General features: G+C 72.8%; 50 protein-coding genes. 23 read left to right on the forward strand and 27 right to left on the reverse strand.

The features are described 5' to 3' along the window. Positions 1-111 precede the first annotated feature (111 nt). Together IE275_RS38910 and IE275_RS38915 are read left to right on the forward strand one after the other, a co-directional pair. On the forward strand, positions 112-843 hold the full coding sequence (locus tag IE275_RS38910; RefSeq protein WP_189717412.1) for an ArsR/SmtB family transcription factor: 732 nt from the start codon (positions 112-114) through the stop codon (positions 841-843). A gap of 96 nt (positions 844-939) precedes the next feature. After that, positions 940-1965 carry a DMT family transporter gene (locus tag IE275_RS38915; RefSeq protein WP_189717413.1) on the forward strand — a complete coding sequence of 342 codons (1026 nt, stop codon included), beginning with the start codon at positions 940-942 and terminating at the stop codon, positions 1963-1965. 22 nt (positions 1966-1987) lie between these two features. On the opposite strand, the gene IE275_RS38920 is transcribed toward IE275_RS38915, so the two are convergent. The 10 genes from IE275_RS38920 to IE275_RS38970 all read right to left on the reverse strand — a co-directional run bounded on the left by IE275_RS38920 (position 1988) and on the right by IE275_RS38970 (position 14463). Further along, entirely contained in the window at positions 1988-3067 is a 1080-nt protein-coding gene (locus tag IE275_RS38920) for a Zn-dependent alcohol dehydrogenase (protein ID WP_189717414.1), read from the reverse strand. Positions 3068-3077: 10 nt separating this feature from the next. Continuing rightward, positions 3078-4466 (reverse strand): aldehyde dehydrogenase family protein, encoded by a 1389-nt coding sequence (locus tag IE275_RS38925; protein ID WP_189717415.1) that lies wholly within the window; start codon positions 4464-4466, stop codon positions 3078-3080. Between the two features lie 94 nt (positions 4467-4560). Then, positions 4561-5904: an ABC transporter ATP-binding protein gene (locus IE275_RS38930; RefSeq protein WP_189717416.1), complete on the reverse strand. Its 1344-nt coding sequence runs from the start codon at positions 5902-5904 to the stop codon at positions 4561-4563. Between the two features lie 184 nt (positions 5905-6088). Next, positions 6089-7150, reverse strand: coding sequence for a class F sortase (locus IE275_RS38935; protein WP_229871046.1), 1062 nt, complete (start codon positions 7148-7150; stop codon positions 6089-6091). 70 nt (positions 7151-7220) lie between these two features. Further along, positions 7221-7919 (reverse strand): hypothetical protein, encoded by a 699-nt coding sequence (locus IE275_RS38945; protein ID WP_189717417.1) that lies wholly within the window; start codon positions 7917-7919, stop codon positions 7221-7223. Positions 7920-8018: 99 nt separating this feature from the next. Next, a complete protein-coding gene (locus IE275_RS38950; protein ID WP_189717418.1) occupies positions 8019-9260 on the reverse strand; it encodes an MFS transporter in 1242 nt (413 codons plus the stop codon). A gap of 22 nt (positions 9261-9282) precedes the next feature. Further along, positions 9283-10692, reverse strand: coding sequence for a CitMHS family transporter (locus IE275_RS38955; RefSeq protein WP_189717419.1), 1410 nt, complete (start codon positions 10690-10692; stop codon positions 9283-9285). A gap of 136 nt (positions 10693-10828) precedes the next feature. Beyond that, positions 10829-13060: a molybdopterin oxidoreductase family protein gene (locus tag IE275_RS38960; RefSeq protein ID WP_189717420.1), complete on the reverse strand. Its 2232-nt coding sequence runs from the start codon at positions 13058-13060 to the stop codon at positions 10829-10831. Positions 13061-13244: 184 nt separating this feature from the next. Then, a complete protein-coding gene (locus IE275_RS38965) occupies positions 13245-13862 on the reverse strand; it encodes a TetR/AcrR family transcriptional regulator (RefSeq protein ID WP_189717421.1) in 618 nt (205 codons plus the stop codon). Between the two features lie 64 nt (positions 13863-13926). Next, positions 13927-14463, reverse strand: coding sequence for a hypothetical protein (locus IE275_RS38970; RefSeq protein WP_189717422.1), 537 nt, complete (start codon positions 14461-14463; stop codon positions 13927-13929). Positions 14464-14627: 164 nt separating this feature from the next. On the opposite strand from IE275_RS38970, the gene hmgA reads away from it, so the two are divergent. From hmgA to IE275_RS38985, 3 genes are read left to right on the forward strand one after another with little or no spacing between them, the layout of a single operon-like run. Next, the gene (gene hmgA, locus IE275_RS38975; RefSeq protein WP_189717423.1) at positions 14628-15956 is read left to right on the forward strand and encodes a homogentisate 1,2-dioxygenase; all 1329 of its coding nucleotides are present in this window, start codon (positions 14628-14630) and stop codon (positions 15954-15956) included. Between the two features lie 26 nt (positions 15957-15982). Further along, complete coding sequence (locus IE275_RS38980) at positions 15983-16732, forward strand: GntR family transcriptional regulator (RefSeq protein ID WP_189717424.1); 750 nt, start codon at positions 15983-15985, stop codon at positions 16730-16732. Between the two features lie 12 nt (positions 16733-16744). Beyond that, positions 16745-17887: a type ISP restriction/modification enzyme gene (locus IE275_RS38985; protein ID WP_189717425.1), complete on the forward strand. Its 1143-nt coding sequence runs from the start codon at positions 16745-16747 to the stop codon at positions 17885-17887. Between the two features lie 6 nt (positions 17888-17893). Here IE275_RS38985 and IE275_RS38990 read toward each other — a convergent pair whose 3' ends face one another. Continuing rightward, positions 17894-18619, reverse strand: a complete 726-nt coding sequence (locus IE275_RS38990; RefSeq protein ID WP_189717426.1) for a TetR/AcrR family transcriptional regulator — start codon at positions 18617-18619, stop codon at positions 17894-17896. Positions 18620-18682: 63 nt separating this feature from the next. Here IE275_RS38990 and IE275_RS38995 point away from each other — a divergent pair, with 63 nt between their 5' ends. Genes IE275_RS38995 through IE275_RS39005 form a run of 3 tightly spaced genes read left to right on the forward strand, consistent with a single transcriptional unit; the run spans position 18683 to position 21624 of the window. Next, the gene (locus tag IE275_RS38995; RefSeq protein WP_189717427.1) at positions 18683-19636 is read left to right on the forward strand and encodes an ATP-binding cassette domain-containing protein; all 954 of its coding nucleotides are present in this window, start codon (positions 18683-18685) and stop codon (positions 19634-19636) included. Further along, complete coding sequence (locus tag IE275_RS39000; RefSeq protein WP_189717428.1) at positions 19633-20415, forward strand: ABC transporter permease; 783 nt, start codon at positions 19633-19635, stop codon at positions 20413-20415. The genes IE275_RS38995 and IE275_RS39000 overlap by 4 nt, the downstream gene beginning before the upstream one ends. A 12-nt stretch (positions 20416-20427) precedes the next feature. Beyond that, complete coding sequence (locus IE275_RS39005) at positions 20428-21624, forward strand: CaiB/BaiF CoA transferase family protein (RefSeq protein ID WP_189717429.1); 1197 nt, start codon at positions 20428-20430, stop codon at positions 21622-21624. A gap of 9 nt (positions 21625-21633) precedes the next feature. Here the strand turns inward: IE275_RS39005 and IE275_RS39010 are convergent, their stop codons facing one another. The 3 genes from IE275_RS39010 to IE275_RS39020 form a co-directional block, all read right to left on the reverse strand. Further along, the gene (locus IE275_RS39010) at positions 21634-21906 is read right to left on the reverse strand and encodes a hypothetical protein (protein WP_189717430.1); all 273 of its coding nucleotides are present in this window, start codon (positions 21904-21906) and stop codon (positions 21634-21636) included. A 126-nt stretch (positions 21907-22032) separates the two neighbouring features. After that, on the reverse strand, positions 22033-22854 hold the full coding sequence (locus IE275_RS39015; protein WP_189717431.1) for an anti-sigma factor: 822 nt from the start codon (positions 22852-22854) through the stop codon (positions 22033-22035). Continuing rightward, complete coding sequence (locus IE275_RS39020) at positions 22851-23393, reverse strand: sigma-70 family RNA polymerase sigma factor (protein WP_189717432.1); 543 nt, start codon at positions 23391-23393, stop codon at positions 22851-22853. The genes IE275_RS39015 and IE275_RS39020 overlap by 4 nt, the downstream gene beginning before the upstream one ends. 204 nt (positions 23394-23597) lie before the next feature. Here IE275_RS39020 and IE275_RS39025 point away from each other — a divergent pair, with 204 nt between their 5' ends. From IE275_RS39025 to IE275_RS39040, 4 genes are all read left to right on the forward strand, one after another. After that, entirely contained in the window at positions 23598-25148 is a 1551-nt protein-coding gene (locus IE275_RS39025; RefSeq protein WP_189717433.1) for a DUF4331 domain-containing protein, read from the forward strand. Between the two features lie 193 nt (positions 25149-25341). After that, positions 25342-26994, forward strand: coding sequence for a tetratricopeptide repeat protein (locus IE275_RS39030; RefSeq protein WP_189717434.1), 1653 nt, complete (start codon positions 25342-25344; stop codon positions 26992-26994). Beyond that, on the forward strand, positions 26991-28748 hold the full coding sequence (locus IE275_RS39035) for a sulfite exporter TauE/SafE family protein (RefSeq protein WP_189717435.1): 1758 nt from the start codon (positions 26991-26993) through the stop codon (positions 28746-28748). Before IE275_RS39030 ends, IE275_RS39035 begins: the two co-directional genes overlap by 4 nt. Positions 28749-28808: 60 nt before the next feature. Then, positions 28809-30425, forward strand: a complete 1617-nt coding sequence (locus tag IE275_RS39040; protein ID WP_189717436.1) for a serine/threonine-protein kinase — start codon at positions 28809-28811, stop codon at positions 30423-30425. A gap of 73 nt (positions 30426-30498) precedes the next feature. Here IE275_RS39040 and IE275_RS39045 read toward each other — a convergent pair whose 3' ends face one another. Then, on the reverse strand, positions 30499-31305 hold the full coding sequence (locus IE275_RS39045) for an SGNH/GDSL hydrolase family protein (protein WP_189717437.1): 807 nt from the start codon (positions 31303-31305) through the stop codon (positions 30499-30501). Between the two features lie 314 nt (positions 31306-31619). On the opposite strand from IE275_RS39045, the gene IE275_RS39050 reads away from it, so the two are divergent. The 6 genes from IE275_RS39050 (at position 31620) to IE275_RS39075 (ending at position 37943) form a co-directional block, all read left to right on the forward strand. Further along, the gene (locus tag IE275_RS39050) at positions 31620-32828 is read left to right on the forward strand and encodes a S8 family peptidase (RefSeq protein ID WP_189717438.1); all 1209 of its coding nucleotides are present in this window, start codon (positions 31620-31622) and stop codon (positions 32826-32828) included. Between the two features lie 484 nt (positions 32829-33312). Continuing rightward, complete coding sequence (locus tag IE275_RS39055; protein WP_189717439.1) at positions 33313-34143, forward strand: glycosyltransferase family 2 protein; 831 nt, start codon at positions 33313-33315, stop codon at positions 34141-34143. Next, positions 34140-35147, forward strand: coding sequence for a glycosyltransferase family 2 protein (locus IE275_RS39060; RefSeq protein ID WP_189717440.1), 1008 nt, complete (start codon positions 34140-34142; stop codon positions 35145-35147). Before IE275_RS39055 ends, IE275_RS39060 begins: the two co-directional genes overlap by 4 nt. Then, positions 35144-35929: a polysaccharide deacetylase family protein gene (locus IE275_RS39065; RefSeq protein ID WP_189717441.1), complete on the forward strand. Its 786-nt coding sequence runs from the start codon at positions 35144-35146 to the stop codon at positions 35927-35929. The genes IE275_RS39060 and IE275_RS39065 overlap by 4 nt, the downstream gene beginning before the upstream one ends. A gap of 130 nt (positions 35930-36059) precedes the next feature. Beyond that, a complete protein-coding gene (locus IE275_RS39070) occupies positions 36060-37154 on the forward strand; it encodes a DUF5925 domain-containing protein (protein WP_189717442.1) in 1095 nt (364 codons plus the stop codon). Positions 37155-37169: 15 nt separating this feature from the next. Beyond that, positions 37170-37943 carry a DUF72 domain-containing protein gene (locus IE275_RS39075; RefSeq protein ID WP_189717443.1) on the forward strand — a complete coding sequence of 258 codons (774 nt, stop codon included), beginning with the start codon at positions 37170-37172 and terminating at the stop codon, positions 37941-37943. A 15-nt stretch (positions 37944-37958) separates the two neighbouring features. Here the strand turns inward: IE275_RS39075 and IE275_RS39080 are convergent, their stop codons facing one another. Continuing rightward, a complete protein-coding gene (locus tag IE275_RS39080) occupies positions 37959-38327 on the reverse strand; it encodes a GntR family transcriptional regulator (protein ID WP_189717444.1) in 369 nt (122 codons plus the stop codon). Positions 38328-38397: 70 nt separating this feature from the next. Between IE275_RS39080 and IE275_RS39085 the strand changes: the two genes are divergently transcribed. From IE275_RS39085 to IE275_RS46930, 3 genes are all read left to right on the forward strand, one after another. Then, entirely contained in the window at positions 38398-39327 is a 930-nt protein-coding gene (locus tag IE275_RS39085; protein WP_189717445.1) for a GNAT family N-acetyltransferase, read from the forward strand. Next, on the forward strand, positions 39308-39811 hold the full coding sequence (locus IE275_RS39090) for a ribonuclease FAU-1 family protein (protein WP_189717446.1): 504 nt from the start codon (positions 39308-39310) through the stop codon (positions 39809-39811). The genes IE275_RS39085 and IE275_RS39090 overlap by 20 nt, the downstream gene beginning before the upstream one ends. A gap of 255 nt (positions 39812-40066) precedes the next feature. Then, on the forward strand, positions 40067-40201 hold the full coding sequence (locus IE275_RS46930) for a hypothetical protein (protein ID WP_268255335.1): 135 nt from the start codon (positions 40067-40069) through the stop codon (positions 40199-40201). A 12-nt stretch (positions 40202-40213) separates the two neighbouring features. Here IE275_RS46930 and IE275_RS39095 read toward each other — a convergent pair whose 3' ends face one another. Continuing rightward, positions 40214-40663, reverse strand: a complete 450-nt coding sequence (locus IE275_RS39095) for a GNAT family N-acetyltransferase (RefSeq protein WP_189717447.1) — start codon at positions 40661-40663, stop codon at positions 40214-40216. A 161-nt stretch (positions 40664-40824) separates the two neighbouring features. Between IE275_RS39095 and IE275_RS39100 the strand changes: the two genes are divergently transcribed. Next, positions 40825-41892 carry a lytic polysaccharide monooxygenase gene (locus tag IE275_RS39100; RefSeq protein WP_189717448.1) on the forward strand — a complete coding sequence of 356 codons (1068 nt, stop codon included), beginning with the start codon at positions 40825-40827 and terminating at the stop codon, positions 41890-41892. Positions 41893-41964: 72 nt separating this feature from the next. Here the strand turns inward: IE275_RS39100 and IE275_RS39105 are convergent, their stop codons facing one another. Next, positions 41965-42846, reverse strand: coding sequence for an esterase/lipase family protein (locus IE275_RS39105; RefSeq protein WP_189717449.1), 882 nt, complete (start codon positions 42844-42846; stop codon positions 41965-41967). 172 nt (positions 42847-43018) lie between these two features. Beyond that, positions 43019-43462 (reverse strand): MarR family winged helix-turn-helix transcriptional regulator, encoded by a 444-nt coding sequence (locus tag IE275_RS39110; RefSeq protein ID WP_189717450.1) that lies wholly within the window; start codon positions 43460-43462, stop codon positions 43019-43021. A gap of 120 nt (positions 43463-43582) precedes the next feature. Between IE275_RS39110 and IE275_RS39115 the strand changes: the two genes are divergently transcribed. Next, positions 43583-43957, forward strand: coding sequence for a cupin domain-containing protein (locus tag IE275_RS39115; protein WP_189717451.1), 375 nt, complete (start codon positions 43583-43585; stop codon positions 43955-43957). Between the two features lie 19 nt (positions 43958-43976). On the opposite strand, the gene IE275_RS39120 is transcribed toward IE275_RS39115, so the two are convergent. The 8 genes from IE275_RS39120 to IE275_RS39155 form a co-directional block, all read right to left on the reverse strand. Then, complete coding sequence (locus tag IE275_RS39120; RefSeq protein ID WP_189717452.1) at positions 43977-44945, reverse strand: DNA polymerase Y family protein; 969 nt, start codon at positions 44943-44945, stop codon at positions 43977-43979. Beyond that, entirely contained in the window at positions 44942-48415 is a 3474-nt protein-coding gene (locus IE275_RS39125) for a DNA polymerase III subunit alpha (RefSeq protein ID WP_189717453.1), read from the reverse strand. The genes IE275_RS39120 and IE275_RS39125 overlap by 4 nt, the downstream gene beginning before the upstream one ends. Before the next feature lie 182 nt (positions 48416-48597). After that, positions 48598-49680 carry a S1 family peptidase gene (locus IE275_RS39130; protein WP_444545889.1) on the reverse strand — a complete coding sequence of 361 codons (1083 nt, stop codon included), beginning with the start codon at positions 49678-49680 and terminating at the stop codon, positions 48598-48600. Positions 49681-49946: 266 nt separating this feature from the next. Beyond that, the gene (locus tag IE275_RS39135) at positions 49947-50750 is read right to left on the reverse strand and encodes a slipin family protein (RefSeq protein ID WP_189717454.1); all 804 of its coding nucleotides are present in this window, start codon (positions 50748-50750) and stop codon (positions 49947-49949) included. A gap of 155 nt (positions 50751-50905) precedes the next feature. Continuing rightward, the gene (locus tag IE275_RS39140; protein WP_189717455.1) at positions 50906-51808 is read right to left on the reverse strand and encodes a S1 family peptidase; all 903 of its coding nucleotides are present in this window, start codon (positions 51806-51808) and stop codon (positions 50906-50908) included. A 683-nt stretch (positions 51809-52491) separates the two neighbouring features. Further along, positions 52492-53253, reverse strand: coding sequence for an amino acid ABC transporter ATP-binding protein (locus IE275_RS39145; protein ID WP_308435759.1), 762 nt, complete (start codon positions 53251-53253; stop codon positions 52492-52494). 34 nt (positions 53254-53287) lie between these two features. Next, positions 53288-55081 carry an FAD/NAD(P)-binding protein gene (locus IE275_RS39150; protein ID WP_189717456.1) on the reverse strand — a complete coding sequence of 598 codons (1794 nt, stop codon included), beginning with the start codon at positions 55079-55081 and terminating at the stop codon, positions 53288-53290. Then, entirely contained in the window at positions 55078-55935 is an 858-nt protein-coding gene (locus IE275_RS39155) for an amino acid ABC transporter permease (protein WP_189717457.1), read from the reverse strand. Before IE275_RS39155 ends, IE275_RS39150 begins: the two co-directional genes overlap by 4 nt. Between the last annotated feature and the right edge of the window lie 438 nt (positions 55936-56373).

Below are 56373 nucleotides of genomic sequence, written 5' to 3' on the forward strand. Positions count from 1 at the left end.
CACACCAACGACCGACCTGGCCAGCAGTCACGGCAGACACCGTTGCAGTACTAGGACCGCTCTTCACGATCTCGCCGGGGCCTTCGGCGGGTGCCGAACCGTCGTGGGCGCATGCTGGGATCCATGACCACCACGACCACCAGGGACGTACGGGCGCCGGGGCTGGCCGCGCTGGCCGGGCTCCTGGCCGACGAGACCCGGGCCGCCTGTCTGCTGGCGCTGCTCGACGGGCGGGCGTGGACCGCCGGTGAGCTGGCCCGGCACGCCGGGGTGGCCCCGTCGACGCTGAGCGAGCACCTGGGCAAGCTGGTCGGCGGCGGGCTGCTGGCCGAGGAACGGCAGGGACGGCACCGGTACGTCCGGATCGCCGAGCCCCGGGTCGCCCAGCTCGTGGAGGACCTGGCCGCCCAGATCGCCCCGGACACGGCCCCGCGCCCGCACACCCTGCGGGCCGCGACCGCCGGCTCGGCGATGGCCCGCGGGCGCACCTGCTACGACCATCTCGCCGGACGCCTCGGCATCGCCGTCACCGACGCGCTGACCGCACGGGGCCTGCTGCGGCAGGACACCGGGTTCGCGCTGACCGACCCGGGCCTGCGGTGGTTCGAGGGCGCCGGGATCCCGCTCGAGCGCGCGTCCCGCCGCCCGCTGGCCCGCGCCTGCCTCGACTGGACCGAGCGCCGCCCCCATCTCGCCGGCGTCGCGGGCGCCGCCCTGTGCCGGCACGCACTGGACGCGGGGTGGTGCGTACGGATCGGCACCGAGCGGGCGGTGAAGGTGACGGCGGCGGGCGAGCGGGCGTGGGGCGAACTGCTGGGGATCGAGGCCGCCGCGCTGCGCTGAGCCGCACCGCCCGCCCGGCCACCGGCGCCGGGCCCTCGGTCACCCCGTCCGAAATACGCGAGCCTGCGCCGCACCACCCCTCCTAGCCTCGGGACCATGATGAACACCTCCCTCTCCCGCCCTCGGACGCTCGCCACCGGTGCGGCCGTCGTCACCGTCGTGCTGTGGGCCTCGGCCTTCGTCTCGATCCGCAGCGCCGGCTCGGCGTACTCCCCGGGCGCGCTGGCGCTCGGGCGGCTGCTGGCCGGATCGGTGACGCTCGGGGTGATCTGCCTCGTCCGCCGTGAGGGGTGGCCGCCGAGACCGGCCTGGCCGGGGATCGCGATATCGGGGCTGCTGTGGTTCGGGGTCTACATGGTGGTGCTGAACTGGGGCGAGCAGCAGGTGGACGCCGGTACGGCGGCGCTGGTCGTGAACATCGGCCCGCTGCTGATCGCGCTGCTCGGGGTGCGGCTGCTCGGCGATCCGATGCCGCCGAGACTGCTGGCGGGGATGGCGGTGTCGTTCGCCGGGGCGGTCACCGTGGGGCTGTCGATGTCGGGCGGGGGCGGCTCGTCGGTGCTCGGCGTGGTGCTGTGCCTGGTCGCGGCGGTCGGGTACGCCGCCGGGGTCGTCGCGCAGAAGCCGGCCCTGGCCCGGGCGAGCGCGCTCCAGGCGACCACCTTCGGATGTCTGGCCGGCACCGTGCTCTGTCTGCCGTTCGCCGGGCAGCTGGTGCGGGACGCGGCCGGGGCGCCGCTCTCCGCCACGCTCAACATGGTCTACCTGGGTGTCTTCCCGACCGCGCTCGCCTTCACGACCTGGGCGTACGCCCTCGCCCGTACGACGGTGAGCCGCATGGGCGCGACCACGTACGCCGTGCCCGCGCTGGTGGTGCTGATGTCGTGGCTGGCGCTGGGCGAGGTGCCGGGGCCGCTGACGCTGGTGGGCGGGGCGCTGTGTCTGGCGGGCGTGGCGGTGTCGCGGTCCCGGGCCGCCCGGGCCGCGGACCGGTCGCGGCCGGCGGCGGCCGAGGTCCCGGCGGGGCCCTTGGGCGGGGCCCCGCTACACCGCGGCGAGGAGACCGGTACGCGACCGGCGGCCGGAGGCGACCGGAACGCGCCCGGCGGCCGGAACGACTAGCCGGAACGGCCGGCCGGAACGGCTAGAAGACGACCAGCGCCCGGCCGCCCTTGCCCGCGATCATGTTCTCGAAGGCGGCGGGGATGCCGTCCAGGGCGATGCGCTCGGTCACCAGGGCGGAGAGGTCCAGTCGGCCCGCGCGGACGTGCGCGGCGAGCACGGGGAGGTCCTCCGCCGGGTTCGCGTTGCCGTACACACAGCCCGACAGGGTGCGGCCCCAGTGGAAGAGTTCCAGGGCGTTGAAGGTGACCTGCTGGTCCTTGCCGCCGATGCCGACGACCGTGGTGCGGCCGCCACGCCGGGTGGACTCCCAGGCCGTGCGGATGGTGACCGCGCGGCCGACGCACTCCACGGCCACGTCGACGCCCTGCTTCCCGGTGAGCGCCCGGATCTCACGGGCGGTGTCCTCGGAGGCGACGACGTAGTGGGTGGCGCCCGCCGCCCGCGCGAGTTCCTCCTTCTCCGGGGAGACGTCGACGGCGACGATCGTGGTGGCACCCGCGATCCGGGCCGACTGGAGGGTCGCGAGGCCCACCCCGCCCACGCCGAACACGGCGACGGTCTCGCCGGGGCGCACGCGCGCGTTGTGGTGGACGGCGCCGTACCCCGTGAGGACGGCGCAGCCCAGGAGGGCCGCGTCGGTGAGCGGGATGCCGTCGGGCAGCGGCAGGACGCAGGAGGCGGCGACGACGGTCTCCTCGGCGAACGCGGCGACGTTCAGGCCGGGGTGCAGGTCCCGGCCGTCGGCGGTGCGGGCGTAAACGGCGGCGGAGCCGCTCAGGGCGTCGGCGCACAGCCAGACCTCGCCCAGTCCGCAGGCGTGACATCTCCCGCAGGCGGGAGCCCAGTTGAGGACGACGGCGTCGCCGGGCGAGACGTGGGCGACGCCCTCGCCGACGGACAGGACCGTCCCCGCGCCCTCGTGGCCCAGCACCGCGGGGACCGGCACCCGCATGGTGCCGTCGGACAGGGACAGGTCGGAGTGGCAGACGCCGGCGGCGGCGAGACGGACCCGGACCTGGCCGGGTCCGGGGTCCGGGAGATCGATGTCGGTGATCTCCAGAGCGGCGCCCACGGCGGGAAGTACGGCGGCACGAACCACGGCAGGCTCCTCAGAACTGGAGGGACTTGGTCTGGAGGTACTCGGCGAGACCGTGCGCGCCGAGTTCCCGGCCGACGCCCGACTGCTTGTACCCGCCGAACGGGGCGAGGGGGTTGAAACGGCCGCCGTTGATGTCGACCTGGCCGGTGTCCATGCGCCGGGCGAAGGCCACGGCCTCCGCCTCCTCGCCCGCCCAGACGGCGCCCGCCAGGCCGTAGACCGTGCCGTTGGCGATCCGCAGGGCGTCCTCCTCGTCCTCGTAGCGCAGGATCGACAGGACCGGGCCGAAGATCTCCTCCTGGGCGATCGTCATCTCCGGGGTGACGTCGGCGAAGACCGTCGGGGCGACGAAGCAGCCGCGCTCGCGCGGGGATTCGGGGCCGCCGGCGACGAGCCGGGCCCCCTCGGCGATCCCCTGCTCGATGTAGCCGCGCACCCGTGCCTGCTGCCGGGCGCTGACGACCGGGCCGATGCGGTCGCCGTACTTCGCGGCGGCGGCCGCGGCCAGTTCGACGGCCTCCTCGTAGCGGTCGCGGTGGACCAGCATGCGGGTCCAGGCGCTGCACGTCTGGCCGGAGTTCGCCATCACGTTGGCCACGCCGACGTTGACCGCCTTGGCGAGGTCGGCGCTGGGGAGGATCACGTTGGCGGACTTGCCGCCGAGTTCGAGGGCCACCTTCTTGACGGCGGCGCCCGCGGTGGCGGCGATCCGCCGGCCGACGGCCGTGGAGCCGGTGAAGGAGACCAGGTCGACACCGGGGTGCTCGGCCAGGGCCTGGCCGGCGACCGGACCGAGGCCGGTGACGAGGTTGAACACGCCCGCCGGGACACCGGCCTCGTGGACGGCCTCGGCGAAGAGCTGGGCGGTGAGCGGGGTGTCCTCGGCGGGCTTGAGGACCACCGTGCAGCCCGCGGCCAGGGCCGGGGCGACCTTGGCGACGATCTGGTGCAGCGGGTAGTTCCAGGGCGTGATCGCGGCGACCACGCCGATCGGCTCGTGGAACACGGTCGAGTTGCCGACCCGCTCCTCGAAGGAGTGGGTCGCGGCGAGTTCGGCGTAGGAGCCCGCGACCGCGAGGGGGACGGCGGCGTGGACCGCCTGGGAGAAGGCCGGCGGGGAGCCCAGTTCGGCGGTGACCGTCTCGGCGATCTCGTCCTTGCGTGCCACCAGCGCGTCCCGCAGGGCGGTCAGCCGGGCCGCGCGTTCGGCGGGCGGGGTGGCCGCCCAGGCGGGAAGCGCGGCACGGGCGGCCCGTACGGCGGCGTCGACGTCCTCGGCGCCGCCCGCGGGGACCCGGGCGATCACCTGCCCGTCGGCCGGGTCGACGACCTCGATCTCGTCCTGGCTCGCGGCCGGGCGCCAGGCACCGTCGAGGTAGATGCCGTGCTGTGCCTTCATCACGTTCCTTCCGGGCGGTCCTCGTCGTCCGGGCCAAACTAGCGCCGTTAGTTTTCTGGCACCAGGGGTCACCGGCGTGCCGCCCGCCACGCTGTCACGCCTCCCACTCCTCCAGGTCGGGCAGCCGGGCCGGGGCCGGGGAGATGCGGTCGCCGTGCTGGTCGAAGACGTACAGGTGGGCGGTGTCGACGAGCAGCGGGATCTGCATCCCGTACCGCAGGACGAAGTCGGGGGTGGTGCGGACCACGAGGTCGCCCGGGACCCGGGCCTCGGGGGACGCGGACGGCCGGGCCCGGTCCGCCGCCTCGTCCGGGGCCGCGGCCGAACCGCCCCGCGGACCGCCGGCCCGCTGCCGCAGCCGGCCGAGGAGCCCGCCCTCGCGATGCCGCCGGGGCGGCGCGGGCACCGGGCGCGGCGCCTCCAGTTCGGGTACGACGGCGGGACTGGAGCCGGTGTTGAAGTGGACCAGCACCTCGTGGCCCTGGAACTCGACGTGCTCCACGAGCCCGGTGATGTGGGTCTCCTCGGGGCGGGCCTCGGCGGGCGTGGCGATGCGTACGGCCTCCGAGCGCAGCCCGACGATCACCTCCCGGCCCTGCTGCACCCGCAGCAGCCGGTGGTCGAGGCAGAGGGGTTCGGGCAGCCGCAGGGCCTGCTTGCCGAGGCTGACCGTCATCGCGCCGTCGAGCGGGGCGCGGACCAGGCCGCGCAGGAGGTTGATGCGCGGGGTGCCGATGAAGGCGGCGACGAAGACGTTGCGCGGCAGGGCGTAGACCGCGCGCGGGGAGTCGACCTGCTGGAGGACACCGCCGCGCAGCACGGCCACCCGGTCGCCGAGCGACATGGCCTCGGCCTGGTCGTGGGTGACGTAGACGGTGGTGACGCCCAGTTCCCGGGTGAGCCGGGAGATCTCGGCGCGCAGATGGTTGCGGAGCTTGGCGTCCAGGTTGGACAGCGGCTCGTCCATCAGGAAGGCGGAGGGGTGGCGGGCGATGGCCCGGCCCATGGCGACGCGCTGGCGTTCGCCGCCGGAGAGCTGGCCGGGGAAGCGGTCCAGGAGGTCCTCGATGCCGAGCATCCGGGCGGTGGCGTCCACCCGGGGGGCCGGGTCGGCGCCGGGGGCCTCGATGCGCAGCGGGAAACCTATGTTGTCGCGGCCGGTCATGTTCGGGTACAGGGCGAAGTTCTGGAAGACCATCGCGATGTCCCGGCCGGACGGCGGCAGGTCGTTGGCGTACCCGCCGTCGAGGAACAACTCGCCCTCGGTGATGTGCTCCAGGCCGGCGATCATCCTCAGCACGGTGGACTTGCCGCAGCCGGAGGGGCCGAGCAGGACCAGGAACTCGCCGGGTGCGATGTCCAGGGACAGATGGTCCACGGCCCGGACGCCCTTGGCGTGGACCTTGCTGACGTCGTGCAGGGAGATGGCGCGTGTCATGAGAAGTGTCCCCGGGGGCTCTCGGGCAGGTCCTGAGCGCTGGTGCTCCGCGTTCTTGGCCGCCTCGCGCGCGTCGTACGAGGCTTGTGAGTCACGGAAGTTAACGGACCGTACGCACCCGGGGGAAGGGAATTGGCCGCATCGGACCCCTCGGTCCGACAGGTGAGAAAGCGGACGACCCGGTTCAGGCCGGCGGAACGGGGCGGTCCGGCTCCTTGACCGTGACGAGGTGCGCGAAGACGACGAGGTTGCCCGCGTAGCCGGTGCGGCGGTCGAACGCACCGCCGCAGGTGATGAGCCGCAGTTCGGCGCGGCCCCGGTCGCCGTACACCTCCTTGTTGGGAAAGCGCGCCTTCTCGTACGTCCGCAGTTTGTCGACGGTGTAGACGGCGATCCGTCCGTCGGCGCGGCGCACCTGCACCGGGTGGTTCGGCGCGAGCTGGGACAGGCCCCAGAAGACGGCCCGGTCGGTGTCGGTGTCGAGGTGCCCGACGGCCACGGCGGTCCCCCGCTCCCCCGGCGCCGGCCCGGTGGCGTACCAGCCCACCAGGTTCGTGTCCTCCTCTGGCGGCGCGGGCAGCCGGCCCTTGCCGTCGAGCCGGAGTTCCATGACCGGGGCGTCGATGTCGAGGTAGGGGATGACGAGGCGGGTGGCGGGGGAACCCGGGGCGGGACGGGCCTTCGCGGCGGGACGGGGGCGGGCGGAGGCCGTGGGAGCGGCGGGGACGGCGGGGAGAGCGGCCGGCCCCCGGCCCGCCGGGGTGGCGGGCAGGGAGGGGTCGGTTCGGCCGGGCGGGGACGACGCACCGGCCGCGGGCGGAGGCGGGGACGACGGCCGGCCGGCGGACGAGGACGGGGACGGTGTCCTGTGCTCCGGTCGGGGACCCCGCGCGTCGGCGGTCGCGCCGGGTGCGCCCTCGGCCCGCCACGCCTCCCCGTCCACCATCCCGGAGGCTCCGCCCCGCACGGCGGACGCCACCTCCGAGGAGCCCGCCGGCGCGGCCGCGACCGCTCCCGAGGGGGCCTCCTCCTGGACCGACCACAGGCCCGTCACGAGGGTGGCGGCGAGAACGGCCGTCCGGGTCAGCCGGAACGCGCGTGTCCGGTACCAGGGCCGGCGGGCGCGCCGGACCGGCGACAGCCGCACGGACCGGTCGCCCGTCGGCTGACGGACGGCCCGCTCACCCTGCGGCCGGCGGACGGCCCGCCCGCCCGGCGCCCCGCGCGCACCCCGGCCGTCCGGCACCGGGCGCCCCGCGCCTCCCCCCGCCGCCGGGCGGACTCCGCGTCCGCCCGGCGGCAATCCGGCGGAGCCGTTACGCGACGCCATGTGTGCGGCGACGGAGTCGGAACCAGACCGCTCCGCCGACCGCGGCCAGACCCACGGCGACCGCACCGGCGACCGGGCCGACCGCGGCGTCACGGGCCGCTCCGCCGCCACCGGCCGGCGGGCCGCCGTGCGGGCCGCCGTGGTGGCCGCCGGAGTAGCCGCCGCCGGAGTTGCCGCCGCCGGAGTAGCCGTGCGACGGCTCGCCGGTGGGCGGCTCCGTGGTCGGGGGCTGCGTGCTCGGGGAGCCGCTGGGGCTGGGCGAACCGGAGGAGCAGTCGTCGACCCAGAAGGTCTTCTGCTTGCCGGGGCCGCCGTCGCCGTCGGCCGACAGGAAGGAGAGCTTGTAGTGCCCCGGGGGGAGTTCGATGTCGTCGCTCTGCGCCGTGCCGTCCGCTTCGATGGTGAGCTGGCCGGAGGCTCCGGCGTCCCCGGAGGACGGCGGCTGGGTGACGATGCTCCAGGAGGCCGTCTCGTTCGGGTCGAAGTTGAAGGCCGCCAGGTAGAACTCGCAGACGTGGGGGTCGTTCTCCTGTTCGTCCTCGTCGGTCCGGATGTCGTGGATCTTGATGTCCCCGTTGTTGGCGGCGAAGGCGGGCGCCACGGTCAGGGTGCCCCCCAGGACGGTGAGGGCCGCGAGGGCGGCGGCGCGGGCACCGGCGCGGCGTGGACGGGTCGTCACGGGCATGCGAGTTCCTCCGAGTCGGATGATTATCCTACAAATCACGCTTCATCTGACTCTTTGTCATTTCGGCACGTAACGGTGGGAGCATCGCCCGACGCCCCGTCAGTTGTCCCCCTTCCGGCCCACCGCGGACCCCGGACGGGCCGGCTCGGCGGGCGTCCGCACAGCCTCCGCGGGCCCGGCCGGCGACCGCAGCGCCACCCCCGACGACAGCAGCAGCAGCGCCCCCAGCAGCACGAAGGGCGCGGCCACCCCCGCGACCCCCGCGATCAGGCCCGCCGCGGCGGGCGCGGCGACCTGGCCGAGGCGGTTGCCGGTCAGCCGGAGCGCGAGGGCCGTGGAGCGGGCGCCGTCGGGGGCGGCCTGGACGACCGTCGTCATGGACAGCGGCTGTCCGACACCCAGGCAGAAGCCCAGCACCGCGAGCATCACGGCGAGTCCCCACACGGGCACCGGCAGGGCGATCCCGGCGCACAGCAGGGCCGCCAGCAGACAGGTCACGGCGAGCAGCAGCGTCCGGCCGAGCAGCCGCAGCAGGGGGGTGAGGACGAGCCGGCAGGCGATGGTGGCCGCCGCGCGGACGCTGAGCAGGATCCCGATGACCGACGGCGCGATGCCCCGCTGGTCGCCGACCACCGGAAGGTAGGCGGTGAGGATGTCGGTCGCGGACAGCACGGCGAGGCTGACGAAGATGCCCGCGGGCACGCCCCGGGTGCGCAGGATGCGGACGACCGGGACGCGCTCGCCCTTCGCCGCGGGGGACGCGGGCGTCGTGTCGCGGTGCTCCGTGCGCCACAGCGAGGTCAACGCGACCGCGCAGCCCGCGCCCGCGGCGAGCAGGGCCAGCGCGCTGCTGCCGGCCCGGTCGGAGTCGTCGATCAGGAAGCCGGCCGCGATCGGGCCGATCAGCTGGCCGAGGGAGGCGCCGATGGTGAAGTGGCCGAAGTTGCGGTCCTGCTCGTGCGGCGCGGACTGGCGGGCGACCAGCGACTGGGAGCCGATGACGAAGCAGAGGTGCCCGAGGCCCATCACCCCGCTCCACAGGGCCATCGCCGCGAGCGAGCCGGCCAGGCCGCTGAGCACGCAGCCGCCGGATATCAGCACCACGCCCACCGGCAGCAGCGGGGCGCAGCGGCCGTGGTCCGTACGGCGTCCGAGCGGTACGGCGGCGAAGAGCGGGAGCAGGGCGTACACACCCGCGATGACACCGATCGCCCGCTCGTCGGCGCCCAGCGCGAGAGCCCGGTAGGACACGGCGGGCCGGGCCATCGACACCGCCCCCTGCGCGAAGCCGAAGGCGATGACGAGGCGGAGCAGCCAGCCGCGGTTCCCACCGGGCGTCATGAGCGTTGTCCTTCCGAGGCGATCAGATGATGCCGAACAGGATGCCCGCCCCGAGGATCACCAGGCAGGTGAGGGCGGCCCACTTGACCACGAACCGGGTGTGGTCGCCGAACTCGACCTTGGCCATGCCGACCAGGACGTACACGGCCGGGACCAGGGGGCTCGACATGTGCAGGGGCTGGCCGACCAGCGAGGCGCGGGCGATCTCCAGCGTCGAGACGCCGTGTGCCTGGCCGGCCTCGGCGAGGACCGGGAGGACACCGAAGTAGAAGCCGTCGTTGGACATGAAGTAGGTGAGCGGAAGGCTCAGCAGACCGGTGACGAAGGCCATGTGCGGGCCCATCCCGTCGGGGATGTTGTCCACCAGCCAGCGGGCCATGTGGTCGACCATGCCGGTGCCCTGGAGGACGCCGGTGAAGACGGCGGCGGCGAAGACCATGCCGGAGACGTTGAGGACGTTCTCGGCGTGCGCGCCGATGCGGGCCTTCTGGTCGGGCATGTGCGGGAAGTTGACGGTGAGCGCGAGCGCGGCGCCGAGCAGGAACAGCACCGGGATCGGCAGCCACTCCATGATCATGGCGGTGAGCAGGACGACCGTCAGCAGCGCGTTGAACCAGTACAGCCCGGGGCGCAGGGTGGCGCGGTGCGGGTCCAGGCCCTGGAAGCCGTCCTCGGGCTCGTCGTCGCCGAGGGCGGCGGCGCCCGAACCGGCGGCCGGGGTGGAGGACGTGCCGGTACCGGAGCCGCCGGATCCGCCCGCGCCGACCAGCAGGGTCTCGGACTCCTTCTCCTCGACCAGCACCTCGTCCAGCGTCAGCACCCCGAGCCGGCGCCGCTCACGCCGGCCGAGGACGTAGGAGAGCGCGATGACGAACAGCAGGCCCACGGCCAGGGCCGGGATCATCGGGACGAAGATGTCGCTGGCGTCGAGCTTCAGCGCGGTGGCGGCGCGGGCGGTGGGGCCGCCCCAGGGCAGGGTGTTCATCACGCCGTTGGCCATGGCCGCGACGCCGGTCATCACGACCAGGCTCATCTTCAGGCGCTTGTACAGCGGATACATCGCCGAGACGGTGATCATGAACGTGGTGGAGCCGTCGCCGTCGAGGGAGACGATCGCGGCGAGGAGCGCCGTGCCGACGACGATGCGCAGCGGATCGGCCTTGCAGAACTTCAGGATCGCCCGGACGATCGGGTCGAAGAGGCCGACGTCGATCATCACACCGAAGTAGACGATCGCGAACATGAGCATCGCCGCGGTGGGGGCGAGGCTGGTGACGCCGTCGATGACGTAGTCACCGAGCTGGGCGCCCTTCCCGACGAAGACGCAGAACAGTGCCGGGATCAAGACGAGCGCCGCGATCGGCGACATCTTCTTCAGCATGATCAGGACCAGGAAGGTCGCGATCATGGCGAAGCCGAGGATGGTCAACATGTGTGGATACCTAACGTTCGCCCTTGAACATCCCACCTGGGGGTCGGCGGTGCGATGACGTTAGGTCCGTTCAAACGGTGTTAACAACCCGTTGACGCGCGAGCAATAAGCGCAAAAGTCCTGGTCACAGCTTTGCTCAGGTCACAGGCACGAGCGAGACGGGTACGCCGTTGAGGACCGCGTTGCCCGAGAGGGGGTCCAGCAGGCTGCCGTCGAGGAGCTGGTTGACGTTGACGCCGGGGTCGGTGGCGGCATGGCTCAGCCGGGTGCCGGGCCGGTCGTGGCCCCAGCCGTGCGGCAGGCTCACCACACCCCGCCGTACGCCGTCGGTGATCTCCGCCGGGGCGGTCACCTCTCCCCCGGCGCCCTTCACCCGCACCGCGCCGCCGTCGCGTACGCCGAGCCGCTCGGCGTCCTCGGGGTGGATGTGCACGGTGCAGCGGTTGGTGCCGCCGGTGAGGGAGGGGACGTTGTGCAGCCAGCTGTTGTTGGACCGCAGATGGCGCCGCCCGACGAGGACCAGCCCGGCGGGCCGCTCGCGCAGTGCCTGGCGCAGCCGGGGCAGATCGCCGGCGATCGGCTCGGGCAGCAGCTCGATCCGCCCGCTGCGGGTCTTCAGGGGCTGCGGCAGGCGCGGGCGCAGCGGCCCGAGGTCGATGCCGTGCGGGTGGCCGAGCAGCCGGTCGAGGGTCAGCCCGTCCGGGCGGACGCCGAAGCCGTCGCCGTAGGGGCCGAGGCGCAGCATGAGGTCGAGGCGGCGCTCGGGGCCGTTCTCGCCGGTGAGGAGGGCGGCCAACTCTTCGGGGTCGCGGCCGTGCACGGGCGAGTGGGGTTCCCTGACGGCCTTGCCGAGGGTCTGGCCGACGACCATGTCGTCGACGGCGGACGGGTCGGCGCCGTGCATACCGGTCACGGCCAGGATCAGCCGGGCGAGGATCTCGGTCTCGGCCATCCGGCCGGGTTCGAGCGGGACGGCGGGGCGGTTGTAGCGGACCTGGTTGCGCACGGCCAGGGTGTTGAACGCGAAGTCGTGGTGCGGGCTCTGCGAGGGCGGGGGCGGCGGCAGGACGACGTCGGCATGGCGCGCGGTCTCGTTCAGGTACGGGTCGACGCTGACCATGAAGTCCAGCGAGCCGAGCGCCTTGTCGAGCCGGTCGCCGTCGGGCGCGGAGAGCACGGGGTTGGCGGCGACCACGAGGAGCGCCCGGATCGGCTCGCCCTCCTCGGTGGCGGTGTCGATCTCCTCGGCGAGCACGGAGAGCGGCAGCTCGCCCTTGGCCTCGGGGTGCCGGCCGACCCGGGAGTGCCAGCGTCCGAGCCGGAAGCCCTTGCCGGGCCCGGCCGGGCGGGGCGTCCGGTCCGTGGCGGCCTGCGGGAAGAGGGCGCCGCCCGGCCGGTCCAGGTTGCCGGTGAGGATGTTGAGGACGTCGACGAGCCAGCTGCCGAGCGTGCCGTAGGGGACCGTGCAGCTGCCGATGCGGCCGTACACGGCGGCGGTGGGGGCGGCGGCGAGTTCACGGGCGAGGACGCGGATGACGGGGGCGTCGACGTCACAGGCCGGGGCGACGGCTTCGGGGGTGAAGTCCCGTACGGCGTCCCTCAGTTCGTCGAGGCCTTCGACGTGCTCCGTCAGCGCGCCGAGGTCGGTCAGCCCCTCCTCGAACAGCACCTGGGCCATGGCGGCGAGGAGCAGAGCGTCGGTGCCGGGCCGGATGTCGATGTGCCGGTCGGCGAGCTTGGCGGTGCGGGTGCGGCGCGGGTCGATGACGGTGAGGGTGCCGCCGCGGGCCTTGAGGGCCCTGAGCCTGCCGGGGAAGTCGGGGGCGGTGCACAGGCTCCCGTTGGACTCCAGGGGGTTGGCGCCGATCAGGAGCAGATGGTCGGTGCGGTCGAGGTCCGGCACGGGGATGGCGTTGGCGTCGCCGAAGAGCAGCCCGCTGGAGACGTGCTTGGGCATCTGGTCGACCGTGGAGGCGGTGAACAGGCTGCGGCTGCCGAGCCCGGCCATCAGCACGGTCGGGTAGAGGGCGCCGGCCACGGTGTGCACGTTGGGGTTGCCGAGGACGACCCCGACGGCGTGCGGGCCGTAGCGTTCGACGATCGGCCGGATGCCGGCGGCGACGGCGTCGAAGGCCTCCGCCCAGGTGGCCTCGCGCAGCTCGCCGTCCCGGCGGACGAGGGGGGTCCGCAGCCGGTCGGGGTCGCCGTCGACGGCCGCGAAGGAGGCGCCCTTGGGGCAGATGAACCCCTTGCTGAACACATCCTCACGGTCGCCGCGGGCGCCGGTGACCGCGGTTCCCTCGATGGTGAGCGTCAGCCCGCAGGTGGCCTCGCACAGGGGACAGATTCGCAGGGCGGTGCGGGACACGGGTCCTCCCGGGGGCGGCGGCGTTGCCTTCTCCCGGCCGAGCATACCGACCGGTATGCATCCTTGGGAGGGGTTGCCGGGGAGCGGTTCACGGGAGGGTCCGCGGGAGGGGCCGTGGCACGAGCCGCCCGACGGGCCGCGGGAGGAGCCGCCGGACGGGCCGCGAGGCACCCCCGCCCCGGCATCAGTCCAGTACGCGGCCCAGATACGCCCGCAGCAGTTCCCGGGTCTCCTCGATCACCTTCGGGTCGCCCTCCGGGGCCACCCGGAAGGCGAGCTGGACGAGGGCGTCGGCGGTCTCCACGGCGATCAGGAAGGTGCGGCGCAGGTCCTCGTCGGGGGTGCGGCCGAGGTAGTCGGCGAGCAGGTCGGTGAGCCGGTCGGCGACCCGGTGATTGGGTTCGCTCTGGCGGCTGCCGACCGGGATCTGGTTGCCGAAGTCGACCAGGGAGAAGCCGGGCGCGGTGCGCTTCATGGCCAGGTACTCGTCGAGCACGGCGTCCATGGCGGCCCGCCAGTTTCCGCGCCGCGCACTCGCCAGCCGCTCGGTGACGCGCTCGGAGTACCGCTCCAGGTTGCGCTGGGCCAGGGCGTCCGCCATCTGCCGCTTGTTGCCGAAGAAGCGGTAGACGGAGCCGATGGGCACACCGGCGCGCTGGGCGACGGCGCGGGTGCTCAGGTCGTCGTAGCCGACCTCGTCGAGGAGGTCGGCGCAGGCGTCCAGGATCCGGGTGAGCCGTTCGGCACTGCGCCGCTGGACGGGCGCACGACGGAGCGATGTCGCTGGGGGCACGGGCTTCATGATGCCTTTCCGCCGTGGTCAGGTATACCTCGCCCCCCAGTACGGAGAAAGATGCCTGATGCACTCATGGCGAGGGCGAGGACGAGGCGAAGGAGGCGCCCGAGGGGTCCGACGCGGTGATGTCCGCCGTGCTCTGCACGGGCTTGCCGTCGACCGCCCACACCGTGCCGTCGTCCGCGTACAGCCGCGCGGTGACCTGGTGGGTGCCGTGCGGAAGGTAGCCGGCCGGGATGCGGTACGTCGGGGCCCGCAGGTCGGCCAGGGCCCGGTCGTCGACGTAGAGCCGGGCGATGCCGCGGCCGGTGGCGGCCTCCGCCTTCACACCGTCCGGCGAGAACCGGAAATTGGCCAGCTTCAGCCGTACGTCCCAGCCGCCCTCGGCGTCCGGCTGCACCTCGAGGCCGACCTCGGGCGCGCCCTTCCCGTCCACCTCGCGGTAGTGACGGCCGTCACCGTCGGTGTCCTTCAGCACCTTGCCCACGGGTGAGGGCGACAGCACGTCCCCCTGTTCCTGGGCACCACCGGAACCGCAGCCCGCGGATCCGGTCAGCATCAGGACACAGACCGCGAGCGCGGCGGCTCCTGCACGCGTCCACGACATGTCGGCGACATTAGAGCAACGGCCCGACACGCGGATCCCCCTGTGGTCTGGTTCCGGTCGCCCTTGATCGTCCTCCCAGAGGAGGACCGTCGCACCTCTTGCGCCCACGAAAACGCAATCCTACGGTGATACATAGGAATCGATCGGCAAGGGAGCCAGCGACGATGAACCGCGGGGACGCACGGAAGATCGCCGAGGGGCTGACGCACCTCTCCGGCTTCGGCAACGAGCACGGTTCCGAGGCCGTCCCGGGCGCCCTGCCCGAGGGCCGCAACTCACCCCAGCGGGCCCCCCTCGGCCTCTACGCGGAGCAGCTCAGCGGTACGGCGTTCACCGAGCCGCGCGCCCACAACCGGCGCTCGTGGCTGTACCGGATCCGCCCCTCGGCCGCCCACCCGGCGTTCACCCGCACCGGCAACGGCGCGCTGCGCACAGCCCCCTTCACCGAGACGGTCCCGGACCCGAACCGGCTGCGCTGGGACCCCCTGCCGGAGCCCGCGGAGGGCACCGACTTCCTGGCCGGCCTGTGGACCCTCGGCGGCAACGGCGACGCCACCCAGCGCACCGGCACGGCCGTGCACCTCTACCACGCCGACACCTCCATGGACCGTGTCTTCAGCGACGCCGACGGCGAGCTGCTGATCGTGCCGGAGCGGGGCGGGCTGCTGCTGCGCACGGAGTTCGGCCTGCTGCGCGCCGAGCCGGGCCATGTGGCGCTGATCCCGCGGGGGGTCCGCTTCCGGGTCGACCTGCTGGACGACACGGCCCGCGGCTATGTCTGCGAGAACTACGGCGCCCCCTTCCAGCTCCCCGACCTCGGCCCGATCGGCGCCAACGGCCTCGCCAACCCCCGCGACTTCCTGGCGCCCGTCGCCGCGTACGAGGACGTCGAGGGCCCGGTGGAGGTGGTCAACAAGTTCTGCGGCAACCTCTGGACGGCCCGTTACGACCATTCGCCGCTCGATGTGGTCGCCTGGCACGGCAACCACGTCCCGTACGTCTACGACCTGCGCCGCTTCAATGTCATCGGCTCGATCTCGTACGACCACCCGGACCCGTCGATCTTCACGGTGCTGACGTCGCCGTCGGACACCCCCGGCCTCGCCGGCGTGGACTTCGTGGCGTTCGTACCGCGCTGGCTGGTGGGCGAGGACACCTTCCGGCCGCCGTACTTCCACCGGAACGTGATGAGCGAGTACATGGGCCTGATCGAGGGGGCCTACGACGCGAAGACGGCGGGGAAGGGGGGCTTCGTGCCGGGCGGCGGCTCGCTGCACAACATGATGTCGGCGCACGGCCCGGACCGGGAGACGTTCGACCGCGCGAGCGCGGCGGAGCTGCGGCCGCAGCGGATCGACGACGGACTGGCGTTCATGTTCGAGACGCGCTGGCCGCTCACCCTCACCCCGCACGCGGCCGGAGCGGACCACTTGCAACCGCGCTACGACGACGTGTGGAACGGCCTCGAACGGCACTTCCGCCCCTTGCACTGAAGATTCCCGAAGGGTACGGATGGCCCGTGACCTCCTTCGCCCCGGATTCGATCGTCCTCAACCGCAAGCTGCCGCTCTGGTACCAGGTGTCGCAGTCGCTGCGCGCCTCGATACTCGGCCGCTCACCCCGGGACCCGCTGCGGCTGCCCACCGAGGAACAGCTCGCGGGGCACTACGGGGTGAGCGTGCTGACCATGCGGCAGGCGCTGAAGGAGCTGGAGGACGAGGGGCTGATCACCCGGCACCGCCGGCGGGGCACGTTCATCGAGCCCGACGCGCGGCGGGGCGCCCCGGTGCGGCTGCTGGGCTCGGTCGACGCGATCGTGGCCCAGCAGTCCGGCATGACGACGCGGCTGCTGGCCCAGGGCACGACGGCGGTTCCCGCCGAACTCGCCGAGCACTTCCCGGATCTGACCGAGATCGCGACGTACCACCGGCTGCGCGGCGACGACACCACGGGGGAGCCGACCAACCACGCCCGCAACTACGTCCGTCCCGAACTCGCCGCCCGGATCGACCCGGACGACCTGGTGCGCTGGCCGATGACCAAGGTGCTGCGGGACATCGTGGGCGCCGACATCAGCCGGATCACGGACACCGTCGAGGCACGTCTGGCGGACCCGGAGACGGCCCAGCTCCTCCATGTCCCGCTGCTGAGCCCGATCCTGCACTACACGGGCGTCACCTATGACACGGACGGCCGGGTGCTGGACGCGGCCGTCATCCACTACCGGGGTGACCGTTTCTCCTTCACGGTCACCCTCGACGCCACCTGAGCAGGACGTAGCATGCCCACCGTGACGCACGCCGACGCTCTGCCGCTGGCGGACCTCATGCCGTGGTCCGTCGCCCCGCCGCGACTCGGCCGGGAGTGGCCGCTGGCCCCCGACCCGGCCGTGCTCAGGGACCGCTGGGCCGCCCTGGTGAAGGCGGACGGCCCGGACCGCGAGGCGCTGTTCGAGCCGACGCGCTCGCGCACCCTCCACACGGCGGTGGGCCGGCTGCCCGGGCGGTCCGGCGGCACGGAGCGGCTGGCGCGCGCCGCCGGCCCCTGCCCGGAGCCGGTACGGGTGCTGGCCGCGCCCTTCGACGAGCGGTGGCTCCTCCCCGACCACCGGCTGATCGACGCGGCCCGGCCGGAGCTGTGGCGGGTGGCGGACGAGCGGCAGGCGTTCGTCGTGGAGCGGCCGGACGCGCCGCCGCTGGTGACCCGGCTCCTGCCCTTCCTGCGCCCGGGCCGGATCCGCCCGCTGTACCGCCGTCCGGGCGGCACGGAACCCAACCTCGCGCCGGGTCTGCTGGACCATCTCGGCCACTCCCGCGACCCGCTGGACTTCCTGGCCTGGACGCTGGCCACGACCGGCCCCGACCTCACCGTCCCGCTCCCCCGGGATCCCGCGCTCTGGTCCCGGGGTGTCGCGCTGGGCCACCACGCCCTGCGGCTGCTGCGCCGCGACGGGGAGCGCCCCAAACTCCCCGGCGGCCGCCGCCCGTACGTCCGCGCCCCGCTGCCGGCCCGCCCGCTCACCGTGCACTACGACCGCGAGGAGGAGGCCCTCCATCTCGACGAGGGCCGCATCTCCCCGGTGCCCCCGCAGGCCTGGGACTTCGGGACGGGTTCCGGGGAGCGGGTCCTGGAGCGCTGGTTCGCGGCCCGGGCGGAGCCCGACGCCCTGCCGGGCACCCTCGCGGCGATCCGTCCGACGGCCTGGCGGCAGACCTGGACGTCGGAACTCCTGGAGCTGATCACGGTGTTGGCCCTGCTGGCGGAAGTCCGCGAGCAGCAGGCGGAGTTGACGGTGACGGACCGGGTGACGGCGGCGGAGCTCCGCGCGGCGGGCGTCCTGCCGGTCCCGGATTCCGCCCGTCGTCCGGCCACGGTCCTGGACCACCACGAGGAGGGCCCCGAGGGCCAGTTCGCCCTGATCTAGGACGAACTAGCTCTGCTCGCCCCTGGGGACGAAGCCGTCCAGGACCTTCTCCAGCGCCGTCTCGAAGATCGCCTCCAGATCGATCGGCCCCGCGTCCTCGGCGAAGGCGGCGGCCATCCGCGGGTACGCCCCACTGGCCACCTGGCTCCCCAGGTACGCGATCCGTACCGCGTCCTCCTGCTCCTGCGACCAGGGCAGGGACCGGGAGCGTTCGGCGGTCGCCAGCTCGTTCGAGACGTACGTCGTCACGACCCCGTTGAGCATCGCGACGAGCTGCATCTTCATGCCGTACGTCATGTCGTGCAGCGGATCCAGGCAGGTCAGACAGTGCTCCAGGTACCGCAGCGCGTGGGGGCTGAACCCGTACACCGGTGACATCAGCCCCGGCAGCCAGGGGTGCCGCAGCATCAGCGCGCGCGTCTGGCGCCCCACCCGCAGCATGTCGGCCCGCCAGTCACCGCTCGGCTCCCACAGCTCGTGCTCGCCGCCGGCCGCGTCCACCATCAGCTCGTACAGGTCCTCCTTGCGGGGGACGTAGTTGTAGAGCGACATGGTGCCGCAGCCCAGCTCGGCGGCGACATGCCGCATGGACACCGCGTCCAGCCCGCCCTCGTCGGCGATCCGCACGGCCGCGGCGGCGATGTCCGCGCGGGTGTACGCGGGCCTCGGCCCCCGGCCGGTCCGCTCGGGACGGGCCCAGATCACTTCGGGTACGGCCGCTCGGCCCGCCATGGATCATCACCTCGCCCCCCATCGTAGTTACGTACACCGTACGTAGTGCGCTATGGTCGACACATGACTACTACGTACGGTGTACTTAGTGAAGGTCTCGAGAAGCGGTTCGGTGAGGTGCGCGCCCTGCGGGGCCTCGACCTCGCCGTGCCGCAGGGCACGGTCTGCGGGGTGCTCGGGCCGAACGGCGCGGGCAAGACCACGGCGGTACGGCTGCTGACCACGCTGCTGCGGCCGGACGCGGGATCGGCCAGGGTGGCCGGCCACGACCTGGTCCGGGAGGCGCCGGCCGTACGGCGTGCCATCGGCGTCACCGGGCAGGACGTCTCCCTCGACGGGGACCTCACCGGCCGCCAGAACCTGCGGCTCTTCGCCCGGCTGCACCGGGTGCGGGGGCCGGCGGAGCGCGCCGCCGACCTCCTCGACCGCTTCGGCCTGACCGAGGCCGCCGACCGCCCCTCGTCCACCTACTCCGGCGGCATGCGGCGCCGCCTCGACCTCGCGGCGAGCCTGATCCGCCGGCCGGCCGTGCTCTTCCTCGACGAGCCGACGACCGGACTCGACCCGACGTCCCGCACCGGCATCTGGGAGGCCGTGCGCGAGCTGAAGCAGGACGGCACCACGGTCCTGCTGACCACCCAGTACCTGGAGGAGGCGGACCGGCTCGCCGACGACATCGCCCTGGTGGACCGCGGCCGGGTCGCCCACACGGGCTCCCCCCGGCACCTCAAGGCGCTCATCGGCTCCTACGCCGAGGCGGTCGTCGCCGACCCGGACGCCCTCACGAGGGCGGCGGGCGTGCTCGACCGGCTCACCGGCGCGCAGCCCTCGTTCGACCACGCCCGGGGCGCCGTGGGCGCGGTCACCCGGGACGGCACGCTCACCCTGCCCCGCCTGGTGCGCGAACTCGACGCGGCGGGCGTGCCGTTGCTCGACGCGAGCCTGCGACCACCCACCCTCGACGAGGTGTTCCTGCGGCTCACCGCCGACCGGGACGACCGGGAGGTCGCCGCATGAGCACCCTCGCCCACGACGGCACCGCCATGCTGGGCCGCCAGCTGCTGCGCGTGCGCAACAACCCGGCGCTGGCGATCCTCACCCAGACCATGCCGATCACCATGCTGCTGTTCTTCGGTTATGTCTTCGGCAGCGCCCTGGCGATGCCCGGCGCCGAGTACCGCGCCTTCCTGGTGCCGGGGCTGCTGGTGGCGACCGCCGCCAACGGGATCATGACCGGGATGTTCCAGGCCGCCCAGGACCTCCACCGGGGCGTGACGGACCGGCTGCGCACACTGCCGGTGAGCCGGGCGGCGGTCCCGCTGGGGCAGGCGCTCGCCGACCTCGTCGTCACGGCGGCGGGCACGCTCCCCCTGCTGCTGGTGGGCCTCGCGGTCGGCTGGCGCGTGGAAGGGTCGGCAGCCGCCGTACTCGGCGCGGTGGGCCTGCTGCTGCTGTTCCGGTTCGCCTGCACCTGGGTCGGGATCCTGCTCGGGCTGCTCTCCCGCAGCGAGGAGGCGGCCGGACAGCTGGGCAGCGCCACCTTCATGCTGCCGCTGCTGTCCAACGCCTACATCCCGACGGACAACCTGCCCGGCCGGCTGCGCACGCTCGCCGAGTGGAACCCGATCAGCGCGGTGACGACGGCCCTGCGGGACCTGTTCGGCAACGCGTCCGTCCCCGAGGGCGCCGCCTGGCCGGTGCGCCATCCGGTCGCCGGGTCGCTGGCCTGGTGCGCGGTGCTGATCGCCGTCTTCCTGCCGCTCGCCGTACGGAGGTACGCCGGCGCCGGCCGGTGACATGATCCCTCCATGGATGGACTCCCGCTGCCCCTGGAGGGCCTCACCGTCGTCGCCGTCGAGCAGGCCGTCGCGGCCCCGTTCGCCACCCGGCAGCTCGCCGATCTGGGCGCCCGGGTGATCAAGGTGGAGCGGATCGACGGCGGCGACTTCGCCCGCGGCTACGACACCGCCGCGGGCGGCCTCGCCTCCCACTTCGTGTGGTGCAACCGCGGCAAGGAGTCCATCGCCCTGGACCTGAAGGACCCGCGCGGCCTGGCCGTCGTACGGCGGCTGGTGGCGGACGCGGACGTGTTCGTGCAGAACCTGGCGCAGGGGGCGGCGGCCCGGCTCGGCCTGGACGCGGCCACCCTGTGCGCGGCGCACCCGCGGCTGGTCGCCGTGGACATCTCGGGGTACGGCTCCGGTGGCCCGTACGCGGACAAGCGTGCGTACGACATGCTCGTGCAGTGCGAGGCGGGGCTGGTGTCGGTGACCGGGACGGCCGGGCAGCCGGTGAAGGCGGGGATCCCGGCGGCGGACATCGCGGCCGCCATGTACGCCTTCTCCGGGGTGCTGGCGGCGCTGGTGCGGCGGGGCACGACCGGGCGCGGCGGGCCGGTGGAGGTGTCGATGCTGGAGGCGCTCGCGGAGTGGATGGGGCATCCGCTGCACCACACGATCCACGGGGGCACTCCCCCGGAGCGCACCGGTCTGGCGCACGCCGTGATCGCGCCCTACGACGCCTACCCCACCGCCGACGGCGGCCGGGTGCTGCTGTCGGTGCAGAACGACCGCGAATGGCGGCGGCTGGCCGAACAGGTCATGGACCGGCCCGACCTGGGGACGGATCCGGCGTACGCGACGAACGCGGCACGCGTGACGCACCGGGAGCGCACCGACGCGCTGGTGGCGAAGACGCTGGGCGCGCTCGGCACCGACGAGGCGCTGGCCCGGCTGGAGCGCGCGGGCATCGCGTGCGCGCGCCTGCGGGATCTGCGCGAACTGGGGGACCATCCGCAGCTGGCGGCCCGTGAGCGGTGGCGGGAAGTGGGTTCGCCGGTCGGGCCGCTGCGTGCGCTGCTGCCTCCGATCACACTGCCGGGTGGGTCGGAGGCGCGGATGGGGGACGTTCCCGCGCTCGGGGAGCACACCGGAGCGCTGCTGCGTGCCGCGGGGATGACGGACGAGGAGATCGCAGCGCTGCGCCGGGACGGTGTGGCCGCCTGAGCGCGGGGATCAGTGCCGGTGTCCGCCGAACAGCGAGCGGCGCAGTCGACGCAGCGGCGCGAAGAGCGAGACCCGGCTCACCCGCGCACCCTGAGGGCTGCGCTCATGGGGCTCACGCGCGGTCAGCTCCCGCATGAGCGTGGTCGCCTCGAGCGTCTCCCGCTGCGGTATGGCGGGACCGCCCAGCACCGCGAGATGGCGGTCGAGGCGCGTACTGGTCGCGCTGCTCCCGCAGGTGATCGCAGGGACCCTCGCCCTGCTGCGCATCGTTATCTGTTCCATGTCACTCCCCACCCGTACGAAACCACCCGGCCCGGGCAGGGTAACCCTATCGCCCCGTCCGGGCACGCGTGTATCGAGCTCACAGGAATCACCTTCCCCGTAAGGGGGTTGACGACCCCTCCTCGATCACTCTCCGAATCCAACCGATTTCAGGGTGAGTTGGACAACCGGCTGGCTGGTGGGCTGAGCTGACCCTCCGTCGGGCTCCACGGTCACAGCGAGTGACGTCGCCGTCCTGTCGAGACCGGTCGCGACCAAGGGCGTGTCACCCTCGAAGAGCCCGAGGGAGCGCGGTTGCACGTTGGGGCGCATGAGCCACAGCTGGTGCACCCGTCCGGTGGGGAGGTCCGCGTATCCGGTCAACGTGATGACCGCCTCCTTCTCAGAGGCGGAAGCGATCACTCCGATACTGCGGCCCCGCTCGTCGGTGCCGGTGGTCGCGCGAACGTCCGGAGCTGCGAGAACGTGGGCGATCTCACGTGCCTGGGTGCGCTGGGCGTCCAGTTGGTCCTGGGTGCGGTTCGCCTGGACGGCGAAGAGCCCGGCGACCACGAGGGCCGCGGCGGCCGTGGCCGTGGCGAACGGCACGAACAGCGGGCGGCGCGCGCGGGGCGCACGGGAGCGTCCCGGCGGCGGTTCCGTGCCCCAGACATGTGGAGGCAGTTGGGGCGCACGCTCCCGCACCGGCGCACGCCCCAGCTCCTGCGGAGTCCGCTGGACGGCGGCCAGGACCCGTTCACGCATCGCGGCCGGCGGCGGCGCGGCCTGCGACCAGGCCAGCCGGACGGCGTCCTCGGACAGCGCGCGCACCTCGACGGTGCACCGGCCGCACTTCTGGAGGTGCTTCTCGAAGCGGCGGCGCTCGTCGGGTTCCAGGGCGTCGAGCGCGTAGGGGGCGGCGAGCGAGTGCCGGTCCTCCCTGCGGAACAGCGGACCGAGGACGCTCATGCGGCACCTCCCAGGCAGTGGCGCAGCCGTGTGAGCCCGTCCCGCATGCGCGTCTTGACCGTGCCGAGCGGCAACGACAGCCGCTCGGCGACCTCACGGTACGTGTAACCGTCGTAGTAGGCGAGGGTGACCGACTGGCGCTGAAGCGCCGTCAGCCGGTTCAGGCAGCGGCGTACCAGCTCCCGTTCCAGGCCCGCCTCGACCTCCTCCGAGACCTGGTCGAAGGCGGGGTCGTGGTAGCGCCGGCCCTCGCGCTGCTCCCGGTCGACGGCGGCCCGGGCGCTGCGCACCCGGTCGACCGCGCGCCGGTGGGCGAGGGTGAGGATCCAGGACAGGGCGCTGCCACGGCCGGGGTCGAATCGGGCGGCGGAGCGCCAGGCCTCCAGGAGCACCTCCTGGGTGACCTCCTCCGACTGCGCGGGATCGCGCACGACGCGGCGCACCAGTCCGAACACCGGTCCGGACACCAGTCCGTACAGCTGCTCGAACGCCTTCTGGTCGCCTCCCGCGACGAGCACCAGAAGCTCGTCCGCCTCCATCCGGTCCCCCTCTCCGCGGCCGCACCCGGGCCGACCCGTCACACCAGGCATTCGCAACGGACACACCTCCGGATGGGATACGGATCAAAAGACCGAAAACGCGGGTCGAGCAGCGAGAAAAACTTTTTGGATTTCGACCAATCCGATCGGCCGTCCGCTGCGTATCACTGTCCGTCAGGCAAGTTGGCACGGAGGACGGACGGCATGACAGCTATCTCCAGCAGCGGCGCGGGACGCAGGAGCGTCGCCACTCTCATATGCGGTGCGCTGGCCGCCGGGGGGCTCGTGGCCGCCGGTGTGGCCACACTGGCACCGGGTGCGGCACACGCATCCAGCCACCGGGAGGCCCCCCTCATCTCGGGGACCCCGCAGTACGACAACACGGACCTCTACGCGTTCGTCAGCCCGGACCACCCGGACACGACGACGATCGTGGCGAACTGGATCCCGTTCGAGGAGCCGGCCGGCGGCCCGAACTTCTTCCCGTTCGCCGAGGACGCCCAGTACGACATCCACATCGACAACAACGGTGACGCGCAGGGCGAGCTGCTCTTCCGCTACACCTTCAAGACGCACGTGAAGAACAAGAAGACGTTCCTCTACAACACGGGCGCGGTCGAGAGCCTGGACGACAAGGACCTCAACGTCACCCAGACCTACGACCTGGAGCTGGTCAAGCTCAAGAACCAGAAGGTCGTGCACAAGACGAAGCTGGCGGACGACGTGCCGGTGGCGCCGTCGAACGTGGGCAAGGCGTCCATGCCGAACTACTCCAAGCTGCGCGACCAGGCGATCTACAAGCTGCCGGGCGGCGCGAAGACCTTCGCCGGCCAGGCCGACGACCCGTTCTTCCTGGACCTGCGCGTCTTCGACCTGCTCTACGGCGGCAACCTCTCCGAGGTCGGCAACGACACCCTCAAGGGCTACAACGTCAACTCGATCGCCCTCCAGGTGCCGACCGACATGATCACCGAGTCGGAGCACCAGCCGATCGTCGGCATCTGGTCGACCACGCAGCGCCGCAACGCGCAGGGCTATTACTCGCAGGTCTCGCGTCTGGGCATGCCGCTGGTCAACGAGGTCGTCAACCCGATCAAGGACAAGGACAAGTTCAACGCGTCCGCGCCCTGGGACGACGCCCAGTTCCTGAAGAACGTCACCAACCCCGAGCTGCCGAAGCTCATCGAGGCGATCTACAAGATCAAGGCCCCGGCGGAGCCCCGCAACGACCTGGTCGACGTGTTCCTCAAGGGCGTGAAGGGTCTCAACCAGCCGCCCTACGTGAAGCCGTCGGAGCAGCTGCGCCTCAACACCTCGATCAAGCCGACCGCCAGCCCCAAGCGACTGGGCGTGCTCGACGGCGACAACGCGGGCTTCCCCAACGGCCGCCGTCTGACCGACGACGTGATCGACGCCTCGCTCCAGGTCGTCGAGGGTGAGCTGGTCGGTTCCAAGAACGACCTGGGTGACGCGGTCGACAAGAACGACAAGAACTTCGAGAAGTCCTTCCCGTACGTCGCCCTGCCGACCGAGGGCTCGCGCGGCCCGCTCGCCAAGGGTGTCAGCGGCGGCACCGACGTCCGCAGCGCGCTCGGTGACGCCCTCCAGCCGGCGTCCTCCACCGAGAGCAACACCACGCTGATCGCCGCGTCCGCGGGCGCCGGCGCGGCCGGCATCCTCCTCATCGGCGGCGGCCTCATGTGGTGGCGCCGGGCCACCCGCGGCAGCGGAGGCCGGGCCTACCGGGGCTACTAGGCCCTGATCCGGACCGGGCCGGACCGGAGTGCCCCCGAGCACTCCGGCCGGCCCCGCGTCCGGGCGGGCCGGGGAGAATCCTGCACTCCCCGGCCCGCCCCACGACTGGCGCGGCCCGCGTACTCATCCCCCACGGCGCGGGCCGCGCCACCCCACCCGCAGGCTGATCCACCCCAGGCGACCGAGGAGAGGCATGTCCGCGCGTAGGAACGACGGCGAGCCGGAGCGCGAGCGACCGGTGTCCGGTCCGGAGTCCGGTCCGGAGTCCAGCCTGGGCTCCGTTCCGGGCTCCGGTCCGGAGTCCGAGGACACGCCCTCGACGGAGCACCTCACCGACACGGAAACCCTCCCGGAAGCCGACGAGGAGGCCGGTTCGGAACCCGACGCCGAAGCCGTCTCGGAATCCGATTCCGAGGACGCCTTCGCCGTACAGGACGCCGAGGCCACCGAGACGCTGGAAGCGTCCGAGACCGACGAACGGGTCGCCGCCGTACGCCGGGTCGCCGCCGCCGGACGACGCTGGCGCGGACTCCAGCTCGGGGCCTGCGCGGCGATGCTGGCCGTGGCCCTCACGGCCGGCGCGATCGCCCTCGGGGCCGCCCACGACGGCCGGGACACACCCGTGGTGGCGGCGGCCGCGGTCTCCCCCGGACTGCTCGCGAGCGCCGACCTCGACCAGGGCATCGCCTCGCTCCAGGCCCATCTGCGCGCCCAGCCGAGGGACTTCGGCGGCTGGGCCACCCTCGGACTCGCCTACGTCGAGCAGGCCCGCACCAACGGCGACCCCTCCCGGTACCCGCAGGCCGAGCAGGCCCTGAAGCGCTCCCTCACCCTGCGCCCCGACAACGACCAGGCGCTCGCGGGCCGGGCCGCCCTGGCCGCCGCCCGCCACGACTTCCCGAACGCGCTGAAGTACGCCGACCTGGCGCTGAAGCAGAACCCCTACAGCGAGCGCGCCCTGTGCTCCCGGATCGACGCCCTCGTCGAACTCGGCCGCTACGAGGACGCCGAGCGCGCGGCCGACACCGCCGACGAGCGGCGGCCGGGCGTCCCGGTGTTCACCCGGTACGCCTACGTCCACGAACTGCGCGGCGACGTCACGACCGCCCGCCGCGTCCTCGACCAGGCGCTCAGCTCGTCCACCTCCCCCGGCGACATCGCCTACGTCGCCGCCCAGCTCGGCCAACTGGCCTGGAGCCAGGGCGACTACGAGGACGCGCTCACCCACTACGCCCGCGCCCTCGCCGCCGACGAGAACTACCTTCCGGCGCTGGAGGGCAGGGCCCGCGCCCAGGCGGCGAGCGGCCGGCGGGCGGAGGCGATCGAGGGCCTGGAGAACGTCGTCGCCCGCTTCCCGCTCCCCGGACCGCTCGTGGAACTCGGCGAGCTGTACGAGGCGCGCGGCGCCGAGGGCGACGCGGCGAAGGCCGAGGACCAGTACGTCCTCGTCGACGCCTGGACCGCCCTCGCCCGCGCCAACGGCGTCAACGCCGACCTCGACACCGCGCTGGCGGCCGCCGACCACGGCGACCGGGCGGCGGCGCTGCGCGCGGCCCGCGCCGAGTGGGACCGCCGGCAGACGGTGCACACGGCGGACGCCCTCGCCTGGGCCCTGCACGTCGACGGCAAGGACGCCGAAGCCCTTTCCTACGCCCGCAAGGCCACGGAGACCGGCTACCGCAACGCGTCCTTCCTCTACCACCGCGGTGTGATCGAGCGGGCCACCGGTCATGCCCGGGACGCCCGTACCCACCTCTCGGCGGCCCTGAAGCTGAACCCCGGCTTCTCCCCGCTGGGCGCCCGTGAGGCCCGTACGGCACTGAAGACGCTGGAGGCGGACAAGTGAATCCCCGTCGTCTGTTCGCCTCCTGCGGGGCCGTGCTCACGGCCGGCTGCGCGCTCGCGCTGATCCCTTCCACCAGCGCGAGCGCGCACCCTCTCGGCAACTTCACGGTCAACCGCTACGACGGTCTCGTCGCCTCCCCCGGACAGCTCCGGGTCGACCATGTCGAGGACCTCGCCGAGATCCCGGCGACCCAGGCCAAGCCGGACATCGAGCGCCTCGGCATGGACGAGTGGGCCCGCCGGCGGTGCGCCACGGCCGCGTCGGGCAGCGAGGTCACGGTCGACGGCCGCGCCGTCCCGCTCACCGCGGGCACCGCCGAGGCGGTCGTACGACCCGGTCAGGCCGGGCTCGACACGCTGCGGGTGGAGTGCCGGCTGACGGCCCCGCTGCCCGCCGACGACACGGTCTCCGTCACCTTCCACAGCGCGGGCGCCTCCTCCGGGCCCGGCTGGCGGGAGATCACCGCGCGCGGCGACCGGACGACGCTCGCCGCCTCCGACGTGCCGAAGACCTCGGTCTCCGACGAACTGTCCACGTACCCCAAGGAGTTGCTCTCCTCGCCGGCCGACACCGCGAGCGCGTCGCTGCGGGTGCGGCCCGGTGGTCCGGCCCTCGTCGAGGACGACGGGCGGGACGCGCCCGCCGCGTCCGTGCTGCCGCGCGGCGCCGACCGGTGGACACGCGCCCTGGACAGCCTGGTCGCCCGGCAGGACCTCACCCTCGGTTTCGCCGCCCTCGCGCTGGTGATCGCCGTCGGCCTCGGCGCGATGCACGCCGTCGCGCCCGGCCACGGCAAGACCCTGATGGCCGCGACGGCCGCCGCCCGGGGCGGCAGGGCCCGGATGAAGGACGTCCTGCCGCTGGCCGCGTCGGTCACCGTCACCCACACCCTGGGCGTGGTCGCCCTCGGCCTGCTGGTGACCGCCGGTTCGGCCGCGGCCCCGTCGGTGATCGCCTGGCTCGGCGTGGCCAGCGGCGCCCTGGTGCTCTGCGCGGGCGTCACCCTCGTACGCCGGGCGTGGCACGGCCGGGGACAGGGTCACACCCACAGCCACGGCGGCCACACGCACACCCATGGCCCCGGCGGTCACACCCACGGGCACGGCTCCGACGGCGACCACCCCCACGGTCACGGGCACGGCCACGACGGCGGCCACGATCACGGGTCCGGCCACGGGCACGACCACGACCACGAGACCGCTCCCGCGCGTCGGCTCGTGCTGGCCGGCGCGCAGAGCGGACCGCACGCCCCCGCCGTCGTGAAGGCGCCCGCGCCCACCCACGGACACGACCACGACCACGGACACACGCACGAGCACGGACATACGCACGAACACGCCCACGACCACGACCACGACCACGGTCACGAGCACACCCACGGCGGTCGCACCCACACCCACGCCACCGCCCCCACCCTCCGCGGCACGATCCTTCTCGGCTTCGCCGGCGGCATGGTGCCCAGCCCCTCGGCCGTGGTCGTGCTGGTCGGCGCGGCCGCGCTCGGGCACGCCTGGTTCGGGCTGCTGCTCGTCGTCGCGTACGGCGTCGGACTCGCGCTGACCCTCACGGCCGCCGGCTTCGCGGTCGTCAGGCTGGGGTCGGGCGCGACCCGCCTGCTGGACCGGCAGCCGCGCTGGACCGCCCACCCCGTGGTGACGCTGGTCCGCCGCAACCTGCCGGTCTGGTCCGCGCTGCTCGTCGTGGCCCTCGGGGTCGGACTGGTGTTCAAGGGGGCCGCATCTGTACTCGGCTGAGCTACGTTTGTGGGGTTGCGGAGGATTTCGCCCGGATGCGATGTGCGAATGGGGGACGCGGTGTCCGAAGAACCGGGCGGTGAGCGGCTGATCGCGGGCCGCTACCGGCTCATGACCCCGCTCGGCGAGGGCGGCATGGGCACGGTGTGGCGAGCGCGGGACGAGGTGCTGCACCGTGAGGTGGCCGTCAAGGAGGTGCGCGCGCCGGCCGGGCTGGCCGCCTCCGACATCGAGCGGATGTACGCCCGGCTGGAGCGCGAGGCGTGGGCCGCGGCCCGGGTCGCCAACCGGAACGTCGTCACGGTGTACGACGTGGCCATGGAGGACGGGCGCCCCTGGATCGTCATGGAGCTGGTGCGCGGGGTCTCCCTCGCCGACCTGCTGGACGCCGAGGGTCCGCTGGAACCCGCCCGTGCCGCGCACATCGGCGCCGAGGTGCTCTCCGCGCTGCGGGCGGCGCACGAAGCCGGGGTGCTGCACCGGGACGTGAAGCCGGCCAACGTGCTGATGTCGAACGACGGCCGGGTGGTGCTGACCGACTTCGGCATCGCCACCGTCGAGGGCACCTCCGCGCTGACCATGACCGGCGAGGTGATCGGCTCCCCGGAGTTCCTCGCGCCGGAGCGCGCGCTGGGGCGCACGCCGGGGCCCGAGTCGGACCTCTGGTCGCTGGGCGTGCTGCTGTACGCGGCGGTCGAGGGCAACTCGCCCTTCCGGCACGACACCCCGCTGAGCACACTGCGGGCGATCGTCGACGAGGAGCTGCCGCCGCCGCACCGGGCGGGGCCGCTGGCGCCGGTGATCGAGGGTCTGCTGCGCAAGGACCCGGCCGAGCGGCTGCCGGCCGCCCGGGCGGAGCAGGATCTGCGGCTGGTGGCCGCGGGCGGCAGCCCGCGCGCGCAGACGGCCCGTTCGGTGCCGTACGCGCCGGATCCGGGGACGCTCGCGAGTGCCTCGGGGCCGGTCCGCCGGGACACGACGGCGGCCACGCCGGTGCCCCCGGTGCCGGGCCCGCCGTGGACGGGCACCACCACGGCACCGGAGCCGGAGCGCAACCGCCGGGCCGGCGTCGCGCTCGTCGCCGGGGTGGCCGTGCTGGCGCTGGCGGTGGCCGGGCTGACGTACGGGCTGCTGAACCGGGACGACGACAAGGGCGGGGGCGGCACCGGAGGGGTCACCAACAGCGGTACGGAGAAGGTGAGTTCGCCGCCGACGCAGCAGGAGAGCAGCGAGCCGGCCTCCGCGTCGCCGAGTGCGAGCCCGAGCCCGAGCGCCTCGACCAGCGCCCCGCGGCAGACCGTCGCGGTGACCGTCAGCGGCAGCAACACGGACTACCGGGGTTCCTGTCCGCCGCCGGACGCCTCCGCGCCCGCCTTCACGGCGACGATCACGGTGAACGTGCTGCCCGCGCAGGTGTCCTACCGCTGGGTGTCGAGGGACGGCGAGCTGTCCGGGCAGACCTGGAAGACCCTCGACTTCCCGTCGGGGGGCGGGAAGTCGAAGCAGGACAAGGTGATCGTGTCGACGTACGCCGAGAGCGGGACGTACCAGAACGCGATCGGTGTCGAGGTGCGGGATCCGGTGAAGGTGACGTCTCAGTACGTGCCGTTCTCGGTCACCTGTGAGACGGCGACGCCGACGGGAGGGACCTCCCCCTCGCCTTCGCCCTCGGAGTGAGGACCCAGAACCGAGAAACCGAGAAACCGAGAACCGAGGGTCCGTCCGGTGGACGGGCCCTCAGCCGGTGGGTCTAGGCCGCGCTGTTCAGGACCGGCAGGTATCCGCCCGACTGGCCGGACGCGGTCGGGTGGTAGGACACGCCGATGTTCAGCCAGTTGAGGCTGTGCAGCCAGGAGCTGCCGGAGCAGATCTCGTGGCCGGCGAAGGTGGTGCGGACGTCGCCGAACACGTAGCCGTGGGCGGCGGCGCGCTTGGCGAGGGCGGTGTTGAGATAGTCGGCCGCGTTGTTGATGGCGGAGCGCTTGGTCTCGGACAGGCCCACGCAGACCGTGCCGAGCTTGTAGAAGCGGGGGTAGCCGATGACGACGACGCGGGCGCTCGGGGCCTTGGCGCGGATCGCCGAGTAGACGCTGTCGAGCTTGCCGGGGAGTGTCGAGTCGACGTACGCCTTGGCGGTGTTGATGCGGTTCAGGCAGGTGCTGTCGGAGCCGGTGACGCAGGTGGTCATGACGTCGGCGAAGCCCGCGTCGTTGCCGCCGACGGTGATCGAGACGAGGCCGGTGGAGGAGTTGAGGCCGCCGAGCTGGTTCGCCAGGACGTCGCCGGTCCGGGCGCCCGAGCAGGCCGCGAAGGTGAACGAGGCGGGGGCGTGGGCGGCGTTCCAGAGGTACGGGTACGCCTTGGTGCTGCGCTTGCAGTCGCCGCTGGAGCTGATGTAGCTGTCGGCGCCGACTCCGGAGGAGTAGGAGTCGCCGAGCGCCACATACCCGCCGGCCGCGGCGAGGGGGGACGCCTGTGCCGCGCTCGCCCCGGTGAGGGCTGTGCCGACGGCCAGGAGGAGCGAGCTGACGAATACGACAAGTCGGGAACGTCTCATGGAACCTCCCTTTAGCAGGATCTCTGCCACAACTGTCGTAGCAACTACGCGTGTCGACCGGAAGTGTCCATGCCAAGACTTTTCCGGCCCCGACCCGACCGGTCACCGCCCCTTTCTGATCGCGACATTGCGTGGCCATGTCAAGATTGTTGACAGCTTCTCAACTCCCTTGTTCCACGCCGGTGGTCGGCCGAGGCTTTACCCCGGCCGAGGACGGAACACGACGCCCGAGGCCGTGCGTGCGACAACGCGCGCACCCCCCACAGCCGCCCGCCCCACCCAGGGCGCGCTGCCCAGAGGAGGACTCCCTCGTCATGGCACACCTGCGCAGCACCAAGGTCCGCACAGCCGCCGCCACCACCGTGGCGGCCGCCGCTCTCGTCGGCGGGCTCACCGCGCTCCCCGCCCAGGCCGCCCCGGCCGAGGGCAGGGTCCTCGCGGCGAACTCCCCCACCGCCGTCAAGAACAGCTACATCGTGACCCTGAAGTCCCAGGCCGGCTTCAAGGCCTCCTCGGCGACCGGCAAGGACCTGATCGAGGAGTACGGCGGCACGGTGCGCAAGACGTTCGGCGCCGCACTGAACGGCTACACGGCCACCCTCTCCGCGACCGAGGCGACGAGACTGGCCGCGGACCCGGCGGTCGCCTCCGTCGAGCAGAACCAGACCGTCCGCGTGGCCGACACCACGCAGTCGAGCGCCCCCTGGGGCCTGGACCGCATCGACCAGACCTCGCTCCCGCTCTCCACCACGTACACCTACCCGGACACCGCCGGCGGCGGTGTCACGGCGTACGTCATCGACACCGGTGTCCGCATCACCCACTCCCAGATCAGCGGCCGCGCCTCCTACGGCTACGACGCCGTCGACGGCGACACCACCGCCTCCGACGGCAACGGCCACGGCACCCACGTGGCCACCACGATCGCGGGCTCCACCTACGGCGTCGCCAAGAAGGCGAAGATCGTGGCGGTGCGGGTGCTCGACAACAGCGGCTCCGGCACCACGGCCGGCGTGATCGCGGGCATCGACTGGGTGACCGCCAACCACTCCGGCCCCTCGGTCGCCAACCTCTCGCTCGGCGGCGGCGCCTCCAGCACGCTCGACACCGCGGTGCGCAACTCCATCGCCAGTGGCGTGACCTACGCGGTCGCGGCCGGCAACAGCAGCGCCAACGCCTCCTCCTACTCCCCGGCCCGCGTCACCGAGGCCATCACCGTCGGCGCCACCACCAGCACCGACGCCAGGGCGAGCTACTCCAACTACGGCTCGGTCCTGGACATCTTCGCCCCCGGCTCCTCCATCACGGCCGGCTGGTACACCAGCGACACCGCGACCAACACCATCTCCGGTACGTCGATGGCGACCCCGCACGTCGCGGGCGCGGCCGCGGTCTACCTGGCCGGTCACACCTCGGCCACCCCGGCGCAGGTCGCCACGGCCCTCACCGGCGGCGCGACCACCGGCAAGGTCACCAGCCCCGGCACCGGCTCCCCGAACCGGCTGCTGAAGCTCGTCCCGTGACCCCGGCAGTACTGATCTGACCCCTCGTTCCCCGGAGGTGCCCGTCGCCTCCGGGGAACACCCGTGCCCGCCCCTCGCACACGTGTCTCCTATCGGACGCACCGTTGTGTAACGGTCAAACGAACAAAAAGGTGAGAGGCCCTCCAAGGTCTTGCCATCCGGGCTTAATCATCAATACCGTCATACATCTCACTCGCATCGGACCGTCGGTAACGGCTCCAGGGGAGGGCTCAGGGACCGCGGCGGCATCCGGCGCGAGAGCGCGGTAGGGGGGTGCCGTGCTCGGTGACCGCACCGGTGACCGAGTCGTGCCGCGCGGTCGGCCGCCGTCGTTCGCCGGTGGCCGGTCAGCTTTGCCAGCTCACCCGGCATGTGCGCGGAGATCGTTCCGCCATGGGTGGGAAAACAACCCCCCTTTCGAACCGGACGTGGATTCCGGGCCGCCCAGGGGCGGGCGGCCCACCGGACGAGAGGGACCAGACTCATGAGTTCCGTTCTTCAACCGGCGACATCGGGCCAGGATCTCGAGGCTCCGTCGATCGTCGGCAAGTACCGGCCCATCTCCTCTCACCTGGCCATCGCGCCACCGGTGAGCGTGGTCATCCCCGCGATGAACGAGGCCGAGAACCTTCCGTACGTCTTCAAGACCCTGCCGGACTGGATCCACGAGGTGGTCCTGGTCGACGGCAACTCCAGCGACAACACCGTCGAGGTGGCCCGGGAACTGTGGCCCGGGGTCAAGGTGGTCGGACAGCAGGGGCGCGGCAAGGGGGACGCGCTGATCACCGGCTTCGAGGCGTGCAGCGGCGACATCATCGTGATGGTCGACGCGGACGGCTCCGCCGACGGCAACGAGATCGTGTCGTACGTCTCCGCCCTGGTCTCCGGCGCGGACTTCGCCAAGGGCTCCCGCTTCGCCAACGGCGGCGGCACCGACGACATGACCTTCATCCGATGGCTCGGCAACCGGGTGCTGTGCGCCATCGTCAACCGCAAGTTCGGCGCCCGCTACACCGACCTGTGCTACGGCTACAACGCGTTCTGGCGGCACTGCCTGGACAAGATCGAGCTGGACTGCACGGGCTTCGAGGTCGAGACCCTGATGAACATCCGGGTCGTCAAGGCCGGGCTGAAGGTGCAGGAGATCCCCAGCCACGAGTACCTGCGCATCCACGGCGTCAGCAACCTGCGCGCCGTCCGCGACGGGCTGCGCGTACTGCGGGTGATCCTCAAGGAGCGGTCCAACCGCCGTGCGCTGCGCCGGGAGGGCCGCCGTTCGCCGATGCTCGACTCGGTCCGGGGAGAGGTGTCTTGAGCACGCTGGGCATCTCCGTCGTCATCTGCGTGTACACCGAGGACCGCTGGGAGGACATCCTCGCGGCGGTCGCCTCGGTGCGCGCCCAGACCCACCCGGCCCTGGAGACCCTCGTCGTCGTCGACCACAACGCGACGCTCCTGGACCGGCTGGGCAAGGAGTACAAGGAGGACGGCGAGGTGCGGGTGCTGCCCAACGCGGGCCCGCGCGGTCTGTCGGCCGGCCGCAACACCGGCATCGCCGCCTCCCGCGGCGAGGTCATCGCCTTCCTCGACGACGACGCCGTGGCCGAGCGGGACTGGCTGCGGCGCTTCGCCGACCCCTACTCCGACCCCCGGGTGCTGGCCGTCGGCGGCCGGGCCGTGCCGGTGTGGTCCTCGGGCCGGCGGCCCGACTGGTTCCCGGAGGAGTTCGACTGGGTGGTGGGCTGCTCGTACCGGGGCCTGCCGCACGGCCGGGTCCGGGTCCGCAACATCCTCGGCGGCAACGCCTCCTTCCGGCGGACCGCGTTCGACGTCGTGGGCGGCTTCGCCACCGGCATCGGACGCGACGGCAGCAAACGTCCGATGGGCGGCGAGGAGACGGACCTGTGCATCCGGCTCAGCCGCGCGAGACCCGACGCCATCCTGCTGATGGACGACCGCGCGGTGATCCACCACAAGGTGCCCGAGGCGCGCGAGCACTTCGGCTACTTCCGCACCCGCACCTACGCCGAGGGCCTGTCCAAGGCCCTCGTCGCCCGCAGCGTCGGCACCGAGAAGGGACTGGAGTCCGAACGCCATTACGCCGGACGGGTGCTGCCCGCCGGTGTGGTGCGCGGGCTGCGCGACCAGTTGCTGGCCCGCCCCGGCGGGGCCCGGCGGGCGGGCGCGATCGTCGCCGGGGTGCTGACGGCGGCCGGCGGGTACGTGGTCGGCAGCCTGCGGGCCCGGCGGGCGGGCACGACGTTCGAGGTCGTCCGGATCGGGGCCGTACGAGAAGGGGAACGGGAGGACGCCGCATGACGCAGGCCCGCGTGCCGATCCTCATGTACCACGCGGTCGCCGCCGACCCGAACGAGGCCACCCGGGCCCTGTCCGTCACGCCCGAGGCGTTCGCCGTGCAGATGGACGTGATCGCGGACCGGGGCCTCACCCCGCTCACCACGGCGGACCTCGCGGCCCGCTGGCGGGCCGGCCGGCCGCTGCCCGGCCGCCCGGTGCTGATCACCTTCGACGACGGCTACGAGGGCGTGCACCGGCACGCCCTCCCGGCCCTGGCGAAGCACGGCTTCCCCGCCACACTGTTCGTCTCCACCGGCTGGATCCGGGGCACGTACGACACCGGCGGCGGCCTCGACACCATGCTGGACTGGCCGCAGGTGCGCCGGCTGGCGGACGCCGGTGTGGAGATCGGCGGCCACAGTCACACCCATCCCCAGCTCGACCAGCTCGACGACCCGGCGCTGCGCGCGGAACTGGTCCGCTGCCGGGACATCGTCGCCGGCGAACTGGGCACCCCGCCCGCGTCGTTCGCCTACCCGTACGGCTACTCCACCCGCCGGGTGCGCACCGAGGTCCGCGCGAACGGGTTCGCCCAGGCGCTGGCCGTGGGCAACTCCCTCGCACGGCGCGCGCAGGGGCCGTACGCCCTGCGGCGGGTGACCGTGCGGCGCGGCACCGGCGCCGAGGAGTTCGAGCGGCTCCTCGACGGCCACGCCGTCGGCCGCGTGTTCGCCCGCGACCGGGTGCTGACGAAGGGGTACGCGGTGGTGCGCGGGACACGGCGGCTCCGGCGGCTGGTGTGAGCGCGCGGTGGCCCCGGCGGCATCCGCCGGGGCCACCGGCGACAGGCCGGACGTACCGGACAGTGCCGACACACGGCGCGCACTGCGGAAACCGGGTGCAGACGGGGCCCTCGTGCCGGATCATGGCGGCATGTCTGCGCTCCCACACGACGCTCTGCCGATCCGGCTCAACGTCGACGACTCCGACTCCCCGTCCGATGTCGTCGACGCGCTGTTCCTCGGCCGCTTCGCGACGGGCGAGCAGCCGTACTCGCACGCGGCGAACATCGACCGGGTGCGCTCCGGCGCGACCCTGCTGCCGCCGCACGCCCGCGTGCTGCGCGTCGCCCGCGACGACGACCGCAGCGCGACCCTGGCCGAGGGCGACGGCTGGACCCTGCTGATCTCCCGCTGGAACCGCGGCGCCGACGTCACCGTCACCGCGACCACCGCCGAACTCGCCGCCGAGGTGCTGAACGAGGCGACGGACGGCGCGGCGGACGAGCCCGAACCCCAGCCGGAGAACGTGACGATGGGCTTCTGGTACGTGTCCCCCCGGCGCGGCCCGCACCGCACCACCCGGCAGATCTCCGCGGGCACGTGGGACGAGGTCCGCCCCAACTACACGGCGCCCGTGGCCGAGGCGATGGACCACCTGATGGGCACCACCCCCGAGGACATCGCCGGGCGGCTGCTCCTGCTGCACGGCCCGCCCGGCACCGGCAAGACGTCCGCGCTGCGCACCCTGGCCCGTTCCTGGCGGGACTGGTGCCAGGTGGACTGCGTGCTGGACCCGGAGCGGCTCTTCTCCGACGTCGGCTATCTGATGGACATCGCGATCGGCGAGGACGACTCCACGGGCAAGGGCCGCTGGCGGCTGCTGCTCCTGGAGGACTGCGACGAGCTGATCCGCGGCGAGGCCAAGCACACGGCGGGCCAGGCGCTGTCCCGGCTGCTGAACCTCACCGACGGCCTGCTCGGCCAGGGCCGCAACGTCCTGGTGGGCGTCACCACCAACGAGGACCTGGAGCGTCTGCACCCGGCCGTGGTCCGCCCCGGCCGCTGCCTCGCCCGGATCGAGGTCGGCCCGCTGACCCGCCGGGAGGCGGTCGACTGGCTCGGCAGCGAGGAAGGTGTCGGCCGTGAGGGCGCGACGCTCGCGGAGCTGTACGCGCTGCGCCGGGGCACGTCCCCGACGTCGCTGCCGGAGCCGCGGGGCGGGTCGGACGCGGGCCTGTACCTGTAGTGGTTCCATGGAGGTATGACCCTGTACGTCGGCACGTCGGGCTGGCAGTACAAGGACTGGCGTGAGGTCCTGTACCCGGCCGACGTGCCCGTGCGGCGGTGGCTGGAGGAGTACGCGGAGCATTTCGCCACCGTCGAGATCAACAACGCCTTCTACGGGCTGCCGTCCCGGGACACCTTCGCGTCCTGGGCCGGGCGGGTCCCGAAGGACTTCGTGGTCGCCGTCAAGGCGAGCCGCTATCTGACCCACATCAAGCGGCTGCACGACCCGGAGGAGCCGGTCCACCGGCTGATGGCCCACGCGGCCGGCCTCGGCGCCCACCTCGGCCCGGTCCTCCTCCAGCTCCCCCCGACCCTGCGCGCCGACCCCGCGCTGCTGGACAGCTGCCTGGCCGGCTTCCCGCTCGGCACCCGGGTCGCCGTCGAGCCGCGCCATCCGTCCTGGTCGGCACCGTCGGTGCGGCGGGTCCTGGAGGCCCGGGGAGCGGCCCTGTGCTGGGCCGATGTCCGGGCCCACCCGGCCACACCGCTGTGGCGGACCGCCGACTGGGGCTACGTCCGCTTCCACGAGGGCCGCGCCCAGCCGTGGCCGCGCTACGGCCAGCACGCCCTGGAGACCTGGATCGACCGCATCGCGACGACCTGGGCCGACGGCGAGGACGTCTTCGCGTACTTCAACAACGACCTCGGTGGCGCGGCGGTGGGCGACGCGGCCCTCTTCGGCAGAACGGCGGAACGGGCGCGGCGCACGGTGACCCGGACGCCGCGGGCGCTGGCGTCGCGCCGCTGACCCACCCGGTCCCGGTCAGTCCCCGTAGGCCGCCCGCAGGGCGTCCCGTACCGCGGCCGACGCCGCCTCCTCGCTGAGCCCCAGCCGCACCGCCCGCTCGGCATAGGCCTGCGCCGCCCCCGCCGCCTCCCGCTCGGCCGCCGGTCCCGCGGCCGCCACGAACGTGCCGTTGCGGCCCCGGGTCTCGATCACGCCGTCGGTCTCCAGCGCCCGGTACGCCTTGGCGACGGTGTTCGCCGCGAGGCCCAGCGACTCGGCGAGCCCGCGCACCGTCGGCAACCGGTAGCCGACGGGCAGCACGCCCGACCGGGCCTGCTCGGCGATCTGCGCCCGCACCTGCTCGTACGGCGCGACGCCCTCATCGATGTGGATCTTCAAGGTCACGGGCCGATTCTTCCGTACCCGGCGGAAAATGAGAGGCACGGGGACCCCACTCGCCGTAGCGTGCGCTCACATGACCGTCACCGTGCGCGAGCTGCGCCCCGACGCGACCAGCGACATCGAGAGATACGTCCAGGTCCGTCATCTCGCTCTGCCCTACATGTTCTTCAGCCGGGAGTCCGTGGTCCACGAGCTGTCCCGGGCCCACCCGGACGCCCACAGCCGCAAGCTGGTCGCGGAGGAGGACGGCGAGATCGTCGGCACGGCGCAGATCGGGCTCGCCCACGACAGTCCGGAGCCCGGCCAGGGCTTCCTCAACGTGTACATCGACCCGGCCCGCACCGGCCGGGGCGCGGGGGCGCTGCTGGTGCGCACGGCCGAGGAGCACCTGGCGTCGCACGGGGCCAGGAAGCTGTTCGCCTGGGTCCTGGACGAGCCCGGCAACCGGGCCTTCGCCGAGCGGCGCGGCTACCGGGCGAGCCGCTGCGCCCACTTCCTCGTGCTGGACCTGGCGTACGGCACGCTGCCGCCGCTCCAGGCTCCGCCGCCCGGCGTCGAGGTGCGTGCGGCCGCCGATTTCGCGGACGACCCCCGTCCGCTGTTCACGCTGGACGCGGAGACCGTGTCCGACGAACCGGGCGACATCGACGCCGAGCTCGACGACTACGAGGCCTGGCTCACGCAGACCTGGCACCACCCCCTGCTGGACCGGGAGCTGACCACGGTCGCCGTGGCCGACGGCCGCCCGGTCGCCTTCAGCCTGGCCCACACCGACGGCGCCCGCCGCTACCGGAGCGGTATGACCGGCACCGCCCGCGCCTTCCGTGGCCGGGGCCTGGCGAAGCTCGTCAAGAACGCCTCCCTGCACCGTGCCCGCGCGGCGGGGTTCGCGGAGGCGCACACGGGCAACGACGCGGACAACGGGCCGATGCTCGCGATCAACAAGTGGTTCGGCTACGAGATCCGCGCATCGGAGGTGCGGTATGTCCGTGAACTCGGCTGACCCCGGAAACCCGGTGGACGTCGTGCTGGTCAAGGGCGGCCGGACGAAGATCCGCTACGCCGCCGAGCTGCTGTCGGACGACGGCACGCGGATCGCCGTACGCGCCCCCTGGGCGGGTGACGGCGTGCGCGACTTCGGCTTCGTGCGGTTCGAGCCCGGCGACGTCTTCACCGAGTACTACTGGCGGGACCGCTGGTACTCGGTCAAGGAGGTCCGGGACGGGACGGGCGCGCTGAAGGGCTGGTACTGCGACATCACCCGCCCGGCGACGCGCTCCGGTGCCGAGCTGGTCGTCGAGGACCTCGACCTCGACCTGTGGCGCTCCGCCGACGGCACCCAGGTGTTGCGGCTGGACGAGGACGAGTTCGCGGACAGCGGGCTGGCGGAGCGCGACCCCGGCGCCGCGGCCGCCGCGGTGAGCGCCCTCGACACCCTGGAGGCGCTCGCGACCGTCACGGGCGGCCTGGAGTCCCTGCTGGCGTAGGGCACGCCGACGCAGGGCCCCACAGTCCTATGGAGCGACCGATCGCGGCGAAGGCGGCCGTCGCCGCGTCCCGGTCGACACCCGCCGCAGTCGCTTCGTCACTGTTTCCGCTCATGTGCCCAAGAGTGACACCCACCACTGACACTCGAATCGTGACAGCCGCCACTGACAGCACGGGCGGCGATGAGGAACTCTCCCCGAAAGGGTCTGCCTCCGTGAAAGCGCGGAACTCGGTGGCCCCTGAAGGAGGCAGCCATGCGCCGCACCACCGTGCAGAAGCCCCTGAAGAAGTCGGACGCCCGCCGGGTCCGCGAAGAGACGGACGAGCGCCCCGCCGGTCGCCCCGAGGTGCGCAAGGACATCGCACGCACCTGGTGGCCGGACGGCTGACCGCCGCCCGGGTCAGTCCAGCCGCTTGCGGTAGTGGAACCGGTCGTACGGGCCGTCCAGACGGCGCTCCACGACCTCGTAGCCGTACCTCGGGTAGATCTTCTGGTTCTCCCACATCAACGCGTTGGTGCAGAGCCTGACCTCGGCCAGGCCGAGCGCACGCGCGTGTGCGTCGACGAAGTGCAGCAGCAGCCGTCCGACGCCCCGGCCGTGGGCGTCGGGGTGGACGGCGATGCTGTCGAGGAACAGATGGTCCGGGTGTTCCTCGACCACCACGAGCCCGATGACGGGATCGCCGGTCACGAACACCTTGCCCGCGGCCACGTTCGCCGCGTGGTCCGCCTCCATGGGCTGCGGCGCGAGGCCGATGCGCGCGATGTAGGGCCGGTAGGCGGCGTCGGTCACGGCTTTCACGGCGGGTACGTCGTCCGCCGTGGCGGGCCGGATCTGTTCATGCGTCATGACGGCACGTCACCTACCTGATCTCAGTCTGAGCGCTTCCTTAAGCCCACCCTAAAGATCGCTTCGGACCTCCTCCAGCAGCCGTTTTCAGGGTTTCTTGGTTCCGGCGCACATCGGCGCCGCTCGCTCCGCCCCTGGTTCCGGTTCCGAGGAGATCCCCCATGCCCGCACGCCGCAAGGCCGCCGCCGTCGCCGCCCTCGGCCTGACCCCGCTGGCCCTGACCGCGCTGTCCGCCACGCCGGCGGCCGCGCACGGCTCGATGGGCGACCCGGTCAGCCGGGTCTCGCAGTGCTACGCGGAGGGACCCGAGAGCCCGAAGTCGGACGCGTGCCGGGCGGCGGTCACGGCCGGCGGGACGCAGGCGCTGTACGACTGGAACGGCATCCGGATCGGCGACGCGAACGGCCGCCACCAGCAGCTGATCCCGGACGGCAAGCTGTGCAGCGCGAACAACGAGGAGTTCAAGGGCCTCGACCTGGCCCGCGCCGACTGGCCGGCGACGAGCGTGAGCGCCGGCTCGTACACCTTCAAGTACCGCGTGACCGCGCCGCACAAGGGCACCTTCAAGGTCTACCTCACGCGGGCCGGTTACGACCCGGCGCAGCCGCTGGCCTGGTCCGACCTGGATCTGGAGCACCCGGTGGCGACGGCCACCGACCCGGTCGCGTCGGGCGGTTTCTACACGTTCTCCGGCACGCTTCCCGAGCGCTCGGGCCGGCAGCTGCTGTACGCGGTCTGGCAGCGCTCGGACAGCCCGGAGGCGTTCTACTCCTGCTCGGACGTCGCCTTCGGCGGCGGCACGGGCGCGGGTTCGGGCTCGGGTTCGGGCTCGGGTTCGGGATCGGGTTCGGGATCGAGTGCGGATTCGGGTGCGGATTCGGGCTCGGGTTCGGGTGCCGCTCCGGAGGCGTCCGCGCCGTCCGAGGAGCAGATCGAGGACGGTGCCGACAAGTCGACGGTCGAGCACGGCGGCCACGGGGACGACGACGCCACGACGACGACCGACCCCACGGACGAGGCCACGCCGACGGCGGCCAACGCCCCGAAGGCGGCCGCCGCGGACTCGGACGCGGGCTCCGGCTCTGGCAGGAACCTCGCCGAGACCGGTGGTGACGGCAGCGCCCCGTATCTCGCGACGGGCGGCGCGGCCGTGCTGGCGCTGGGCTCGGCGCTGCTGTTCGCGTCGGTGCGGCGGCGCGCGACGAACGGCGGCCGGCACGGCCGCTGATGTCGCGCGCCTGGTGGACTCCGGGGCCTGACCGGCGGCTCAGGCCGGACAGGCCCCGGCGGAACCCTGCCGTCAGCTCAGTGCGGACGCGCAGGTGGTGCGGGTGGCGCGGGCCGGATCGAGCGCGTTGGCGACCTCGTGGAAGGCGATCTTGTCCATCAGTCCGATCAGGGCGTGCTCGGACAGGTCGAGCGGGCACAGGTCCTGGATGAGGACGTTCTTGACGTTCGCACCGGTCAGGAACTGTGTCCGGTACGGCGTCACCACCTCGTCGTACTTGGTGGCGATGACGGTGTAGCGGACGCCGGGGACGGTGTCACCGCCGGCATTGAGGTTGGTCATGAAGTCGGAGCCGGCGATCTGCTGGGCGAGGGCGGGACTGGCGGCGTTCAGGACATCCTCGGCGCCCGGGAAGAACGGCAGCAGGTTGGTCAGCCCGCTGAGCGTGGTGCCGTGGCTGTTGGGCGCGATGCCGACGAGGGCGTTCACCTTGGCGGCACCGCCGAGGAACTTGAGGTAGTAGCGGGGCATCATGCCGCCCTGCGAGTGGCCGACGAGGTCGGCCTTGGTGGCGCCGGTCGCGGCGAGCACCTTGTCGACATAGGCCGAAAGCTGCTCGGCCGACTTGTCGATGGGGCCGAGGGCGTGAAAGAACGGGACTCCCGGCAGCTGACCGTAGTCGAGGGAGAAGACGCAGTAGCCGCGGTCCTCCAGGTACGGCGCGAGGACCAGCCAGTTGTCGACGGAGTTGGCGAGGGTGCCGTGGACGAGGACCACGGGGCGGGGATGGGCGGCGGACGGCTTGCAGGAGAAGTCGTTCCAGCCGCTGGTGGGGGCGGATTCGGCGAACGCGGCCGTCTCGGCGTGGGCGGCCGAGGTGACGGGGACGGTGAGCGCGGCGGCGGCCAGCAGCAGTGTGGCGAATGATCTGAGCACACGCTTCCAGGGCAGCATCGTGTGATCTCCTTGCGGCTCAAGGGGAGGAGCGATGGCCTTACGCCTTGTGATACGGATCACGAGGGGGCTGTTCACCCATCAAGTTACGGACGAGTAGCCGAAGTGTGAAGTTACGCGTCAGTAAAAACTTCCAGTGATAGTCAAAAGCGGGGGCAGTCCTGACCTCGCGTCACCAGGTCGGCCTGATCGGACCGTGGGGCGCGATCCGCACCAACCGGTCGCGCAGCACGGCCACTTCACCTTCCCCGAGCACATCGCTCCAGGCCCGCACGGCCTCGGCGGCCGCCTCCTCCGCCGCCCGCGTGCACTCCCACCCCCGCCCGGTGAGCACGACCAGCCGGGCCCGCGCATCCGCCGGGTGCGCCCGCCGCTCGACGTACCCCTTGCGCACCAACTCGTCCACGAGCTGGCTGGCGGCCTGCTTGGTGACCCCGAGATGGGTGGCCAGCTCGGTCACCGTCGCACCGTCCGGGGCTAGCCGGGTGAAGGCGAAGCCGTAGGCGGGCCGCCCGTCGAATCCACGGGCGACGACGCCGTCATTGATGTGCCGCGTCAGCTCGCCGGCGGCGGCGAGGAGGGCGGCGGCCAGGGCGAGGGCTTCGGAGTTCTGCACGCCTGCATTGAAACACCCTCGACGAATCGGTCAAGCTCCTTGACCATCTGCCTCTGGATACATATGGTCAAGCTACTTGACCATATGTATCCATGAACCGGACAGCACCGGAGGTCCGCCATGCCCGTCATCCACGCGTCCGACGCCGTGACCCACGAGATTCACGGCGCCCGCTTCGTCTCGTACGCCACTCCCCGCACCGGAAGCAAGGAGCTGTGCGCCTGGCGGGGCGAGATCCCCGCCGGGACGAAGGCCCCCGCCCACACCGTCGACCGGGAGGAGATCTTCCACCTGCTCATTGGCGAACTGCTCGTCACGCTCGACGGCCGCACCGACCGCGTCACCGCGGGCGACACCCTGATCATCAACCCCGGTGCCACACTGACCGTCGAGAACCCCACCGACCACACCGCGATCTCCTGGGTCACCACGTCCATCGGCCTGCGCGCCACCCTCGCCGACGGCACCGAGATCACCCCGCCGTGGGCGAACTGACGCCTTCGGGCGCGCCGCCTCACGCCGCCAGCGCCCCCGGTTTCACCGCCCCCGGCCCGAACTTCGCGCGAATGCGGTCGGCGACCTGTTCGACACGGCGGATCTTTTCGTCGACGGGATCGAAGGTGAGCTGGTAGGAGGCCTGCTCGGCGGGGCCGAGGGACTCGGCGCGCAGGACGATCGCCCGGACCCGGGCGCGCTGGAGGCCCAGGGCCTCGTACATGCCGTACGCCGTCCCGGTCAGGGCCGCCGAGTGCGCGGTCGGCTCCTTGAGCGTGCGGCTGCGGGTGGTGGAGGAGCGGTCCGCGTAGCGCACGGTGAGGGTCAGGACGCGGCAGACCTTCTCCAGGGAGCGCAGCCGGGTGCCCAGTTCCTCGGCGGCCGAGAGAAGGGCCCGGCGGTGCCGGCCGGGGTCCAGCTCGTCGCGGTCGAAGGGACGTTCGGCGGCCAGGGAGCGGGAGACGGCGTTCGGGACGACGCGGCCCCGGTCGATCCCGTTCGCCTTCTCGTGCAGCTCCCGGCCCGTGCGGGCGCCGACCAGCCGCTGGAGCGTGGACAGGGGCGCGGCGGCGACCCGGCCGAGGGTGTCGAGGCCGTACTCGCACAGCGTGCGGGCGGTGGCCGTGCCGACGCCCGGCAGCGCGCCGACCGGCTTCCCGGCGAGGAACTCCCGCTCCCCGGCCTCGGGGACCGCGCAGGTCAGCCCCGGCCGGGCGTCCCGCAGGGCCAGGCGGGCCAGCATCGGGCCCGGTCCGGCGCCGATCACGCAGTCCACGCCGTACCGCGCGAGCGCCCGGACCCGGATCACCGACGCCAGTTCCACCGCGTCGCGCCCGAAGTACCGTTCGGCGCCCCGCAGATCGGCCAGCGCCCCGTCCGGCGGCAGCGCCTCGACGACCGGGGTGAACTCCTCGAGCAGTCCGAGCAGTTCCGGCAGGAGGGCCTCACGGGTCGAAGGCAGCTGGAAACGTACACAGACGATGGTCATCCCGCACTCCCCGGGCTCTGGTGCCACAACTTCCTTACCTTCGCGGGGTCTTCGCCCGCAGGGCGCAGATCGGCCCATGGATGCAGTTCGTATCCGGTGGGCAGTTGGATGCGCCGACCGCCCGTCGGATCGCCGTTCTTCCCGACCGCACCCTCCGCCTCCTCCGTCCCCTTCGCTTCTCTCACCACCGGCTCCGGCTCCGGCTGCACCAGCCGCGCCGCCACCTCGTCCAGCCCGCCCCGGGCGCGCAGTTCGACGAGTTCGGCGAGGTTCCAGGCGGCGGCGCCCACCACGCTGAGGCTGCGCGGACCGCGCCGCTGCACCACCCCGCGCACCAGGAGGAGCCAGGAATGGAAGACGGTGTGGGCGCAGGCGTCGTGGGAGTCGTCGAAGAAGGCGAGGTCGACCAGGCCGGTGCCGTCGTCGAGGGTGGTGAAGATGACCCGCTTGCCGGACCGGACCGGCGGTGTCTGGGTGGCCGCCTTGGCGCCCGCGACCAGTACGGTCTCCCCGTGCCGCGCCTCCCGCAGCCGGCGTGCCGACACCACGCCCAGCTCGCGCAGGAACTCCCGGTGGTCGTCCATCAGATGGCGCGAGGCGTCCATGGACAACACGCCCAGTTCGGCGCTGAGCCGCTCCGCCGAGGTGAGGTCGGACAGCCCGGCCGGGGCGGTCCTCCGCCCGCCCGCCAGGGGCAGTTGACCGCCTCCCGCGCCCCGCGCGCCCCGGTGCAGCTCGGCCAGGTGCAGCTGGAGATCACGCCGGTTGGCCCCGAAGGCGTCCAGCGCGCCCACCTGGGCCAGCCGCCCGGCGAGCGGACGGCTCGGCCGCGCCCGCTCCCAGAAGTCCAGCAGCGAGGCGTACGGCTGCCCGTCCGCGACCCGCGCCGCCTCGGTCTCGCTGATGCCGTGCACATCGGAGAGGGCCAGCCGCAGCCCCCACACCACCGGTGATTCAGACACCAGTTCGATACGATGGGCGACCCCCGACCGGTTCACGTCCAACGGCAGGACCGGCACCCCGCGCCGCCGCGCGTCCGCCAGCAGCAGCCGCTTCGGATACATCCCGGGGTCATGGGTGAGCAGCCCGGCATAGAAGGCGGCCGGGTGGTGCGCCTTCAGCCACGCCGACTGGTAGGTCGGCACGGCGAAGGCGACCGCGTGCGCCTTGCAGAAGCCGTACGAGCCGAAGGCCTCGATGATCTCCCAGGTCCGCCGAATCGTTTCCGCGTCATATCCGCGCTCCGCCGCGTGCTGGGCGAACCACACCTTGATCCGCCCCTGCGACTCCGGGTCGGACAGCCCGCGCCGCACCCGGTCCGCCTCACCGCGCCCGCAGCCGGTCATGATCGCCACGATGTCGATGATCTGCTCGTGGAAGACGACGACCCCGTACGTCCCCTTCAGCGGCTCCTCCAGATCGCGGTGCGGATAGCGGACGGGCGCCCGCCCGTGCCGTGCCTCGATGAACGGCCGCACCATGTCGGCGGCGACCGGCCCGGGCCGGAAGAGCGAGATGTCGACGACCAGGTCGTGGAAGCCGGCCGGCTGGAGCCGCCCCACCAGATCCCGCTGGCCCGGCGACTCGATCTGGAAGCAGCCCAGCGTCTCGGTGGACCTGATGAGCCGGTACGTCGCCGGATCCCCGCCCTCGACCGCGTCCAGGTCGATCCGCTCCCCGCTCGCCCGTTGCACCTCCGCGACCGCGTGCGCCATCGCCGACTGCATCCGCACGCCCAGCACGTCCAGCTTGAGCAGCCCGAGGTCCTCCACGTCCTCCTTGTCGAACTGCGCCATGGGGAACCCCTCGCCGCTGGTCGGCATGACCGGCGTACGGGAGAGCAGGGAGGCGTCGGAGAGGATCACCCCGCACGGGTGCATGGCGATCCCGCGCGGGAGGGCGTCGAGACCCTCGACCAGCTCCCACAGCTTCCCGTACTTCTCCTTCTCCCCCGCCAGCGCCTTCAGCTCGGGCAGTTCCTCCAGCGCCGCGCGGGCGTCGCGGGCCCGGATGTGCGGGAAGGACTTGGCGATGCGGTCGATGTCGGCGGGGTCCATGGACAGCGCCGCGCCGACGTCCCGGACGGCGTGCCGGACCCGGTACGTCTCCGGCATCGCCACCGTCGCGACCCGCTCCGCCCCGAAACGGCCGATGATCGCGCGGTAGACCTCCAGCCGGCGCGCGGACTCCACGTCGATGTCGATGTCGGGCAGCACGACCCGCTCCTTCGACAGGAAGCGCTCCATCAGCAGCCCGTGCTCGACCGGGTCGGCGTGGGCGATGCCGAGAAGATGGTTGACGAGGGAGCCCGCGCCGGAGCCGCGCGCGGCGACCCGGACACCCATGTCCCGTACGTCGTCCACCACTTGGGCGACCGTCAGGAAGTACGAGGCGAAGCCGTGGTGGGCGATGATGTCCAGCTCGTGGTGCATCCGCTCCCAGTAGCGCCGCGCCCGTGCCGACCGGTCGTATCCGCGCAGCACCATGCCCGCCGCCGCCCGCGAGGCCAGCACCCGCTGGGCGGTGCGGCGGCCCGCGCCGACGAGGTGCGCCTCGGGGAAGTGGACGGCGCCCATGCCGAGGTCGTCCTCGGGGTCGACCAGGCACGCGGCGGCCGTCGCCCGGGTCTGCTCCAGCAGACGGTGGGCGGTGTCCCGGCGGAAGCCCGCGGCCTCGACGATCCGCTCCGCCACCCCGAGCATGGTGTCCGCGTCCTTCAGCCAGGCCTCCCCGGAGTCGAGTTCCCCGGTCGGGTCGATGGGGACGAGCCGGCGGGCGGCGTCCAGGACGTCGGCGACCGGGCCCAGACCGGGGTCGGCGTAGCGGACGGCGTTGCTGAGCACCGGCCGGATCCGCTGTTCGGCGGCGAAGCCGACGGTACGGGCGGCCAGGCGCAGGGAGCCGGGTCCGGTGCCGGTGCGGCCGTGCCAGACGGCCTCCAGCCGCAGGGCGTCGCCGTAGACCGCGCGCCAGGGGACGAGGAGCTTCGCGGCCCGGTCCGGGCGGCCGGCGGCGAGGGCGCGGCCCACGTCGGAGGCGGGGCCGAGCAGGACGGTCAGGCCGTCGCCGCGGTTGCCGTCCCAGGGCAGCAGGGGGGCGTCCTCGGCGGCGTGGGCGGTGGTCACGATCCGGCACAGATCGGCCCAGCCCCGGGCGCCGTCCCGGGCGAGGAAGGTGACGCGGGCGGCCGACTCGTCGACGAAGGCGCCGCCGCGCACGGGGGTGCGGCGCCTCTCCTTTCGTGGCGGCTCGGGCGGGGCCGTCGCGAGGTTCACCCCGAAGAGCGGCCGGATTCCGGCTTTGGCGCAGGCCTTGGCGAAGCGGACCGTGCCGGCGAGGGTGTCGCGGTCGGTGACGGCGAGGGCGTCCATGCCCCGCTCGGAGGCGCGCTCGGCCAGGCGCTCCGGGTGCGAGGCGCCGTACCGCAGAGAGAACCCGGAGACGGTGTGCAGATGCGTGAAGCCGGGCATCCACACCTCCACAATCGAACATCAGTTCCCAACTCTCCCACCCCCACCATAGACCAATTTCCGAACATCTGTACGACAGCCGCTCGGGCGCTTCCCACCTGCGCAAACGTCCGCCCACACAGCCCGAGGTCCCGCCCCCTCACGCACGGGGCGGGACCTCCAAGGACGTGCCGGTCAGCCGGTCAGCCGATCTGTGTCCCCGTCGCCGACAGCGCCTCCGTCACCGGCTGGAAGAACGTCTCCCCGCCCGAGGTGCAGTCGCCGCTGCCGCCGGAGGTCAGGCCGACCGCGCTGCCGCCCGAGAAGAGGGAGCCGCCACTGTCGCCGGGCTCGGCGCAGACGTCGGTCTGGATCAGACCCTCGACGACGTCGCCGTTGCCGTAGTTCACCGTGGCGTCCAGACCGGTGACCGTGCCGGAGTGGACCTGGGTGGTCGAGCCGCTGCGGGTGACCTTCATGCCCACGGTGGCCTCGGCGGCGCCGGTGATGGCCTGCGCGGAGCCGTTGTAGAGGTTCACCTCGCTCGGGTGGGCGACATCGGCGGTGTACTTGACCAGGCCGTAGTCGTCGCCGGGGAAGCTGGAGGTCTCGTTGGTGCCGATCTCGGCGCCGGAGGAGTCCGACCAGGTGGAGATGGCGTCGGTGCAGTGGCCCGCGGTCAGGAAGTACGGCTCGCCGCCCTTGACCACGTTGAAGCCGAGCGAACAGCGGCCGGTGCCGCCGGTGATGGCGTCGCCGCCGGCCACGAAGGGCTTGAACTCCCCCTTGGTGCGCCGGAGCTCGGCCACCTGGCCGAGCCCGTCGACGACCTTGGTGAGCTTGCTCCACTCGGCGTCCGAGACGGTGCGGTCTGCGGTGACGACGACCTTGTTGCTGCGCGGGTCGGTCACCCAGGCGGTGCCGGGGACGGCCGCGTCGTCCGCGAGGGTCGTCCGGGCGCCCGTCAGCTCGGCGAGGGAGTTCTCGACGACTCTGGCCCGGGCGCCGGCCGCCTCGACGGCCCGGACGGCGCTCTCGTCGAGCACGTTCACGACGAGGCTGCGGCTCTTGGCGTCGTAGTACGTGCCCGCCGCGTCGGCGCCGAGGTCCTCGCCGAGGGTCGAGGCGAGCTTTCCGGCCGCGAGGGCCGAGAGGGTGGTGGGCTCGGAAGCCTTTGCGGGCTCACTGGCGTTCGCAGTCTGGAAGGTCACGCCCGCCGCGACGAGCGCGGCGACACCCGCGCCCACCATGACGGCCCGCCGCCGGGATATGCGTCGATGCTTCAACTCTTGTCCTCCTGTGGGGGGTCGACCCGGGCGGCTATGGGGACCGAACGGGCCGGAAGGCTGGTTGACGGGCAGCCACTCTTCCGAAACCCACAGGGAGCGCACAAGGTCGACTTCAGGACGCGCACAGGGTGAGCACCGCGCGCCCTTCGCGCCTTCACCACCCCTGCCACTACGGGGAAGTGACGGAAGGAATCACAGGAGCTTCACGGGACGTTCGCACTGCAAACGTTACGCGTGAGTAACCGCACACAGGACGGTGAGGTCTAGTCCTGGCTCGATCTGGTCTCCGGCGCGGGCGCCGCGGGCGGCTGCTGCGCCCTCTCCAGGAACCTCAGCAGCTCCACCGGGAACGGCAGCACCAGCGTGGAGTTCTTCTCGGCGGCGACCGCCACCACCGTCTGGAGCAGCCGCAGCTGGAGCGCGGCGGGCTGCTCGGACATCTCCTTCGCCGCCTCGGCGAGCTTCTTCGACGCCTGGAGCTCGGCGTCCGCGTTGATGACCCGGGCCCGGCGCTCCCGGTCGGCCTCGGCCTGCCGGGCCATGGACCGCTTCATCGTCTCGGGCAGGGAGACGTCCTTGATCTCGACCCGGTCGATGGTGACGCCCCACTCCACGGCCGGACTGTCGATCATCAACTCCAGCCCCTGGTTCAGCTTTTCGCGGTTGGAGAGCAGATCGTCCAGCTCGCTCTTGCCGATGATCGAGCGCAGCGAGGTCTGGGCCATCTGCGAGACCGCGAACCGGTAGTCCTCCACCCGCACGACCGCGTCGGCCGGTGAGGTCACCCGGAAGTAGACGACGGCGTCCACCCGGACCGTGACGTTGTCCCGGGTGATGCCCTCCTGCCCCGGCACCGGCATGGTGACGATCTGCAGGTTCACCTTCCGGAGCCGGTCGACGCCCGGAACGATCAGGGTGAGCCCCGGACCGCGCACCTCGGGCCGCAGCCGGCCGAGCCGGAAGACCACGCCCCGCTCGTACTGTTTGACGACCCGCGCCGCCGCCGCCACGTACACCACCCCGGCACACGCGAGCGCCGCTCCCGCCGCCACCAGCTCCTCGACCATGCCGGCCCCCCAGGGGTCCGAAGGACTGCCCGTGCCTCGACGGTAACCCCGCCCTCCGGACAAGGGCGAGCCCCCGCGCACCGGTTGGTGCACGGGGGCTCACCTCCGCGGCCGGCCGCGGGGTGGATCGTGGGGGGTGGCGGTGGATCGGTGGGTCAGAAGACGCTGACGCCGTAGCGGCTCAGGGCCTCGGTCACGGGCTGGAAGAAGGTCGTACCGCCCGAGGTGCAGTTGCCGCTGCCGCCGGAGGTCAGACCGAGCGCGACACCACCGGAGGTGTAGAGGGCGCCACCGGAGTCGCCGCCCTCGGCGCAGACGTTGGTCTGGATCATCTGGTAGACCACATCGCCGCCGCCGTAGTTGACCGTGGCGTTCAGGGCCGTCACCCGGCCGGTGTGGATACCGGTCGTGGAGCCGTCCCGGATGACCGACTGGCCGACGGTGGCGTTGCCGGCACTGGTGATGTCGGTGTTGCCCGCGGTGCCCGCCTTGGCGACCGAGGTGTTGGTGTAGCGGACCAGCGCGTAGTCGTTGGTCGGGAAGCTGTAGCCGCTGTTCGTGCCCAGCACGGTGGTCTGACCGGAGTTGGAGTACCAGGTCGAGGCGACCTCGCCGCAGTGCCCGGCGGTCAGGAAGTAGTAGGTGCTTCCGCTGACCACGTTGAAGCCGAGCGAACAGCGGTAGCCGCCGCCGTAGATGGCGTCGCCGCCGCCGATCAGCTTGTTGAACTTGCCCGGGGTGTGCTTGATCGTGAGCGCGTCGGCGTTGCCGCCGGCCTGCTCCTTGATCTGTGCGATCTCGGCGTCGGAGACCGTGCTGTCGACGGTCACCAGCAGCCGGTTGGTCTTGGCGTCGACGGCCCAGGCGGTACCCGGGATGTCGGCCTCGAGCACCGCGCTGCCGGCGCTCTTGAGCTGGGCGGCACTGAACGTGGGGGTGTCCGCCGCGTTCGCGTGGGGGATGGCGACGGCGGCCGCGGCCACGAGTCCGGTGGTGACGGCGATCAGCCGGCTCCGTCTCGTGATACCGCTCGTGGGGGTGGTGCGCTTGATCCTCACTTGTCGTTCCCTCCCAGGGGACGTCGGGGGCCCGCGTGGGGTCGGGGCCCGTGAGGCGCAGCCAGGACCGCCGTTCGCCCGGATTCCGGACACGCCGTGACCCTGACAAGCGCTGTGGGGGAGTATTCGGCCGAACGGCCGGTAGGCGCAAGGGCGCCTTTCGGCCGCCGACCTGTGGGCGAACCAAGGGAGTTGTGCGCCTCCCGCGCGTTGTCGGAGCGGGTGGGCGCGGGTGAGCGCTGATCGGCGCGGGTCGGCGCGGGGTGCGCTCCCCCGCCCCGATCGCGACGGGCCGGGCGTCGCCCGGCGGCGGGGACGGGCGGACGAAGGCCGCCGGCGAAGGCGCACGGCGGCGGCACGGCCCGGTGGACGTCGACGGTGGCGCGCCCGTCCGCGTCGGGTGCGCCGGGGTGCGGGAACCGGAACCGGCGGCCGCTCACCCCGCCGGTGGCGGCGGCGAGCACCGCCCGCCGAGCGCCACCCGGGCGGCGCTCACCGGTCCGGTGCCGGCGCCGGACCGGGTCCCGCCGCCGAACGGCTTTCCGTCCACGGTGGCCCGTCACCCTCGGCCGCCGTGAGCGTCACTGCCTCCTCTGTGGCCACCCAGGCCCCGGGGATGTCCGGAAGTCGCCCGTCCGGAAAGCCCTCGACGCGGAGGTCATCTCGCAGAACCCCTTCCCGGCTCAGAGGACCTTGGACAGGAACGCCTTGGTGCGCTCCTCGCGCGGCCGGTCCAGGACATCGCCGGGCGGCCCCTGTTCGACGATCCGCCCGTCGTCCATGAACACCACGGTGTCGGCGACCTCGCGGGCGAACCCGATCTCGTGCGTGACGACGATCATCGTGGTGCCCTGTCCGGCCAGGTCCCTCATGACGTCGAGGACCTCACCGACCAGTTCGGGGTCGAGCGCGGAGGTCGGCTCGTCGAAGAGCAGCAGCCTCGGCTCCAGCGCGAGCGCCCGCGCGATGGCCACCCGCTGCTGCTGTCCGCCGGACAGCTGCCGCGGATAGGCGTCGGCCTTCTCGGCGAGACCCACCCGCTCCAGCAGCCGGCGCGCCGCCTCGACCGCCTGCCCGCGGGGCCGCTTCAGCGCGGACACCGGTGCCTCGACGACGTTGTCGAGGACGGTGAGGTGCGGGAACAGATGGAAGTTCTGGAAGACGAACCCGATCCGGGTGCGCTGCCGCAGCACCTCGCGCTCGGGCAGTTCGTACAGTCTGTCCCCCGATCGCCGGTAGCCGATCAGTTCGCCGTCGACGCTGATCGCGCCCCGGTCCACCTTCTCCAGGTGGTTGACGGTGCGCAGCAGCGTCGACTTGCCGGAGCCGGACGGCCCGAGGACGACGGTGACCTCTCCTGCGCGCACCGACAGATCGATGCCCTTGAGCACCTCCAGCGAGCCGAAGCTCTTGTGCACGGACCTGATGTCGACCATGACGCTCATCGCGTGGATTCCTTCCGCTGGCAAGGGAGTCGGGTCACGCGGCGGCTTCGGCGCCGAGGTCCCGCAGGAACACCAGGGCGGCCCGCGCGGTGGCGTCGTTCTGCCGGAACGCCGGCCCGCCCGTCCGCGGCCGGGTGAAGGCGCCCGGGGTGCGGCCGTCGGTGTGCGGTCCGAGCGCAAAGCGCCGTGGGTGCGGCCGGCCGGCCCGGTCCAGGATCCGCCCGTCGGCCCGATCCACCCGCAGCAGTCCGTCGGCCGTCTCACCGGCGCCCTCCGCGTACAGCTCGCGCAGCAGCGGGTCGCGGGCGCGCCGCAGGGTCGGCTCGGGCAGCCGGGCCTCGACGAGCGCCCGGGCCTCGACCGAGAAGCCGGGCACGGTCGGGCTGGACGCCCGGAACACACCGTCCTCGGCCCGTACGGCCATGTCGGCGCCGACGAACCTCAGCACCCCGGCCCGGGACAGGGCGAGCAGGTTCCGCAGCCGGGGTCCGGGCGGCCCGGAGGCCAGGTGGCTGAAGAAGCCGTGCCACCAGGGCCCGATGTCCCCGAGCCGCACCAACTGCCCGTAGACGGACAGCAGTCCGAGGAAGACACCCAGGTCGGCGCTGTTGCGGGGATCATGGCGGCGGCTCAGATCGTCCTCGACGTAACCCCGCAGCCCGTCCTGGAACTCCTCGTGGGAGGCGTACCGCACCCCGTCCAGGGGCCGGTCGAGCGCGGCGAGGTCGAGCCGGTCGTGCGGGTCGGGCACGGCGGACGACACCAGGGCCTCGCGCTCGGCCGCCCCGGACGCGGCGGCGTACTTCTCCTCGAAGTCCGTCCAGGCCATCGCGGTCCGCTCGGGATGGGCGGTGAACAGCCGGTGGTAGTGCGCGAACCCCAGTTCCTTCTCCACCAGCGGCCAGACGTCCCGCCGGAAGTCGAGCGCTCCCCCGCTCCCGGCTTCGCCCGGGCCGTGGGATCTCCCCGGTCGCGCCGTCAGCTCCTCGATCTCGGCGGGGCCCAGGAACCGGGGCAGCGGCGGCCGCTCCCCCGTCCAGTCGTAGCCGATCTTCGCGTGGTACGGCACTCCGCGCCGCGACCCGACGTACAGCACCGGCTCCCGACCCGAGGGCAGGTAGGTGTCCCCCTCGTAGCGTCCGCCGCGGCCCTCGGTGAGCAGGACCATCAGGTCGACGAAGGCGAGCCCGAAGCCGCGCACGAGGACCGGTTCGCCGGGCGCGAGCGCGGACAGGTCGCTGTCGGCGGTGAAGTCGGGCGGGAGATGGGTGAGCCCGTGCTCGCCGGCGTACGCCGCCAGCTCCCCCTGTTCGTCGTCGAGTTCGGCGTCGAGATGGCCGAGCGCGAGGACGACGAGGTCGGCGAGGAGCGGCCGGGGCCCGTTCTCCAGCCACACCCGCTGGCGCCCCTCGCGCGATCCGCTCACCCGCAGCGCGCGGCACGGGTGGTGGTGAACGGTGATCTCCGCGGGCAGGCCGGCGACCGCCCGCTCGTGGACCCAGCGCAGGTAGGCGCCCTGAAGCTGCCGGTCGGCGAAGAGCGCTCCGTCGACGCCGGCCCATTCGTGGAGCGTGGGTCCCGGCCGCACCGGTCCGTCCATGACCACCGTCTCGTCGGTGAACATGGTGACGTCCTCGGCGTGCGAGTTCATCCAGAGCAGCGGCGACTGGGCGGCCCGCCAGATCCGTCCGGCGCCCGGCGGATGCGGATCGACGAGATGGATGTCGAGGCCCGGACCCGCGTACAGCTCGGGCGCGCTCGCGGCGATCCGCTCGATCAGACCGGTCCCCCGCGGCCCGGCCCCGACGATCACCAGGGACTGCCTCATCGCGCCGGCCCCGTCCCGCGCGCGTAGTGCCGCTCCACGTAGTACTGACCGACACTCAGCACCGAGGTGACCAGGGTGTACCAGACGGTGGCGACCATCAGCAGCGGGATGACCTGGTAGGTGCGGTGGTAGACGAGCTGTACCGAGAACAGCAGGTCCTGGACGGCGATGACGCTGACGATGGAGGTGCCCTTGAGGGTGCCGATCAGCATGTTCCCGGCCGGCGGCACGATGGCGCGCATGGCCTGCGGCAGCACGATCCGCCACCAGCGACGCCACCGGCTCAGCCCGAGCGCCTGCGCGGCCTCGATCTGCCCCCGGTCGACGGAGAGGATGCCGCCTCGGACCACTTCGGCGGCGTACGCGGCCTCGTGCAGCGTGAGCCCGATGATCGCGACGGCGATCGGGGTGAACAGGTCGACGGTGCGCACGCCGAACAGCTGCGGGTACAGCGCCCCGATGTTGAACCAGAGCAGCAGCTGCACCAGGATCGGGATCGACCGGAACAGCCAGACGTATCCCCAACCGACGCTTCTCAGCACGGGGTTGGTGGAGAGCCGGGCGGCGGCCAGCAGGGTGCCCAGGGCGAATCCGAGTCCCATCACCACCGCCGTCAGCCACAGCGTGAGCCACAGTCCGCGCAGGACCGCGTCGGTGGTGAAGTAGTCGGCGACGACGTCCCACTGGAACGCCTCGTTGCGCAGCACCGAGTTGACGGCCAGCGCGAGGAGGACGAGGACGGCGACGGCGGCCGTCCACTGTCCGAGCCGGCGTCGCGGGACGATCGGCAGGGTGTCCGCGGGGCGCGGCAGATCGGGTGCGGCGGGGGCTTTGGCGAGGGTGTCGGAAGACATGCGAAGGCTCCGTGATGCGTCAGTGTCGAACACGGGTGGTGCCTTCACACACCGGGCGCGCCAGGCGCCGGAGCGCGGCGCGGCGCGGATACGGCCGAGCCCCTCAGCAGGGCCGTACAGCGAGACTACGGGGGCGTTTCCCCTCGCTGTCAAGGCCGTCCACAGTGTGAGCCGTACATCTCAACTCGGTTGACGGGCAACCGGGGACCTGTTCCACTTGGCCCATGCATCCGCAGCAGTGGCTGGTCACACGCTCCCACATCGACTTCGGTCGAGTGTGGTCCTCTTCCTGTTGAGCTGACCCCCTGCGCGCCCCGCTCCACTGACCGGACGGGCGCGTTTCGCGTGATCTCCTCCCGCCTTCACACGCGCACCCCTCCCCTCGCGCAACTCCCCCTCTTCTTCTCGCTCTTGCCTTGCCTTGCTTCCAGGAGAACG

Origin of the sequence: Streptomyces phaeofaciens, from assembly GCF_014648915.1 — a bacterium.
Taxonomy (GTDB): Bacteria; Actinomycetota; Actinomycetes; order Streptomycetales; family Streptomycetaceae; genus Streptomyces; species Streptomyces phaeofaciens.

Coding starts and splice junctions, on each gene's coding strand:
- IE275_RS39120 (WP_189717452.1), bottom strand. CDS start 44,945: ATGACCATCGTCTGTGTACGTTTCCAGCTGCCTTCGACCCGTGAGGCC.
- IE275_RS39150 (WP_189717456.1), bottom strand. CDS start 55,081: ATGAGGCAGTCCCTGGTGATCGTCGGGGCCGGGCCGCGGGGGACCGGT.
- IE275_RS39100 (WP_189717448.1), top strand. CDS start 40,825: ATGCCCGCACGCCGCAAGGCCGCCGCCGTCGCCGCCCTCGGCCTGACC.
- IE275_RS38995 (WP_189717427.1), top strand. CDS start 18,683: ATGACTACTACGTACGGTGTACTTAGTGAAGGTCTCGAGAAGCGGTTC.
- IE275_RS39095 (WP_189717447.1), bottom strand. CDS start 40,663: ATGACGCATGAACAGATCCGGCCCGCCACGGCGGACGACGTACCCGCC.
- IE275_RS39105 (WP_189717449.1), bottom strand. CDS start 42,846: ATGCTGCCCTGGAAGCGTGTGCTCAGATCATTCGCCACACTGCTGCTG.
- IE275_RS39070 (WP_189717442.1), top strand. CDS start 36,060: ATGTCTGCGCTCCCACACGACGCTCTGCCGATCCGGCTCAACGTCGAC.
- IE275_RS39085 (WP_189717445.1), top strand. CDS start 38,398: ATGACCGTCACCGTGCGCGAGCTGCGCCCCGACGCGACCAGCGACATC.
- IE275_RS38930 (WP_189717416.1), bottom strand. CDS start 5,904: ATGACACGCGCCATCTCCCTGCACGACGTCAGCAAGGTCCACGCCAAG.
- IE275_RS38950 (WP_189717418.1), bottom strand. CDS start 9,260: ATGACGCCCGGTGGGAACCGCGGCTGGCTGCTCCGCCTCGTCATCGCC.
- IE275_RS38970 (WP_189717422.1), bottom strand. CDS start 14,463: ATGTCGTGGACGCGTGCAGGAGCCGCCGCGCTCGCGGTCTGTGTCCTG.
- IE275_RS39045 (WP_189717437.1), bottom strand. CDS start 31,305: ATGAGACGTTCCCGACTTGTCGTATTCGTCAGCTCGCTCCTCCTGGCC.
- IE275_RS39155 (WP_189717457.1), bottom strand. CDS start 55,935: ATGTCTTCCGACACCCTCGCCAAAGCCCCCGCCGCACCCGATCTGCCG.
- IE275_RS38945 (WP_189717417.1), bottom strand. CDS start 7,919: ATGCCCGTGACGACCCGTCCACGCCGCGCCGGTGCCCGCGCCGCCGCC.
- IE275_RS39125 (WP_189717453.1), bottom strand. CDS start 48,415: ATGCCCGGCTTCACGCATCTGCACACCGTCTCCGGGTTCTCTCTGCGG.
- IE275_RS39030 (WP_189717434.1), top strand. CDS start 25,342: ATGTCCGCGCGTAGGAACGACGGCGAGCCGGAGCGCGAGCGACCGGTG.
- IE275_RS39050 (WP_189717438.1), top strand. CDS start 31,620: ATGGCACACCTGCGCAGCACCAAGGTCCGCACAGCCGCCGCCACCACC.
- IE275_RS38965 (WP_189717421.1), bottom strand. CDS start 13,862: ATGAAGCCCGTGCCCCCAGCGACATCGCTCCGTCGTGCGCCCGTCCAG.
- IE275_RS39065 (WP_189717441.1), top strand. CDS start 35,144: ATGACGCAGGCCCGCGTGCCGATCCTCATGTACCACGCGGTCGCCGCC.
- IE275_RS39025 (WP_189717433.1), top strand. CDS start 23,598: ATGACAGCTATCTCCAGCAGCGGCGCGGGACGCAGGAGCGTCGCCACT.
- IE275_RS39000 (WP_189717428.1), top strand. CDS start 19,633: ATGAGCACCCTCGCCCACGACGGCACCGCCATGCTGGGCCGCCAGCTG.
- IE275_RS38985 (WP_189717425.1), top strand. CDS start 16,745: ATGCCCACCGTGACGCACGCCGACGCTCTGCCGCTGGCGGACCTCATG.
- IE275_RS39020 (WP_189717432.1), bottom strand. CDS start 23,393: ATGGAGGCGGACGAGCTTCTGGTGCTCGTCGCGGGAGGCGACCAGAAG.
- IE275_RS39115 (WP_189717451.1), top strand. CDS start 43,583: ATGCCCGTCATCCACGCGTCCGACGCCGTGACCCACGAGATTCACGGC.
- IE275_RS39090 (WP_189717446.1), top strand. CDS start 39,308: ATGTCCGTGAACTCGGCTGACCCCGGAAACCCGGTGGACGTCGTGCTG.
- IE275_RS38910 (WP_189717412.1), top strand. CDS start 112: ATGCTGGGATCCATGACCACCACGACCACCAGGGACGTACGGGCGCCG.
- IE275_RS39055 (WP_189717439.1), top strand. CDS start 33,313: ATGAGTTCCGTTCTTCAACCGGCGACATCGGGCCAGGATCTCGAGGCT.
- IE275_RS46930 (WP_268255335.1), top strand. CDS start 40,067: ATGCGCCGCACCACCGTGCAGAAGCCCCTGAAGAAGTCGGACGCCCGC.
- IE275_RS38925 (WP_189717415.1), bottom strand. CDS start 4,466: ATGAAGGCACAGCACGGCATCTACCTCGACGGTGCCTGGCGCCCGGCC.
- IE275_RS38915 (WP_189717413.1), top strand. CDS start 940: ATGATGAACACCTCCCTCTCCCGCCCTCGGACGCTCGCCACCGGTGCG.
- IE275_RS39015 (WP_189717431.1), bottom strand. CDS start 22,854: ATGAGCGTCCTCGGTCCGCTGTTCCGCAGGGAGGACCGGCACTCGCTC.
- IE275_RS39010 (WP_189717430.1), bottom strand. CDS start 21,906: ATGGAACAGATAACGATGCGCAGCAGGGCGAGGGTCCCTGCGATCACC.
- IE275_RS39005 (WP_189717429.1), top strand. CDS start 20,428: ATGGATGGACTCCCGCTGCCCCTGGAGGGCCTCACCGTCGTCGCCGTC.
- IE275_RS39075 (WP_189717443.1), top strand. CDS start 37,170: ATGACCCTGTACGTCGGCACGTCGGGCTGGCAGTACAAGGACTGGCGT.
- hmgA (WP_189717423.1), top strand. CDS start 14,628: ATGAACCGCGGGGACGCACGGAAGATCGCCGAGGGGCTGACGCACCTC.
- IE275_RS38955 (WP_189717419.1), bottom strand. CDS start 10,692: ATGTTGACCATCCTCGGCTTCGCCATGATCGCGACCTTCCTGGTCCTG.
- IE275_RS38990 (WP_189717426.1), bottom strand. CDS start 18,619: ATGGCGGGCCGAGCGGCCGTACCCGAAGTGATCTGGGCCCGTCCCGAG.
- IE275_RS39145 (WP_308435759.1), bottom strand. CDS start 53,253: ATGAGCGTCATGGTCGACATCAGGTCCGTGCACAAGAGCTTCGGCTCG.
- IE275_RS39135 (WP_189717454.1), bottom strand. CDS start 50,750: ATGGTCGAGGAGCTGGTGGCGGCGGGAGCGGCGCTCGCGTGTGCCGGG.